The organism is Mucilaginibacter sp. P4_D1, assembly GCF_056401935.1.
In genome coordinates this window covers 57,672-115,342 of the sequence record NZ_JBFUIJ010000018.1, presented here as the reverse complement: position 1 = coordinate 115,342, position 57,671 = coordinate 57,672, and the positions used below count along the sequence as shown (strand labels likewise).

The window sequence follows — 57,671 nt, the reverse complement described above, 5'->3', positions numbered from 1 at the left end:
TTGGCGAAATAACGGGCAAACAAAATTTCTTTTTCGCCGCCATTTCTTGATAAATAAGAGTTTTGATAGTTGGTAAAGCCGTCGGCTGCAGAAGCCGGCGCAGATAAATCAAGTGCATAGCCATAGCCTAAATTCAACACTGCCTGTGCAGCGCTTTGCGCTTTTTTCCAACGGCCATTAACGTCGGCTGTAGTATATCCCAACAACTCGTAATTCTTAAACGTTGCATCAAGCGCGCTCATTTTTGCTTTCGCGGCTGATCCATCCGACATATCATGCAAAGGACTGGCGGCATATAATAACACCCTAGCCTTTAAGGCCAAAGCCGCATCACTTGTGGCGCGTCCTTTTGCTAATGCTTTACCTTGCAGCAGGGTACTGGCTTTGTCAAGGTCGCCTACTATAAAATCAACACAATCAGAATAGCTGCTCCTGGCAATCGTAAAGTCAGTAGCGCTGGCCGCATAGGACGATTTTACAAGTGGAACTCCACCATAATAACGCAGCAACTGATTATAATAGTAGGCGCGCATAAATAAGGCTTCGCCCATTAGTCTGTCGGCCAGCGTTTTATCAATTGTAGATTTGGCCAATTGTTCTAAAGCAATGTTAGCAGACCTTATCCGGGCGTACATTGAACCCCACTCATACGTATGGGGCACGTTACCCAGGGTGGCGGGGCTTATATTCCCTTCCATTATGTTCTCTTTTCCAAAATTATAGAGTGCATTATCTGTTTGGCAATCGAGGTTCTCCTGATTGAGCTCCCCTTCATACAAGCCGTTATACAACTCCGTTACAAAACCTTCAGAGAGGTTTGGATCTGCCCAGGTAGTTACTGATGATGCCTGGTTCAATGGTGTTGTATTTAAAAACTCCTTTTTACATGATGCAAGCAGCACTACCGACAGTATCGCGATTGTTGAAATATTTCTTATAAATGTTTTCATATCGTTCAAATTAAAATTTTATACTTGCGCCCAAATTGATGACCCTCGACTGTGGATAATAGTGACCATCTGAACTGGTTGATTCAGGATCATATATATGCTGCTTTGCTAACGTTAACAGGTTAAGTCCGTTTGCATAGAAACGCAAGTTACTCATGCCAATTACTTTACCGATTGTAGATGGCAGGGTGTACCCAAGCTCAACGTTTTTAAGCCTCACATAATTCATATTAAGCAGCCAATAGGTATTGCCGTTTGAGAAATATTGATTATTCCGGTCGACAGTACGGGGGTAAACTGTGCTTGGGTTATCAACAGTCCAGCGATGGTCGTAGCTGTACTTGGTGAAGTTACCTATTGTTCCAGACTCGGTTTGGAAGTAAAGCTGTGCGCCCGTTGCACCCTGGAATAAAACAGTTAAATCGAAGTTTTTATATTGTACCCCAAAACTTAAACCTCCCTGGAAAGTAGGCGTGCCGTTTTTATCGTTTCTCACCTGGTCATCACCGTTAATTTTACCATCGCCATTTACGTCTTTATACATCATATCTCCCGGGCGAAGGGTACTGGCACCAACCCCACTGTAGTCAATTTTATTGGCATCAATTTGAGCCTGTGTCGCAAATATGCCGGTGTATACATAATACAAGTTGCTTCCGATAGGATGGCCGGTAGACCTTTGCCATGTTGGCACTCCGCCTGGTTCATTCCATAAATCGATTTTGTTTTTAGAAAAGCTGCCGGTAACACCTACATTATATCGTACCTGCCCAATGTTATCGTGGTAATTCACCTGAAACTCCCATCCTTTATTGCTCACCTTTGCATAATTTACAGGAGGCAGCAGGTTGCTTGGTATACCAGTGGCAGGAATGGTTCCAGATTGTGTCCATAATATTTGGGTACGCTTATTTAAAAACGCCTCCAGCACAAAATCTAATTTTCCATTCAGCGTAGTACCTTCTAAGGCAATATCACTGTTATTGGCAACCTCCCATGTGAAATTCGGGTTTGGTGCCAGACCTTCAGATAGTGTTTGAGCCGGCACGCCGCCAATTATATACGAACCAATGTTATATAACGAAAGGAATGCGTATTCGGCCGGTGTAGATGTGCCGGGTAGAACAGCCTGGTCGTTACCTAACTGGCCCCATGAACCGCGAAGCTTTAAATTTTGAATGAATTTGATATTGTTCTTAAAGAAATCCTCTTCCGAAATTCTCCAACCGGCCGAGATACCAGGGAAGAAGCCAAAACGATGGGCTTCGGGGAATATATATGAACCATCTACCCGCCATAAAAACTCAGCCAGGTACTTCTCTTTATAGTTATATCCAACCCTGCCGAAGTAACTTAAACGGGCCTTTTGCCAGGCACCGCCAGAGTTACCTATCTCTGCGTTTCCACCGGCAGATAATTGATCAAGTGCAGTTGAACTATAATATTTACGGTTGGCGCCAAAGTAGCTGGAGTTTGATTTTTCTTTGGTAACACCCGCAAGTAACACAACGTTGTGGCTGCCAAAACTATGGTTATAGCTTACTATACCTTCAAGTAGGCTGCTAAACTGGTCCTCAGAACCCTGGCCAAGGTTTGCCTGCGCCGGGCCGCGTGCTACTTTTGTTAGCACCGGGGTTTTGCCATCAGCCTGATAATGTACATTGTCCCAACTGTACACAAACCACGGTGTTTGCCATGATTTTGTTTGCTGTATATATTTATCCAGGCCTACGTTTCCGGTAAATTTCAATCCTTCTACGCCTGGTACGGTGATCTCTATTTTTCCGTTAGTTTGAACGTAGTAACGTGTATCCCTATTGTAACCGGTTTGATCTGTGGTAATCAGTACCGGCTGTTGCCCGTTTTCAATATCCGGCCCTGGTAACCCATTTGGCCAGAAAGCGGGCTTGTTAGGATAACCACGCATCAACATCCTGAATATATCACTGGCACCTCCTCCATTAGGAAAAGAGCGGTTTTCCTGGCGGCCTGATACACCAAAAGAGGTGCTTATATATTTATTAATCTTGGCATCAAGATTTGTACGAAAATCGTATTGTTTGTAGCCGGTAGCTGAATTTTTATAATACCCGTCCTGGTTTTGATAGCCAATAGAGGTTAGATACTTTATATTTTCTGTACCGCCTGATAATTGTATGTTCTGGCGTGACTGTGGCGACCAGGTTTTTAAAGTTTCTTTAAACCAATCGGTATTGGGGTGTCCCCATGGGTCAGATCCATCAGCAAATTTTTTAAAGTCGGAGGGCTGAAATGAAGCTGTAGAAGTAGCGCCATTATCTGGCCTGGTGAAGCTTCCCGTAGTTTTAAACGCAGCAGAAGCAGCACCCCAGTATTGTGATGGCAGGTTGTACAAGTCAATTTCATTCGCCAAAGTGGCATACTCTGTTGAATTAGCCATTTTAGGAATGGTAGTCGGCTGAGACCATCCTTTGTTATAAGTATAGGCGATTTCGGGCTTGCCTGTTTTACCGTGCTTTGTGGTAATCAGGATAACACCGTTAGCTGCCCTGGAGCCATAAATAGCTGCAGATGCATCCTTCAAAACAGAGATACTTTCAACATCTGCCGGGTTTATACGGTCAATAGTGTTCTGACCGGCAGGCGATGGAACCCCATCAATTACTACCAGTGGGTCGCTATTACCTAATGTATTGGTACCACGAATCCGGATAGTTGAACCGTCATAACCTGGTTCGCCACCTGGATTGGTAGCAGTAACACCCGCCATGCGCCCGGCTATAGAGTTTGAAAGGTTGGTTGCGGGCGATTTTATCAGCTCGTCACCTTTAACTGAAACAACAGCGCCGGTAACAGTTACTTTCTTTTGCACACCGTAACCAACTACTACAACTTCATTCAAACCTTTGGATGAAGATTGTAGTTTGATGTTAAGCAAAGGCTTACCGTCTACAGGTACTTCTTGTGTGGTATAGCCAATATATGATACCACTAATACCGCATTCTCGGCAGCTGTAACTGTAAATTTACCGTTTATATCGGTTACAGCACCTACGTTTGTTCCTTTGATCAGTATTGATACGCCAACCAGGGTTTCACCGGTGGCTTGATCAGTAACCTTCCCGGTAACTTTAATCGGGGCATTTTCTTTGATCCCCTTTTCGTTTGTTTTTGTAAATTTTGTTTTTTCGATTTTTGCTACGCCGGCGTATGATGAACCAACAAATATTAATGCTATCAATATTTGACTCAGCGCAATTTTAAAGACCCTTAACAAGTTTACAGTCTTATGTAAATTGTATTCCATATTAGCTTATTTAAGTTAATTAACATTTAATGCACGCTATAAAAGCGGGGTAATAGGATAGGGGGGTAAATTAATTCCATAATCTATCTCCCGGGTGTGAGGTGGTGATGTTATTTGTCTTCCATATACATTATTTAGGTTTATATATTAAATTAAAAATTGGTTCTGTTTGGCAACGGTTTACTACAGGTAAATAAGGATGGCATTACTCATTGAATGTAATAAGTTATATACTATCTGCTTGTTATCTTATATAAGCTATATAGCTGGGCAAACCTTTGTAACTTTTTTGTTCCTAAAATAATATGGTCGGTAAACCTGCGTTTATCGGTGTGATATTACGATAGACCTTTATCTTAAATAAAATTAAATGTGGTTAGTACATTTATAATCGGCAGCACTAAGATGAGTATAATAAATGCCGTGTACGAGAGGTAAATTCATACAACTTGAGGGGGTAATTGGTAAAATTTGGTGAATATTTAGGTTCTCTTGATTTTTGAGAATTTAACTTTTGCTGCTTTTTACCTTCACCACACTCCTGGTAATGTTGGCGTGAAAAGGAACCCGGAATTTTTTGATGTAATCGGAAGGATTGAGGCCGAATAGTTTGCTAAACTGTTCTCTGAAATATTTAGGGTCATTTATACCAACCTTATAGGCAGCTTCGGAAACGGTACAGTCAGTATTAAGGAACATCTCCGCAGCTTTACGCAGGCGTATAAACCGTATAAACCCGTTGGCAGATTGACCCGAAATGGCCCTGATTCTTTTATAAAGGTTGGAATGACTCATTCCTACCTCATCGGCAAGGGTTTTTATGCAAAAATCACCGTCGCTTAAGTTATCTTCCACAACCTTGATACAAGCTGCTAAAAACTCTTTATAATCAGGCGGAACTTTAAGGTCATTTGATTTTAATGTGATTTCATTATAAAAATACTTTTGAAGGCTATTTTTACTTTTAAGAATCCCTTCAACACGCGCTAAAAGTAATTCGCGTTCAAATGGTTTACTAATATAATCGTCGGCTCCGCCTTCAATCCCTTTAAGTTTAATTTCGGGCGATGAACTTGCGGTTAACAACAAAACCGGTATGTGGCTTAGGGTAGCATCTTCTTTAACCTTGCTGCATAACTCAATACCGCTTAGTCCCTGCATCATTACATCACTAATAATAATATCCGGCAAAAACTGGTACACCTTGTCCAGGCCGTCGGCACCATCTGCGGCTTCAAAAATTTCGAACTTTGGCGAGAAGATCTGTTTTAAGTACTGCCTCATTTGTTCATTATCATCTACAATCAGCATAGATTTTGATTCGAAATCAAAAGGGTCGATTTTTTTATTTTTAACAGTATTTGAATCCTTGTTCAGGCCGGGGACTTCCTCATAGCTTTCAATAAGCTCGTCAAGGAAAACGGATGTTTCTATAACATCTTCAAAAATAAAATTTGGGCTTAAATGCTCTTTGCCCTTTAACAGGCAAACCTTAAATATGGTGCCGGCTCCGTCTAAACTGGTATAGCTAATGTTTCCTTTATGGCTTTCAATAAATTTTTTAACCAGGTAAAGGCCAATACCAAAACCTCCATTAAATGACGATTCATTTTGCACCTGGTAAAATTTATCAAATAATTGTTCGCCTATGTTTCCTGCTATTCCGCACCCTGTATCTTTAATTTCTATGTTTACAAAAGTTTCTGTTTGCGAAATGAAGCAATTTACCATGCCATGGTCCGGGGTAAATTTTAAGGCATTTGATATTAAATTGAATAAAACTATTTCTATCTTTTCCCTATCGGCAAAAACATCAATCGTATCCGTTTCACAAACAAAATCAAATAGTATATTTTTGCTTTTGGCCTGGTGGCTAAAGCATAAAAAAACCTCTTTGCATAGGTTTACAATATTTAACCTCACAATTTTAAGGCTGTCGGTCTCACTCTCAGCTTTTCTGAATAGTAATAACTGATCAACCAAACTTAAAAGCCTGCGTGCATTACGAAAAACAATACTTAAGTTAGTGGTTTCGTTTTCTCTTGCCCCAGGGTTAAATAGCAATTCCTTAACAGGATTTATAATTAAGGTAAGCGGTGTCCTAAACTCGTGCGAAATATTGGTGAAAAAAGATAATTTCCGTTCGTTTAACTCCTTTTCTTTTTCGGCAGATATCTGCGCTATTTTTACTTCATACTTTAACCGGGCTGCGTTGCTGCGGTAGCTTAAATAGTAATAAATAAGTGTGGTTATTATTATCAGATAGCTTAGATAAGCCCACCATGTTTGATACCACGGAGGTAGAATTTTTATTTTAAATGTTGCATAGTTTTCAAACCAGATACCATCCTGGTTGGCTGCTTTAACTTTAAATACGTAGTCGCCAGGCGGTAAATAGCGGTAGGTAACTGATTTTTGATTTTTTACGTAATTCCAGTTTTTTTCTAATCCAGCCAGTTGATAGGCAAACTCACTTTTTTCGGCATAAGCATAGTTTAATGCCACATATTTTATTGAGAAAACAGGTTGGTCTGGATTTAATGTAATTTGGGTCGACTCGTTGATACCAGCGTTTAATATACTGTCTTTTTCACCCACTTCAACGTCTTTTCCAAATAGCTGGAGCCCGGTAATCAAAACTTTAGGCTTAAATAAGTTTTGTTTAACATCTGCCGGATAAAATACATTGTAACCTTCGGTACCGCCAAATACCATGAACTTCTTAGTGCTGCAATACATTGATGAACCGGGATTAAACTGCCCGGCTTGCAGGCCTTCAGAGCTATCGTAGTTAATAATCTTGTCTGTTTGCAGGTCAATTCGCGATAATCCTCTATTGGTACTTATCCAAATGCCGCCGGCCTCATCTTTTTGTATCGCGTTTACCGTATTATCAGCTAATCCACTTTTTTCGGTATATCTTTTAAATTTTTTGTTTTTAATACTATACACAACAAGCCCATCCCCTTCAGTACCTATATAAAGATTTTTGTTTTCATCTAAATACAAAGCGTAAATAAAATGGCTGGGCAAGTACTTTTCTGCTTCGTTGTCGCTAAAATAGTTAACAAACTTGTTTTGATTTTTTATATAATATTTAAGGCCGGATGCCGAAGTACCTATAAAAAGGTTGCCATTGCCATCTTCGGCAAATGCCCGTATATAATCTGATCCAATGCCACTATTTTGTGGATTGTAATTAATAAATTTATCGCTGCCTGCGGGCAATAAGCTTAAACCTCCTCCATTGGTGCCAACCCATAAATTATTTTTTGAATCATCAATGATCGACCTTATATCGTTTAAACAGATACTTGTGGGATCGTTTGCTTTATGGGAAAAATTAGTAAAAGAATCTGTTGTTTTATTGTACCTGAATAACCCATGCGAGTATGACCCAAACCACAATGTGTTAGCATGATCTTTATACGCGCAGAGTATATTATTACTGGTTAAGGAGCCTTTTTGTCCGTCGGCTCTATAGTATTTTACAACCTCGCCACTCAATTTTTTCTTATATATCCCATCGCCATCGGTACCCATCCACAGGTACCCCTCACTATCCATACACATTCCATAATATCTTAAAAAGCTACTGCCATAATTATCTTTCAACTCACTCTGGAATTTTTGAAATTTTTCCGGAACATTGCTTAATAAATAAATTCCATCGCCATAGGTACCAACCCAGATATTTTTATCCCGATCCTGGAATAAGGTTTCGATAGTACGGGCGGTAATGCTATAATTATCTTCCGATCTTACCGGATCAATGGTTATATCTTTATAGGATGACTTTGCCGCCTTGTCGAGATTTATAGTATATAAGCCTCCATCCAACAGGCCAACGAGCAGATTTTTATGTTCGTCCTCCAAAAGCGAAAAAAAATAATTGCTTCGTAATTTATAGGTTGAACCTAAAAAAAGATGGAAGCTGCTTTCTTTTCTGTTGTAAAGTACCAGGCCCTTACTGGTTGCTATCCAAATGTTATGATTATGATCTTCATAAATGCAAGTAATGAGGCCTTGAGGAATAAGTTTAAGGGGAAACTGATTGTTCAGGTTTTTTGAAACCACTCCATTACTGGTATTAAAAACATTAAGTCCGCCGTCTCTTGTTCCTACCCATAATAGTCCATAACTATCTTCAATAACATTAGTAACAGATAAATCGCCTAATAAACCAGGTTGCTCTTTTTTAGTATAGTTTTTAAACTGACGGGTTTTGATGTTATATGACGAGAACCCCGATGCGCCACACGAGAACCACAACAGATTGTGTTTATTTTCGAAAATGCTGTTTACATTGTCTAAATAGTTTGGCGGAACACCAGGCGGGGTAAATTTAATAAAACGCTCTTTGTTTGTATCAAATTTATAAATCCCTCTTCTTGATGATATCCAAATATCTCCCTGGCTATCTTTAAATATACTTTGAACATAATTACTTGGCAGGCTATAAGGGTTATTAGGTTCAAATTTAAACACCTTGAAGTTTGTGCCGTCAAACCGGTTTAAGCCATCGCCGGTTGCAAACCAGATAAATCCTTTGTTGTCCTGCGTTATCCCGTTGATTGTACCAAATGAAAGACCATCTTTCAATGAGTATTTCATTGTTTTTTTTGTAAATAAATTTTGAGAAAAACATACGGAAAGGACAGATACTCCTACCAGGGTAAATAATAATCTTCTCATTAAGTGTTTATAACAGGTTATATAAAGGCCAAGCGTTCTGTAACAGTCACGTTACTCAAATGTACTTTATTTTAAATAAATAATATATAAATAACAATAAATTTTAACGGTCTACGTTTGCCCGCCCAATGCCTAACCAAATTATGTTGTGAACGTATTTAATGCCTGCTTTACTCTGTTGGGTATTCATTCATTGGCGCATTGTCAATAAATTATTGGTCGCATTGTATTAAAAATTTGCACATTGAAATATTTTATGTATTTATGTACATACATTATTAATTGTAATTCGGTTTGCGATTATGAATGTATAAGCAATAATTTATGCATAAATCAATTTTGAATATATGTTTATAAGGATCAATAGGAAAGGTTTGCTTTTAATGGCCACCTTGTGCTTTACATTAAACCGGGGTTTTACCCAACAGGCTGCAATCTGGCAAATAGGCAAAGCCGACGGTAACAGTTCGGGGATGGCGTTGGCTCCTGCAGCATACCAACATTTTTTAGACCATGATTTTGGATGGGAAGACCGTTTTTTCCTGGTTGGCCTATCCAAACCCGAAACTGATTGGCCATATGTATTACCCGGCCCAAATGATGGCTGGGGTGGCACAGGTGGTACTTCGGGTATCCATTCGCAGATGCTTAATATTTTGTTTGGTATAAAAACTTTGCCGGTTAATGGTGTTTATAGTTTTATTATAAACATGGTTGGTTATAATGCGGCCTCGCCGCCATTGGTAAAGGTGGTTATCAACGGCAAGTCGTTTGAAAGCAGGCTTCCAAACGGCAAAAACAATAAGGTTGTTGAAGGCGACCTTAGTGAAGCCAATCCTTATACGCTAACCATCCCCATAAAAAACGGCCTGTTGCACAAGGGCGGCAACGAAATACAAATTACCTCCATAGATGGTTCATGGCTGGTATTTGACCAGGTTAAACTGGATGGGCCAAAGGAATTGCAGCTAACAACTCCACAAAATATCTTTTTGCGTAGCGTTAAACCCGCAGCTTATGAGATTGAAGATGGGAAAAAAAGATATCAGCCGTTACTTGTTGACGCACAACACCTGAGTGGCAAGCCTAAGTTGCTGGTTAAGCTGGACGGGAAGATAATTTTTTCGGATAAACTTGATTCGGCAAGGTATGTGTTTGAAGCTCCTATGCCGGCTGTTGCAACTACAAAGAAAAGCAGCTACGAGGTTTTTTGCAATGATATTTTACTTGAAAAAGGGAATGTGCTGCGGCTGCCTAACAAACTACAAACGCCTGCAAATTATGTAGATACGCGCCTGGGCTCGGCACACTCCAGGTGGATGATTGCGCCAGGGCCGTGGATGCCTTTTGGGATGGTTAAGCTAAGCCCCGATAACCAAAACGGGGGCTGGATGGGTGGTTACGACCCCACTTTTGAAAGCATTGGTACATTTAGCCACATTCATGAATGGACAATGGCGGGCCTGGGTATGATGCCAACCAGCGGCCCGCTGCAAACCCGCATAGGCGACGAGCGTAAACGCGATGGCGGCTACCGCTCGCAGATTGATAAATCGAGCGAGGAAGCGCCTTTAGGGTATTATAAAGTAATGCTGACCGATTACCACATTAAAGCTGAGCTTACGGCAACCACCCGGTGCGGCTTTGAGCGTTACACCTACCCCAAAGTTGAAAACGCAAGGGTAATGATAGACTTGAAAATTCCGGCGGAATATGGATATAACCTGAAGGATGTTACGTTAAAAAAGGTTAGCGATACCCGGATAGAAGGATCAAGCAAGCAATTTACAAAGGATGCATGGTCGGGAGGAGTCGATCAAATCTATACAGTTTATTTTGTGATTGAGTTTGACCGCCCAATACGCAAATTTGGTACCTGGGTGAATAATAAAGTAGGGGGTGGTGATATTGTTGGCGCTATTGACCCTAAAAATGCAGGTGCTTATGTGGAGTTTGATACCCGCGAAAACCAGGTAGTGCAAACGCGTACCGGCATATCACTGGTGAGCCTTGATAACGCGGCGCAAAATTTATCGGAAGAAATTACCAAACCATATAACTGGAGTTTTGAGAAAGTACGGGAAGGCCAAAAGGAAACCTGGAATAAGCTATTGGGACGCCTGGAGATAAGCACCAACGATAGCCGCGAGAAAATGCGGTTTTATAGCAACATGTTCCGTGCCCTGGCCAGCCGCAATACCTGGAGCGATGTAAACGGGCAATGGATTGATGCCTCGAAAAGGCTGCAGCAATTGAAAGACCCTGAATCGCCGGCAATGGGTTGCGATGCGTTTTGGAACACCTTTTGGAACCTTAACCAGTTTTGGAACCTGGCAACGCCCGAATGGTCATCAAATTGGGTAAAATCCCAGCTGGCTATGTACGATGCTGATGGCTGGCTTGCAAAAGGCCCCGCCGGCATGAACTACGTTCCGGTGATGGTAGCCGAACATGAGATCCCGCTGATGGTGGGCGCCTACCAGATGGGTATCCGCGATTATGATTCAAAAAAGGTGCTTGAAGCTGTGGTGAAAATGCAAACCACGCCGGCCCAAAAAGTAGGTAAGGCAGGCTTTGCAGGAAATGAAGACCTGGAGGATTATTTAAAATACAAATATGTGCCGTATGATAAAGGCCGGTTTTCAAACACAATGGAGTATGCCTATGACGATTGGACGGTTTCGCAGCTGGCAAAGTCATTGGGCCGGAATGATATTTACGACACCTTTAAAACCAGGTCGGGCTATTGGAAAAATGCGATGGATACAACAATTGGGTATTCGCGGATGAAAAATTCAGATGGCACCTGGTATCCAAATTTTGATCCTTTCCGGTCGGGTGCTAATGAACATTATGTAGAAGGAAATGCCTGGCAGCTTACGTTTTTTGTGCCCCAGGATGTTCCTGGCCTTATACAGAAGATAGGCCAGGATAAGTTTATCGACCGCCTAAGCTGGGGCTTTAAAGAAAGCTACAAGCTGAGGTTTAATGCCCCCGGCGATCAGTATTGGGACTACCCGGTAATACAAGGCAACCAGCAAAGTATGCAGTTTGCATTCCTGTTTAATTGGGGTAAACACCCCTGGCTTACCCAAAAATGGAGCCGCTCGGTGGTCGATCGTTTTTATGGCTTTGGTGTCGCCAACGCCTACCTGGGCGATGAAGACCAGGGACAAATGAGTTCGTGGTTTATCATGAATGCATTAGGGCTTTTCCAAACAGATGGCGGCGCCAGCGCACATCCGATATATGAAATAGGAAGCCCTATTTTCCCCAGGGTAACCATCCACCTTAACGGCGCGTACGGCAGGGGGCAAAGCTTTACCATCGAGGCTAAAAATGTATCAAGGGATAACAAATATGTACAAAGCGCTACACTTAACGGTAAAGCGCTGCAATCCTTTTGGTTTCCCGCTTCTGAATTGTTAAAAGGCGGGGAGCTAAAGCTGGAAATGGGCCCCGAGCCTAATAAGGCATGGGGTATTAAGGATTTGCCTGCTACTCAGTAGGTAATTACATTTTACCGACACTTATTTGCAATTTAAACTTGCGAAGTTTTAAAACTTCGCAAGTTTTTTAGGTTGGTGGAAGATCTGTCACCCATCAATCGAAGGGTTTATATTTAAGCCCACTGCGATTTGCGTTAGGGGGAGTAGCGGATACAGGCCATGAGCCTAATGCCGGTGCTGTATGAGCGGATAACCCGGGCCGCAGGCAACGCCATGATTTATAGGAAACAATAGGTTTTTTTTGTAGAGACGAATACTTTGCATCTTCCACATGCAAATCAAACCATACAAATCCTGAATTTCTTTGATTTCTTTATGGCGGAGAAACGCAATATTTTGCATCGACCATAGGGCATTCAAAATAAAAAGGCCGATTAAAATGCAAGTTTGATTTGCACATAGGCGACATAGCCTCAGCCTTTGTAAATCGGAACTAAACGCGGGAGACGCAATTATGCGTCTCTACAAAAATGCAAAAATGGCTTACTCCGTTAGATACCTGGCATCTGAAATTAATTAGCCTTGGCGCTCATATACAACTCCAGCTTGCCGCCGTTTACAATATCTTTAAAGCTGATATGATTATCCTTTAAAGTTTTGCCGTTTAACTTTGCCGTGCGGATGTAGATGTTTTTGGCCGAATTATTATAAGCCTTAATTTCGAAGGTTTTTCCCTTGAAATAGGATGGGTTTAAATTGATTTTAATGTTGCTAAACAAGGGGCTGGTAATATCAATCCTTAAATCGGGCGATGTGCCGCCGTTCATTTCAAATAAACCCATCGAGCTTAATACAAACCAGGCACCCATCTGGCCTTCGTCTTCGTCGCCATTCCAGCCAACGTAGGGCGAGGCATCATAAAAGGTGTTCAGGATCTTCCTGGTATAATATTGGGTAAGAGATGGCTTGCCTGCATAATTAAAGAGGAAAACAGCCTGCATATTTACCTCGTTGCCCTGGTTAATATAATATTCGGCCGATTGCCCCATGGTACGGTCAAGTGCGTGCGCCGCAAATTTGTGTACCTCAGATTTTTGAAAGCCGATGGTTAGCCGCTTTAAAAATTCATCCTTATGGATATAATTGATTAAACCCGGAACATCATGCGGCACATATAACGAATATTGCCAGGAGTTGCCCTCTACAAAATGACTAACAGAAAAAAGGTCAAAATCAGGGATAAATGAGCCATCTGCCTTCCTTGGCGTAACGTAGCGGCTTGCCGGGTTAAAAACGTTTTTCCAGCTTGCAGATCGCTTTAAAAAAAAGTTATAATCATCATCCTTATGCAGCAATTTGGCCATCTGGGCTACGCACCAGTCATCGTAGGCATAATCTAATGCTTTTGAGGTGGCACCTTTTTCAACAGGTACAAAGCCAAATTTGGCATAATCAGTTATCTGCGGATTGCCCGGATTGCCACCACAGGTAGGAGTGGGTTCAACCTCCATAGTCTTTTTCATGGCGCGGTAAGCTATTTCAGCATCTTTGGTTACAATGCCTTTTAAATAAGCTGAGGTGATCAATGCCATTTCATGCGAGCCTTCCATAATGCCCGAGTATTCTATCCCCGCCGGGCCTTTGGATAGCCAGCCTGTTTTTTCGTACATTTCCAGCTGCGTATCTACCAGTTGCTGCACCATATCCGGCGATGTTAGGGTCCATAGCAGGTTTAAATTCCAAAAGGTATTCCAGTAAGCATCGCCACCTATCATTGCGGTGCGGCCGGCCGGTAGTTGTTGCACGTTTTCGCAGGCGTCGGTATATTTTCCGTTGGCATCGCTCATGATCATCTTGGCAGTGAAACAACGATAAAAATTGGTGTAAAACTTCTTCTTATCGGTTTCGCTGCCACCGTTTACCGCAATAGTCTTTAGGGTATTGTTCCAAATTGTTCTGTTATGCTTTACCAGGGCATCAAAATTCCAGTCGAAACCTTTTAATTCTGTTTTAAGATTGAGCCGGGCCTGGTCCATGTTAACAAACGAGATGCCGGTTCTTAGTATTACCTGTTCGGTTTTCGAGGTGGGGTAGGTAACATATGCGCCCAGTTCGCCCGATCCTTTGATCTCTTTATTGCTCTTAATTGCCGACTGGTTTCCATATCCCTCAAAATCATGAAAAGGTTTGCTAAACTGCATCACAAAATACAAGGTATAGTCATTAAAATTGGCCGATGCGGTTTTGGCATAACCCTGTACCTCTGAGTTGGATACTTTGGTAATAACAGCATCTTTCAGGTCATAACCATACTCTGCCGGAATGTTAAGCTGGATCATGATCCGGTTCGAACTTTCTTTGGCAAAGGTATAGCGCTGCACACCGGTACGTTCGGTTGCAGTCAGTTCCACCTTAACCTGCGGATCCATCAGGAAAACAGAATAATACCCTGGCGAGGCCTTTTCGTCCTCGTGCCTGAACCTGGAGTGGTAACCCGCCCCGGCCCCTTTAAATGGCTCATCGGCCGCGCCCGGTGATGTGGACAGATCGCCGTTGGCGGGCATGGTCAGCAGGCCCGCCATTGTCCACCCGTGTAAAAAGCTGAAGCCATGGATACTCCCTACAGCATACTCATAACCGCCCTGCCAAACCCCTCTTTGGTTATCGGGGCTAAGCTTAATCATACCGTTGGGCATTGTAGCGCCCGGGAACAGCATCCAACGCGAATTGGATGTCCCGATGAACGGATCAACGTAATCAACCGGTTGTTTTGTTTGCGCGCCGCCGCTTAAATAGGCGCATGAAATTGCCAAGAACAATGCAGCGGTTTTGCGTATCCTTATCATATTGCTTTTTTTATATATCGTTAAGAGCCTCACCTAAATCCTCTCCAAAGGAGAGGACTTAAAAAACAGGAAAATCAAGAATCCTCTCCTTCGGAGGAGCCTCAYCTAAATCCTCTCCAAGGGAGAGGACTTAAAAAATATGCAAATCAAGAACCCTCTCCTTTGGAGAGGGCAGGGTGAGGCTCAATGCCCTGCCCAAATCTCCTGTACCTCTTCAAGCGACTTACCTTTAGTTTCAGGCACCATTTTATATACTACCCAGAATGATAACAGGCAGCAAGCCGAGAAAAACCAAAAGGTAGCTGCAGGCCCAACCGATCCCAAAAACATGGGGGTAAGCTGGCCCACAATAGTATCGGCAATCCACATCACCATTATACTTAAAGCCAAAGCCCTGCCGCGTATTTTGGTAGGGAAAATTTCTGAAGCGATAACAAATTTAAGCGGCCCGATAGAGAATGCGAAACAAGCCAGGAATAGTATAATGCTGATGACTAAAGAGATGCTGCTGGTTGCTCCTGAATAAAAACAAATGCCGGTAAATGCCAGGCACACTGTTGCACCCAACGAGCCTGCAATGTATAATGGCCGGCGTCCCATTTTATCTACCTTCCAGATGGCTATAATGGTAAACAGGAAGTTGGCTATGCCAAAAATGATTTGCCCAAGTAGCGCATTGGTAATGTTAATGCCTGCATCGCTTAAAATACGCGGCCCATAATATATTACCGCGTTAATACCGCTGAACTGGGAAAACAGGGGCAGCAGCAGGCCGATAAGCAATGGCTTGCGCATGGCCGGCGAAAACACTTCTTTATATGATCCCGTCTCCTGGCTTTTGGTGTTTTGAATGAGTACGGCATCTTTTTGAGCCGAAGCCATATTGGTTATTTTTGCCAAAATAGCTATCCCTTCATCATTTTTACCTTGTTGGATAAGCCAGCGCGGGCTTTCGGGTACAAAGCATAAGCCTGTAAAAAATAGCAGGGCAGGCACTGTACCTAAACCCAACATGCCGCGCCAAACTTCCTTAACCAGTACCAGGTTTAAAATATCGCCCAACCCGCTGCCTTTATAATTTAGCGAAAAACTTAGTAAGCCAGAGTTGGTTAAATAGGCCACCAGTATCCCCGCGGTAATAGCCAGCTGGTAAAAGGTAACCAGGCGGCCCCTTACGTTTGCGGGGGCAATTTCTGAGATATACAAAGGCGCTACAATTGATGCCACCCCAACGCCCATACCACCAAGCATGCGTGCCAGTATGAGTAAGGTAAAGCCAGATGATAACGCCGAACCAATGGCCGAAAGCAGGAATAATATGGCCGCTAACATCAGCATCTTTTTACGGCCTATCCGGTCGCTTAAATCGCCCGAAAAGGATACGCCGATAATACAGCCAACTAATGCCGATGATACAAACCAGCCTTCTGTTGCAGTTGATAACGAGAACTGGCTTTTTACAAAAGGCAGCACGCCCGAAATTACGGCCATATCGAAACCGAAAAGTAAACCGCCCAATGTTGCTACCAAAGTAATGGCCACCAAAAATAGGGTAGACCTGCTTTGTACCGACTTTGAATTTTCCTGGCTCATGAAATGGTAATTTAGGTAATGGTTTATTTTTATTTTAGGTTTTTATTAACAGCATTCATCCTTAACAAAGGCTTTCACCACTTTTGCCCTGCTTTTGCCGGTATTGGTCATGGTGTAGCTTAACGCATTGGCCGGTACAATAAATGTTTCGGCATAATGGATAACTTGCGTTAATCCATTGGTGGTAACTTTTATGCTTTCACCTTCTACCAGGCTTAATACATGACACTGGTTATTGGTGTCTTCTTCAACAACAGTATCAAATTCAAAACGGTCGATGGCGTAAAAATGCGCCGGATGTGTGGTAAGGTTAATTACCTGCCAATCTTTACCCTGTTTGGCTACCGTTTGTTTTGATATTAATGTATCGGTAACCACATCGCCTTTTCTGTCGAAGTTCAGATTTTCAAATGCCCGGTCTATATTCAATGTGCGTGGGTTTCCATTCAGATCCGGGCGAAGCCAATCGTACATTTTAAAGGTGAAAATATAGGGCGTGGCACTTATTTCAAGCACCATATTGTTTTTGCCCGAGCAGTGCACCGTACCATTTGGAATCAAAAACAGGTCATGCTTTTTTGCCGGGAATGTTTGCACATAGTCCTTTATTTCAACAGGTTGGTTGTTTTGAAAACTATCTTCCAGCACAGCTTTAAATTCCTGTCTGTCAATATTATCCTGGAAACCCAGGTATACCTCGGCACCCGGTTCGGCATCAAGGATGTAATAGGTTTCGTCCTGCGTAAAATCTTCGCCAAAATTGGCCTTGGTATAAGCTACCGTAGGATGGCATTGCAGCGAAAGGTTGCCGCCATCAAAAGTATCCAGGAAATCAAACCTGATGGGGAAGGCATCACCAAACCTGGCTGCCGCTTTACCTAAAATAGCCTGGTTGTTGTATAAAAACAGGGTATCTAATGATACCTCCAGCATATGGTCACCGTATTGCAGTATAATACCATTTTCGGGTGCTATCAACTCAAACGACCATGCATAGTTTACCACGTCGTCGTTTAATCCATTAATGTTATCTTTTATCCAGCGGCCTCCCCATACGCCAGGCTCAAACCACGGCCTGGCCCTGAACATATGGCCAGATAGCTGTTTTAACGCGTTCCTGAGGGTATCGCCGGTTGCCCAGCTGATATCATCAATTCTTTGCTCGTCAACAATGATATCAACAGCAGGCAGTAATTGCTTTTTATGTTTATTAAGTACCGGCCAGTCAACAAAATAGAACCGTTTGTACTGTATTTTAGGGTCTGCTGGCTGATGATCGCCAAGGTTACAGATCTTGTTTGCCCTCGACCTGAATTGGATTTCGTTTTTAGGAACATCCAGGTAAATAAGGGGGGCCTGCCAGCCGCTAAGTGCCGCGCCGCAGCCGTAAATAATATTCAGGCAGTTGCCTGCCGGCTTTAATTCGCCCAACACGTCGCTGTCAAAAAAGTCTGCCAGGGTGCCTTCGTAAATCTTCCCAAACAAAGGGTCGTCGCCGCCCATAAATGGTGCTATTGTGGCATGTATAACCAATTCGGGTTTTAAGGCTTCATTAATGTTTATCCAGTTTACGCTTGCTCCCTTATTAACAAGCTCGGCATTAAGGTGTTGTACAAAAATATCCCAGTACACGCCCGAGTATCCATCAATAATGATGTTTTGTTGCTGCGTTATAATCCAGCTTGCCAGCTTCCCAAATCCGTTAAAAATGGGCCCGTCAATTTTAAATGTGGGGTAGATATCGTATTCAGATTTTTGCGCCGATTGCTTCTCAGCCGGAATGAGGAACTGGCTGGTCGACCTCAGTTCTTGAATATCTGGTTTGACGTCATTTTTTAAAACGGGACCTCTGTTCATACAATCGTTATATGTTATAATGTGCAAACATATTAGATTTCATGTAAATTCCAAACAAGTAATCAATATTTAGTTTCGGCCTAACTTGTTCTTCGGCTTTCTACTGTATACTCAAAACTTTCGGCTTTGTAGTAACCCAGGTTATACTCCATTGGCCGGTCGCCCTGGTCAAATACAAAACGCTTTCTGAAAAGTACGGGGCTGCCAATATCTATCTCCAGTTTGCCGGCAATAAATTTATCGGCTGCCTTGGCGCTAATTTCTTCTTTTGATAGATCGGCAACTACAGAGTGTTCATTTTCAAGCATTTCGTATAGCGGTTTTTTAAAATCCTCATCGCCGGTAAGGCCAATCCTGGGGTGAAAATAGGATACAAAATAAACAAAAGCTTCGTCTGCATTTCCTCTTAAGCGCTCCAGTTTCAATATCTTTTTTTCGGTTTTTATGTCAAAAAAGTTGGCTATATAATCGTCGGGGTACACCCAACTCACATGCAGTTCGTAATTTTTAATAATAATGCCACGTGCCTGCATTTCCTGGGTAAAACTCAGCCAGTTCATGGCTTTTGAGCTCATTTTGGGCTGAGCCACTTTTGTTCCCAGCTTTTTCTTCCTGATCAGGAGTTCTTCATAAACCAGTTTATTGATAGCCTGGCGCAGGGTGGTCCTCGAGATGGCGAGTTTTTTTGCCAGGTCCACTTCGTTGGGTAAAAGCTTACCTGCCTGGTATTCAGGGTCTTTTATCAGTTCTCTTAGCAGGTTCTCGGCCTGTATATGAAGCGGAACGCTGCTTTTATGATCTATTGAAAATTTCATGTTGGTATTTATCCAGGTTTTATGAACAGTATGGTGCAAATTAAATAATTTGTTAATTAACGGCCACTGTTTTATTAATATGTTTATCCCTTATGTGTTAAACGAAGCATTCTGCTCTTTTTAAAGGAATTGTCTGAAACTTAAAGATAGCTTTATATTTTCCTTAAATAAAACGCATAATAAATTTGGATTAAATTTTAATGTTTTTATGTTTGTACATATTTGTTGTCTGTGCCAGATGACAGCGTTATTATATCCTATAATTGCTTTCATTTATAAAATAAACTCTGCATGAAAATACTTTTGCCTTTTTTTATTACGCTTTCTACGGTTACCGGCTTATCTGCCAACGCTCAAACAACAGGTAAGGCGGCGCTTGCCAAAGCTATCGTGGCCGATGAACGGTTAGATACTATCCAGGCGAGGGCTTTAAAATTACTTTCGGGCTTTTCTGCAGGCACATCCTACAACGAGGTTTGGATCCGCGATTTTAATACTTTTATTAAGGGATCGCTCCAGGTACATCCTAAGGATGAGGTTAAAACAAAGATACTATTATTTTTTAAGATCCAGGGCGATGATGGTAACATAGTTGATGGCGTGGTAGATAGCGCCAAAGCAAACGTGGGCTACAAATACCGCTACTCGCCATTGTTGCGTGGCTGGGCGGCCCATAAAAATACGGTGGAGACCGACCAGGAATCGTCCCTGGTGCAGGCTGTAAAGAAATATATTGATGTTACCGGCGATAAAACCATTTTAAATGAAGTGATAGGCGGCAAAACAGTATTGCAGCGTATGGAGGATGCTTTTATATACCTGCAAAAAGACCGCTGGTCGGCAAAGTATGGCCTGGTAACCGGGGCTACCACCATTGATTGGGGCGATGTGCAGGCCGATGGCGGCTGGGGTGTGGCTATAAACGATAAAACCAAATGGGCCATTGATATATATGATAATGCCATGTTTGTAATAGCCCTGCACAATTTTGTGGCCATGCAGCCTAAAGGATACAAAGCCAAACAAAACTGGGCGCTGGTAGCGGCTAATGTTACCAAAAACGTGCGAAAATACCTGTGGGATAGCCGTGAGCAAAAATATATCCCGCACCTGTACCTTAATGGCAGCCCCTTTGCGCCCGATTTTAATGAAAAAGAGATATTGTATTTAGGCGGATCGATATGCGCTATACAGGCTGGTTTTAATACCCCGGCCGAGGTTAAAGAGATAAACCGCCAGATGGTGGCTGCGGCAGCTAAAGAAAAACATGCAACTATTGGCATTACCGTTTACCCGCCATACCCAACAGAGCGCTTCCCGAATATGCACTCCTACGATTATCAGAATGGCGGCGACTGGACATGGTTTGGTGGCCGCATGATAGCCCCCTTACTGTCATACGGTTACGCCAAAGATGCTTATGCCGAGCTATCGCCAATGCTGGATAGGGTTATTGCCAACAAAGGTTTTTTTGAGTGGTACGATGTACGAAGCGGCGCCCCAAAAGGCTCGGGCGATTTCAGGGGCGAGGCAGGCGTGCTTTACGATGCCATTACCGTTTTAAAACAATGGGCTGCCAGGAATAAATAAGAAGCTGATTACCGATATCGAATATCCGTCGTTGCGGGTACCATCAGGTAAAACCTGAAAAGAATCGTTATGACATGCAACGGATATAGTTAAACGAATGCACTAAACTATCGTCATTGCGAGGTACGAAGCAATCCCGAACTATGTGGGACTTAGCATGTAGGGGAGTGCTTCGTGCCTCGCAATGAAGGATATTTGATATTGATTGTCAATAATTACAAGTGCCTTATAATGACGGTACTTTAGTACAATGATTTAACTGTATTTAGTTGCACGTTATCTCCATTGTTAGGTTTTATCTGATGGATACTTACAATGATGCGTGGATATGTGCTTCATTAGAATTATAAAAACATGATTGACAGGCCACAAAGCGGCCTGTTTGCGTTATGCCTTTTTGTGCCCCACCAACTGTGAAAACCCATAACTTATGCGATACTTTTATGTCATTAATTCGAACTTTTCATTTAAAAAAGTTATACAAATACACACAAATGCTATAAAAATTACAACAAACTGTTTTACGCATTTTTAATGACTGTTTCTCCACTTCATCCACTCATTTTGAAGGTATCTTTTTAAAATATTTTATAATGTATTAACATTTAATAAATATGTTCGAATGTTTGCTATTATAATTGGTAACGTGACTTCCTAAATCCTTAAATCACAAGATAAAGTGGCGTTTTAGCTGCTGATTTACAACTTATTTAATTTTTATTGCAAAAAATTTTGTTTTTGTTATTTTAATATGTAATTATGTACATACAAATACCAAATTATATAGTCAACCTTTACACAAACCCATCATGAATGAAAGAATTTTTACCTATTTGAAGGTGAAGTACCTTTGTTGCTTACTGTTTTTATTGATCCTGGGGAAGGTATCCCTGGCGCAAACGGCATTTACCGTGAGCGGCAAGGTAACCGACAACAAAGGGCTGGTAATGCCCGGCGTAAGTGTTGCCGTGAAACATACCAAAAGCGGTACCATTACCGCAGTTAGCGGCGATTATACCATTAAGGTGCCCAACGCCACCGATACCCTTGTGTTTTCGTTTTTGGGCTATGCCAAACAGGAGGTAGCCGTAAACCAGCGGCATACTATTAATGTGGTTTTGCTTGACGATAAAAACGACCTGAACGAGGTGGTGGTAGTAGCCTACGGTACCCAGAAAAAGGAAAGTATGGTTAGTTCTATCACTACCATTAACCCTAAAGAGTTAAAGGGGCCAACCAGCAACTTAACTACTATGCTTGCCGGCCGTATTGCCGGTTTAATATCGTACCAGCGCAGTGGCGAACCGGGGGCCGATAACGCTTCATTCTTTATCAGGGGGATAACCTCCTTTGGCTCGGGTAAAATCGATCCGCTGATATTGATTGATGGTATGGAATCAACCTCCAACGCGCTGGCCCGCCTTCAGCCCGATGATATTGCCGGGTTTTCTATCCTGAAGGATGCAGCTGCTTCATCATTATACGGTGCCCGTGGTGCCAATGGCGTTATACTGGTTACCACCAAATCGGGCAAAGTGGGCGATACCAAAATGAATGTCCGGTTTGAAAATTCAACCTCGTCAAACACGCAGAATTTTTCCCTGGCCGATAATATCACTTATATGAGATTATCAAACGAAGCGGCCCTTACCCGCAACCCGCTTTCGCCGTTGCCCTATACCCAAAACAAAATTGACCATACCATGGCCGGGGATAATCCGCTGCTGTACCCGAGTAACGACTGGATTGGGTCGTTAATTAAAAACTACACCAATAACCAAAGGCTTAATTTAAACATCAGCGGCGGTGTTAACCGGGCGCAATATTATATATCAGCATCGGCCAATAAGGATAATGGCGTGTTAAAGGCGCAAAGCGGCAACAATTTCAACAACAACGTAAGCCTTAAAAGCTATGAGATCCGGTCGAACGTAAACGTAAAACTTACCTCAACTACCGAGGCTATCGTACGCACATCAGGCGATTTTGACGATTATAACGGCCCCATAGGCGGTGGCGGCGTAGTTTTTGGCAGCGCGTTAAATGCCAACCCGGTGTTGTTCCCGGCCACTTTCCCGGCATCTGATTTGCCTTTGGTTAAGCACCCTTTATTTGGCAACGCGCCAAGGGGTTCAAACGGCGATGTTTATGATAACCCTTTTGCCGATATGGTATCGGGATTTCAGCAGTACAGCACATCAACCCTGAATGTACAGCTGGAAATTAAACAGGACCTGAAATTTATCACCGAAGGCCTGTCGGCAAGAGCCATGGCTTATACCCAGCGCTATGCTTACTTTAACCTGAGCAGGCAGTATACGCCGTTTTATTATGCGGCCAGCCCTTCGGCTACCGATCCTAAAGGTTATACCTTATCGTTATTAAACGAAAAATCGGCTACCGAATACCTTAACTACAACCAGGGCAATAAAATAGTAAACAGCACCAACTATGCCGAGGTTGCCTTAAACTATAACCGCACTTTTAACAAATTACATAATATAAGCGGCCTGATCATTGGTATTCAGCGTAACTATGTTACCGGTAATGCCGGCGATTTGCAATCGTCGCTCCCTTTTCGTAACCAGGGCGTTAGCGGCAGGCTCACCTATGGGTATGATAACCGTTACCTGTTTGAAACCAACTTTGGCTACAACGGATCGGAGCGTTTTGCACGCAACAACCGTTTTGGTTTTTTCCCATCGGTAGGCGTTGCCTGGAATGTTAATAACGAAAAGTTTTTTGAGCCTGTATCACATACTATCACCAAGTTAAAATTCCGCGCCACCTACGGTTTGGTGGGTAACGACCAGATTGGTAACGCCAACGACAGGTTTTTTTACCTATCCAACGTAAACCTTAACGACGGTACTTTCGGATCATACTTTGGCGAAAACTATGCCTACAACCGCCCGGGTGTTTCTATCTCCAGGTACGCCAATGACGGTATCACCTGGGAAAAATCAAAGAAAATCAATATAGGGATGGATTTGGGTTTGTTTGATGCCCTTAACATAACCATAGATGCCTATCATGAGCGCCGCAGCAATATTTTAATGCAGCGGGCCTACATACCCACAACCATGGGCCTTACCGCCCCTGTGAGCGCCAACGTAGGCGTGGCCGAAGGCAAGGGTGTTGATGTGGCTATGGACTATAATAAAAACTTTGGCAGCGCCTGGCTGCAAATGCGCGGCACATTTACTTATGCAGCCAGTAAGCTACTGGTAAATGAAGAGCCTGCGTACCCGGCAAATGAACAATACCTGTCGCGCGTGGGGCAATCATTGGGCGAGGTATACGGCCTTGTTGCCGAACGTTTGTTTGTTGATGACGAAGATGTAAAAAACTCGCCCAAGCAAAACTTCGGCGAGGTTAGGGGAGGCGATATCAAATACCGCGATTTAAACGGCGATGGCCAAATTACCGCCCTTGATATGATTAACGGCCTTGGTTACCCAACCACGCCCGAAATTATTTATGGCTTCGGCTTCTCATTCGGCTATAAAAACTTTGATATCAGTACATTTTTCCAGGGATCGGCCCGGTCGTCATTTTTTATCGATCCTACGGCTATTTCGCCCTTTGTGGCCAATGGCGCTTACCAGCATGGTTTGCTTAACGTAGTTGCCAACGATCACTGGTCTGAAGACAACCGGAACTTATATGCCTTTTGGCCAAGGCTTGGTTTAACACAAAATACCAATAACAACCAGCAATCCAACTGGTGGATGCGTAACGGGGCCTTCCTGCGCATGAAAACTGCCGAATTAGGGTATAGTATTAAAGATAAAACCTTAAAAAGGTTCCATATATCGGGCTTAAGGATTTATGCCAATGGTACCAACCTGTTCCTCATCAGCAGCTTTAAGCTTTGGGATCCTGAGCAAGGGAGTAACGGGCTTGGGTACCCGGTTCAAAAAGTGTTTAACGTGGGGATAAATGTTCAACTGTAAATCCTGCTAAAATTTAATCGAGATGAAATTGTTAACTATATACACCCGATATTCAGGCCTTTTAGGTCGAAAATCTATGGGCCTTGCCTTGTTGCTGCTAATAGTGGCAGGCATGCCGTCCTGTAAAAAAAGTTACCTTGATGTGGTGCCCGATAACGTGGCAACCATTGATAATGCCTTTGCCAACCGCAACGAGGCCGAAAAATATTTGTTTACCCTGTACTCGTACCTGCCGCAGGAAGGGCATCCCGATAAAAACCCTGCCTTCAGCGGTGGCGACGAAGCCTGGACCTACTGGCCCATGACCGAAGATTATTTTTACCTTGACCCCTATAACATTGCCCGCGGTAACCAAAACCGGGCCGACCCTTATATGAACTATTGGGATGGCTATGATAGCAAATCGTTATGGCAGGGCATAAGGGCCTGTAATACCTTTTTAGATAATTTGGATAAGGTAACCGATTTGCAGCCCTATGTTAAAGTACGCTGGGTGGCCGAGGCCAAATTTTTAAAAGCATATTTTCACTGGTACCTGTTCAGGATGTATGGGCCTATACCCATCATGGATAAAAATATAGCCATAACCGCGCCGCCCGAGGAGGTTAAGGTTTACCGCCAGCCGGCCGATTCGGTAGTGAACTACATTGCCCGGTTGCTTGATGATGCTGCCGCGGGCGATGATAACACCGGCTTACCAAGCGTAATTACCAGTGCATCAACCGAGCTTGGGCGGGTTACCAAGGTAGCGGCGCTTGCCATTAAAGCCCGTGTACTGGTTACCGGTGCCAGCCCCTTGTTTAACGGCAATAATGATTTTGCGGGCTTAAAGGCCAATAATGGCAAGCTGCTTTTTAACCCGCAGTATGATGCCACCAAATGGGCAAGGGCCGCCGCCGCCTGTAAAGTTGCCATTGATGCTGCTGCGGCAGCAGGGTTAAAGCTATATTATTTTACACCAGGCATTACCGCTGTTGATGATGTAACCAAGGTAGAAATGAACATCCGCAATTCGGTTTGCGAAAAGTGGAACAGCGAACTGATCTGGGGCTTAACATCAAGCGGTAACCCAACCTTCTGGTTACAGGAGTTTGCCATTCCGCAGCTTGATCCTAACAACATCAACCTTGATTTAAAAGGCAAACTGGCGCCGCCGCTAAAAATGGCCGAACTGTTTTACACCAAAAATGGTGTACCTATTGAAGAAGATAAAACCTGGGATTACGCCAACCGCTTTAAACTGCGCACTACCACAAGCGCCGATGCTGGTATGCAAAACGGCTACCAAACTGTGGGCCTGCATTTTGACAGGGAGCGCCGCTTTTATGCCGATATGGCCTTTGATGGCTCAACCTGGTTTATGAAAAACGGCACCTATAACGTGCAGAGTAAACTGGAGCAATACTCGGGCAAAAAGCAAAGCCGCCTGTATTCCATAACCGGCTATTACACCAAAAAAATTGTGAACTGGAACCTGGTATTCTCATCAACCAACGTAACGGTTGAATCGTACCCATGGCCGGTAATGCGCCTGAGCGATTTGTACCTGTTATATGCCGAAGCTTTGAATGAATCGGGTAATTCGGCAGCTGCTTTGCCTTATTTAAACCAGGTAAGGGCAAGAGCGGGCCTGCAATCTGTAGAGAGCTCGTGGACCAATTTTTCAACCAATCCGGCCAAGTATACCAGTGTTAGCGGCCTGCGCGACATCATCCGCCAGGAGCGCGGTATCGAGATGGCGTTTGAAGGCAGCCGCTTTTGGGACCTTCGCCGCTGGAAAACCGCACCGCAGGTATTAAGCGCGCCAATTTACGGCTGGGATATTTTACAAAGCACTTATGAAGATTATAACCGCAGAGTATTGCTTTACAGCCCCAGGTTTGTTGCCCCGCGCGATTATTTCTGGCCTATTAAAGAATACGATTTGCAGGTGAACCCAAACCTGGTTCAAAACTCGGGATGGTAATTAAAATATAAATGATGCAGGTAAAAAAATTATATCCATCAAAAAATATAAGATAATGAAAAAGATATTATTAATGTGCTTGATGAGTTTGGCCGTGCTGGCCATTAACTCCTGTAAGCAGGATAGGCTTGAACCCGTTGCCAAAGATGGGGTTGCGCCGGGGCCGGTAACCAATGTAAGCGTCGAGAACATGCACGGTTCGGCAAAAATAAGTTATGGCTTGCCTAACGATGCCGATTTGTTATACATCAGGGCCGTATACACCACCAAGCAGGGCGTGGTGCGCGAAACCAAGGTGAGCCGCTATAACAGTAATTTAACGGTAGTTGGCTTTGGCGATACCGATGCTTACCAGGTTACGTTGTATGCGGTTGATAAAAGCGAGAACGCATCGGCGCCAACCCTGGTAACGGTGCACCCTTTAACACCTTCGGTAAGGCTTGTGCGCGATAGCCTGGTGGTATCGCCCGATTTTGGGGGCATCAACGTAAAGTTTGTAAACGCTACCGAAGAGAGCCTGGCTATCGTCGTGCTTTCTAACGATTCGCTTAAACAATTTGTGCCTATCAATACCGATTATACCAGCCTTAAACAAGGCGATTTCTCAACCCGCGGCCTTCCGGCAACGCCTACCAAATTTGGCATTTTTGTGCGCGACAGGTGGGGCAACCTTTCGGATACATTGCTGGTAACTGTTACCCCGCTGTTTGAGCAACTGCTCGACCGGACAAAAATGAAAGGCATAGTTTTACCTACCGATGCCCCGCTGGGTTATAACGGCAGTATAGCAGGCCTTTTTGACGGCAATGTAAATGATGGCTTTTATCATACCGGCGATGCCTCACGAATGCCGCAGCAATTTACCTTTGATATGGGAGTAACAGCCAAACTAAGCCGGCTTGTCTGGTTTATGCGTGGCAATTTTTTCTATAACCTGCATAACCCGCGAGTTGTTGAAATTTGGGGTTCAAACAATCCAAACCCGGATGGCAGTTATGACAGCAGCTGGACGTTGCTGGTTAAGCATACACAGATCAAACCATCGGGTTTGCCGGCGGGCGAGCTTTCGCAGGCCGATATTGATGCCGCTAACGCCGGCGAAACCGTCACCTTCCCGCTTAACACGCCAAAGGTACGTTATATCAGGTTCAGGACGCTTAAAAACTGGTCCGATGGGTCGTACGTCAATTTTTATGAGCTGATGATGTATGGAGATGCAACTAATTAATGATCAAAAAAAGAATTTATGAAGACGATAAAATATTTTGCCCTCCTGTATGTGCTTGGTCTTGTTACCGGCTTAAGCTCCTGCACAAAAACAACGGGCGATGCTTATAAAAAATTTGAAAAAGGCGGAGAGATCACCTATCCCGGCCGGGCCGATACTGTGCTGGTGCAGGCGGGTTACAACCGGGTACAATTGGCTGTAGTTTTGGGTAACGATCCGCTGGTTACCAAAATCAGGGTGTACTGGAATAACCAGGTCGACTCTACCGATGTACCCGTAACGCATTCGGGCGGCAAGGATACCGTTAAAGTGATTGTCCCTAACCTTACCGAAGGCAACTATAATTTTACGATATACACGTTTGATAGCCAAAACCACAAGTCGGTGGTTATTAACGGATCGGGGATAGTTTATGGTCCAAGCTATCTTACCTCATTAACCAACAGAACGTTAAAATCGTTAACCGAAAGTACCGATGGTAATAAGATAGAACTGAGCTGGGGCGAACCTGCCGGCGGAGAGTTAGGGGTAGAAATTAATTACACCGGGCAAAACGGCGCGGCCCGCAAAATAGTGATACCGCCAACCGAAACCAGCACCGAACTGCCCGATTATAAAGAAAGCACGCAGCTTACCTACAAATCATTATACAAGCCCGATTCAACCGCGTTTGAAACGTTTTCGCCCCCGGCATCAACAGTTACCTTGCCAAAGTTTGAAAGGCAGCTTGATAAATCAAAATTCGCCCTGGTTACCTTACCAACCGATGTAAAAGATGGTGGATATGGCTGGCTGCAAAGCTACCTGTGGGACGAAAATTATAACCCTCCGGGCTTTGCCACGCAATCTATTATCCCGTGCTGGTTTACATTTGATAGCGGCGCGTCAGCATCCATCAGCCGCTTTAAAGTTTGGCAGGCCAATGACAGGCTGTATGATTTGGAAAGCGTGAAAACCTTTGAGCTGTACGGCAGTAACAGCCCATCGGCAGATGGTAGCTTTTCCAGCTGGACAAAAATAGGTTCCTATACCTCGGTAAAACCATCGGGCTTACCACCCGGGCAAAACACAGCCGCCGATGTAGCCTTTGCATTGGCCGGCGAAGAATTTACCGTGACCAGTGGTACACCAAAATTCAGGTATTACAGGTTTAAATTACTTACAAACTGGGGCGGCGGCAATTTCATGACGATGGAAGAGATTGCGTTTTATACGCACGACCGGTTGTAGTTTGATACAATAATTATATAAGAACTAAACAAATAGCCATTCAGCGTTAGCTGGGTGGCTATTTGTTTGTAAAGAAGGCAGTTGTGTGGCAATTTTTTTATTCGTGCCGTTAATAAACAGATTGTTATAAGAACGAACCGGTTGGGGATGAGTGCCGGTGCTACCGTGTACCTATGTGTTTTAATAAAAGAAAAATGTCATTTCGATGGCGCAAGGGGGGCAAAGAGCGGGAGCGCGAAGGAGAAATCTTGTACTCCCTGCATCACCACAAGCCCTCGGAATGCGAGGCGTACAAGATTTCTCCTCAACCCACCGCTCCAACCCATCCCAGTTTCGTTCGAAATGACAACGGGTTTCATTAATTGATGAGATTCAAAAGATGTGTGTACACGGTAGGTGCCGGAGGGAGATGAAGTCTAGTACTCCCTGCATCACTACAAGCCCCCGGAATGCGAAACGTACAAGATTTCTCACCCTTTCCCTACACGTTCCGGCCCTTCAAGGGATTCGAAATGACATTCGGTTTGATTAATTGATGAAATCCAGCAGATTCAAACTAGGTTAAAAAAGCCCAATCACCATAAACCACAACAGCATAAAAAAACTTTGTAAAAATTATTATACAAAATTTTGCTAAATCGTTTTTATTAGATAATTTGGTCGATAATTACCAATTATAAATCGAGTTTCTAAAATATATTTCCAGGGATTAAAAAGATGACCAATAATAAAAGGGCTGGTTTTGTTGCTTTGTCGGGCAAAAAATATTTTACTGTGCTGTTAACTGTTGTGTTAACTTTCGGGGTGGCGGTGTTAAACGCTCAAACGCCGGCTGCTTACGTAAATCCTTTTATTGGTGCAACTACCAACGCAGATGAAGCCGGAGTTTACCACGGCCTTGGCAAAACATTTCCCGGGGCTACTACACCTTACGGTATGGTACAGGTAAGTCCAAACACCATCACAGGTGGCGATAATGGCCCGGGTTACAGCTTTGAGCATACCAGTATAGAAGGCTTCGCCATGACACAAATGAGCGGTATAGGCTGGTACGGCGACCTGGGCAATTTCCTGGTGATGCCTACCGCCGGCAAAATGTACACCATAGCCGGTAAACTGGATGGATCAATGAAAGGCTATCGCTCGCAATACGATAAAAAAAGTGAGAAAGCATCGGCAGGTTATTACAGTGCTTTGCTGACCGATCACAACATTAAGGCCGAAATGACGGCTGCCCAACACAGCGGTATGCTGCGTTTCACCTTTCCGCAAGGCAGCGATTCGCGTATCCAGATTGATTTGGCGCGCAGGGTAGGGGGTACCTCAACGCTCCAATACGTAAAAGTTGTTAATGACCATACTATTGAAGGCTGGATGAAATGCACGCCAGATGGCGGCGGCTGGGGCAATGGTGACGGCCATGCCGATTACACGGTTTATTTTTATGCCGAATTTAGCAAGCCGCTGAAAGATTTTGGTGTTTGGAGCGCCAATATCCCCGATGACTGGAGCCGTAAACTGGATGATGTAACCGGGAAAAAATATTTAGATAGGGTTGCCGAAGCCGAAATATTAAAAGGCGCAACAGAAAAGCAAGGCAAGCACCTGGGTTTTTATACCCAATTTGCCACGCAAGCCAATGAGCAGGTGCTGCTTAAAACAGGTATATCCTTTGTAAGCATCGCGGGAGCAAAAAACAATTTAAATACTGAGGTTAAGGATTGGAATTTTGATACCCTGCACCAAAAAGCCATCGCTTCATGGAATAAAGCTTTGTCAAAAGCAAGCGTACAGGGCGGTACGCCAGATCAAAAAACGGTATTTTATACAGCACTTTACCATACCATGATAGATCCGAGGATTATCAGCGATGTAGATGGCAAATATCCGGGCGGCGATGGTAAAATACATCAAACCGCAAATTTTAATAAGCGGACTATTTTTAGCGGATGGGATGTGTTCCGCAGCCAGATGCCCCTGCAAACCATCATAAACCCGGGCCTGGTGAACGATGAGATCAATTCGCTGGTAACATTAGCGAAGGAAAAGAAAATGGATTACCTGGAACGCTGGGAGATCATGAACGCTTATAGCGGTTGTATGATTGGTAACCCGGCTGTATCGGTAATTGCCGATGCTTACGCCAAAGGCATCCGCAATTATAACGTGCCCGAGGCTTATCGCCTTGCGGTGGGCTCTGTCGAAAAATTTGGCAATGGCGATAAAGGTTTTACAGGCGGCGATTTGAGCTTATCCCTAACTTTAGAATACGCCTATACCGATTGGTGTGTAGGCCAGCTGGCTAAATGGCTGGGAAAATCTGCCGATGCCACAAAATACACCCAACGGGGGCAGGCCTACAAAAATGTGTTCGATACCGAAAAAGGCTGGTACAGGCCCAAAGATGATAACGGCAACTGGAAAGCCTGGCCCGATTCGGCACGTACCAAACAATGGTATGGCACTATTGAAAGCAACCCCTACCAGCAAGGCTGGTTTGTACCGCAGGACGTAAAAGGCATGGCCCAAATGATGGGTGGCAACGCCAAAACCATTGCCGACCTCAATAACTTTTTTGAAAAGGCCCCAAATAACATGATGTGGAATGATTATTACAACCATTCCAACGAGCCGGTTCACCATGTGCCGTTTTTGTATAATCGCTTAGGCGCACCATGGCTTACACAAAAATGGACCAGGGAAATTTGTCGCCGTGCGTACCTTAACTCGGTTGATGGCCTGGTTGGGAACGAAGATGTAGGGCAGATGTCGGCCTGGTATGTGTTGGCAGCCAGTGGATTGCACCCGGTTTGCCCTGGTGATACCCGGCAGGAAATTACCAGCCCGGTATTTAATAAAGTAGTTTTAAGGCTCGATCCTAAGTATGCCAAAGGGCAAACGTTTACAATAACCGCACTCAAAAATTCGGCGGCTAATGTTTACATCCAAAGCGCAAGGTTAAACGGCAAGGCTTACAACAAGTGTTACCTCGACTTTAAAGATATAGCCGCGGGCGGCACGCTGGAGCTTACCATGGGCAGCAAGCCAAATAAAAACTGGGGAATTTAAAGGAATATGTATTTGGGTAAAGCGACGGATTGTTATGATAGCTAAATCGATTTATGAAAAATCAGATCCTCTATTGAGCAAGGAATTAAAAAGAAAGAGCGAGGGGAACCTGCGATTCCCCTCTTGAGAGGCTACTGTGTGTACACATCTTTTGGAAACGTACCAATAATAAAAAAAATGTCATTTCGAACGAACTGGGGAGGGCTTTGAGTGTTGGCGTGAGGAGAAATCTTCTGCGACATGCTTGCAAATTTGCATGGTTGAATGCATGTCGTATAGGATTTCTCCTCGTACCTCGTTCGAAATGACATTTTCTTTTGTTTTAAAGATGTGTACACACAGTAGCTCTTGAGAGGGGGGAGGGGTGTGTTTATACGAGCGGCTAATGAACGCTGGCCAACACACCCCTGCCACCGCCCGGTCTTTCGCGCCCCCTCTCGAGAGGGGAATTAAAAAGAAAAAGAGCGAGTAAGTGTGATTCCTCCTGAGAGGGGAATAGCAAAAGGGAGCAGAGAAGAATATAATTTGAACAAAACATACAATGAAAAAAGCATTTTTACTATTAGCCGGCATTAGTCTTTCCATCTGGGCCAGCGCGCAAAAAATCGCCCCGTTTAAGGCGGGCGACAGGGTGGCATTTGTGGGCAACAGCATTACCGATGGCGGGCATTACCACTCGTACATTTGGCTGTATTACATGACGCATTACCCCAACGCGCGGATAACCTGCTTTAACGCGGGTATTGGCGGCGATGTTATAGGCCAAATTTACGATAGGTTTGATGATGATGTACTTGATAAAAAGCCTAACGTTTTAACCCTTACCTGGGGCATGAATGATAGCGGTTATTTTGAGTGGTACCGTGCCGACGCACAGGATGTTATGGATAAAAGGATCCAGGGGAGCTATAAATATTACAGTATGCTGGAAGATAAGCTGAAACAACTGCCGGCTATAAAAAAGATCTTTATTTTGGGTTCTCCGTATGATGAAACTTCTAAGTTCACCACCAAAAATATCTATCCTAAGAAAAGCATAGCGTTTTCAAAGATTATCGATTTCCAGCAGGAGGCGGCAAAAAGAAACGGCTACGGTTATGTAGATTTTTATCACCCTATGGCAGCCATTAACCTGCGCGAACAGGCGAAGGATTCAACTTTCAGCCTTACGCCCAATGATAGGGTGCACCCCGATAACGATGGACACCTGGTGATGGCCTACCTGTTTTTAAAAGCCCAGGGGCTGGATAATCAGTATGTTGCCGATTTAAGCATCAATGCGCAAAGCAAAAAAGTGTTGAAAGCCGTAAACTGCCGCATCAGCAATATAACAGCCGGCGCAGATTCGGTAGCGTTTAATTACCTGGCCAGTTCGCTGCCTTATCCTATCGATACCATTCCGCGTGGCTGGGGCAATCGAAAAAAGCAGGCAGATGCCCTAAAAGTAGTTCCGTTTACCAAAGAGTTTAACCAGGAATTGCTGAGCATTAAAGGCCTTAAGGACGGCGATTATAAAGTGATGATTGATGGCGAGCAGATAGGCAGCTGGTCGGCCCGGCAACTGGCCGGCGGCATTAACATGGCCGAAATTACCACTACTCCCCAATACCAGCAGGCCATCCAGGTTCGCGAACTGAACGAAGAGCGCTGGGATATTGAACGCCGTACAAGAATGTATGTTTGGATGCAGTATGATTTTTTAAAGGGCAAAGGTTTGCTGCACAACGATAGCAACGCCGCTATGGACACCGTAAAAAAATACGCTGTAAAAGACATTTTTGTGAATGGCAATAAAGATAACTATAGCCGCGCCCGCTACAAAAGCCTGCGCGATGCCTGGCAAAAAGAAACGGATGTACTAACCGACCAGATTTATGCCATTAACAAACCCAAAAATCACCGCATTACTATTATAGCTGCCAAATAATTATACCCGCAAAATACCTATACCCATATGAATAAAAAAACAATAATAGCCCTTATAGCCTTTTTTATAAGCTATATAAAGGTTGATGCAGCTACGGTTGATACCGTTTTAACACACAGCAATGCCATGCGCCAGGATATTAAGGCGGTAGTGATAAAGCCCGCAGGCTACCAGGCCGGCAAAAAGTTTCCGGTGTTGTACCTGTTGCATGGTTTTAGCGGCAACTACAGTGATTGGATTTTAAAAGTACCCGCCATTACCAAACTGGCCGATGAGTATCAAATGATGATCGTATGCCCAGATGGCAATTTTGCAGGTTGGTATTTTGATAGCCCTATGAATAAGGATTGGCAATACGAAACTTATGTTGGAACCGAACTGGTGAACTGGGTTGATAAACATTACGCTACAATTGCCGATAGGAGCGGGAGGGCCATCACCGGTTTAAGTATGGGCGGTCACGGCGCCATGTACATTGCCTTTAAGCACCAGGATACCTTTGGCGCGGCGGGCAGCATGAGCGGCGCGCTGGATATCAGGCCCTTTTCGGATGCGTTTGGTATTGAGCAGGTATTAGGAAAATACAGCCAATATCCCGAAAGGTGGGAAAAAAACAGCGTTATCAATATGATATACCTGTTAAAGCCAAACTCGCTGCTTATTACGTTTGATTGCGGTTACGATGACTTTTTATACCCGGCAAATGTTGCTTTTCATAATGAGCTTTTAATGCGTAAGATTCCGCATGATTTTACCGTAAGGCCAGGGGCGCATACCTGGGAATTTTGGAGCAACTCGGTTGTTTACCAGGCGCTGTTTTTTAGTCGCTACTTTAACAAAATAAAGTAGGGGATAGTGTTGCGAAATTTAATTACCGGGCTTGTAATATTTGGCCCGGTTTTTAAACACTTTTTTAATTTTTGTTAGATTTTAATGCAAACAAAATAAATTAAAAAAAAGTGTTCAAAAAATTTGCTAAATCGTTTTTATGATTTAAATTAGCAGTCAGATTAAATATCTGTTATAAACCAACTAATACCAATATACTTTTTTTTAGGCAATCTGCGTAAAGCTGCCAAATTTAGCTAAATCRATTTTTCGATATTATTTAAATGGACTTGTAGTGTTAAAAATATGCTATTGTAAATAAACCTGTAATATGAAAAAAATTTACTTCAAGGTTCTTACTTTTTCGATGTTCGGGCTTGCGCTTTGGGGCATGTCATCCTGTAAAAAGGATGGTTTCCTGGGGCAAACCACTACATCAAACTTAACCCAAAGCACGGTGTTTGCCGATAGCGCCAATACGGTGGCGTTTTTGTCAAATATCTACAGTAATGTGGGTTTCAGCTTTAACCCTGGCCGCTTTTTATACGGGCCTATTTTATCGCCTACAACCAACGGCGGGCTTGATGCTGCTTCGGACGAAGCCGAGGTTTACACGTCGGCCGGTTCTACTGCTTTGGCTTTTGAATCGGGCACTATCAACGCGGCTGTAGTTACCGATGATGCTTATAAAAACAGCTATACCAACATTCGCGCGGTAAATCAGCTGCTGGCCAATTTGCCAAAGTCGCCTATAAATAATTTTACCAAAACGCAGATGCGTGCCGAGGCTCATTTTTTAAGGGCCTGGTATTACGCCATATTATTAAAACACTACGGCGGGGTGCATATAGTTAACGATAAGATTTACAACTACACAGATGCCATCCCCGCAAAGCGGAATACCTATGCCGAAACGGTAAACTATATTTTGGCCGATTGCGATACCGCCGCGCTTGAGTTGCCAACCGTTCAAAGCGGCTTAAACTATGGCCGCGCTTCAAAGGGCGCCTGCCTGGCCTTAAAATCAAGGGTTTTGTTGTATGCTGCAAGTCCGTTATTTAACGGGCAATCGATAGGCGATGGCGCTACAAAAGAACTGGTGGGCTATGCTACGTTTGATAAAGAACGCTGGAAACTGGCCGAAGATGCCGCGATTGCTGTAATTGGTACCGGAGCCTATAAACTCAACGTTGATAATGCTACCGCACCCGGCTATGGCTTTCAGCACCTGTTTACCTTGCCCTTTAATACCGAATACATTTTTGAGCTGATGCGCGGCAACAATGCCGATTTTGAAAGCCTGTGGCAACCACCATCGCGTACGGGCAAAAATGGAGCCCTGCCTTTGCAGGGTTTGGTTGATGCGTTCCCGATGAACACAGGCAAACCCATCACCGACCCAACATCCGGCTACGATCCGCAAAACCCTTATGCTAACCGCGACCCGCGTTTAGATTATACCGTTATCCGCGATCAAACACTTATCCAAAACAGGCTGTCGTCGGGCAAATCGCCTATTAATATTTTTACCGGTACGTATAACGGTCAATCAACCGGCCCCGATGCGGTAAATGTGGGCACCCGTACAGGCTATTACACCAATAAAATGCTGGATCCGGATGCCGTATCGCAGGATTTTACACATCCAACCAAAAGGTGCTGGCCATTAATGCGTTATGCCGAAATTCTGCTTAACTACGCCGAGGCCGCCAATGAATATGAAGGCCCAACCACACTGGTTTACCAGGCTGTTGAAGCTATCCGCCAGCGGGCAGGGTTAAACCCGTACCAGTTGCCAACCGGCTTAAGCCAGGCAGATATGCGCAAAACCATTCAGAACGAACGCCGTATTGAGCTGGCGTTTGAGGAGCACCGTTTTTGGGATGTGCGCCGCTGGAAAATAGCCGACCATACCGACAATATCCAAACGTACGGTATGGAGGTTGACCGTAATAATGCATCGGTTACTTATAAAACCTTCCCGGTGCGCAAGCGCAACTTCCGCACGGCTATGTACCTGTGGCCTTTCCCGCAAACGGAGGTGGCCAAATCGCCTGATATGTTACAAAACCCAGGGTATTGATCATCATTATAAGATAAAAAGCAAATGAAAAAGAATAATATAATGCAACAGTGCGGCTTTTTGCTGGTAGCGATAGCGGCTATTTTGATGGCATCATGCAAAGCCGAAAAGGTATTGCCGGTAAAAGAATCTATCAAAGATATCACGGGCAGTTGGCAGGTGATCAGGGCAACGCGCAACGGCACCGAGCTTACCACCCTTATCGATTTTACCAAATTCAGGGTAAACTTTAAAGATGGTGGCTATACCATTGAAAACCCGCTGCCTTTTTTAGTAAACGCCAACGGCAAATTCGCGCTCGACGATCCGGAATATCCATTTAAAATAACGTTTACTGCAACCGGGGGCGCCGCTGTATCAACACCGTTCAATTATCCTATTGTGAATGGTAAAAGGCAGCTAAGCATCACTTTTAGCCCGGGCTGCCCAAACAATAGCTATGTATACGTACTGCAAAAAGTTAACTAACCATAAACCATAACCTACTAATACAACAGATTTTATGAGATCATATTTACATATAAAAGGTAAAGGTTTATGGAAGTTTTGCGCCTTAACTGCCCTGGCTATTGTACTGGCCTGCTGCGGCGAGGTGATAACCAGTGTTGACCAGCCTGCAACTGCAACAGCGGGGTCTACAATGACCGTAACTGTTCATCTATCTATACCAACGGCGGCAGATGGCGGCCCCGATTACCTGGTGTTTGGCTTTTTGGTACCCAAGGGATGGAAAGCGGCACAAAATACCGTTGTAACCTACTCGGGCGCGCAGGGCAGCGGCAACATGACGCTGATACCCGAAGGAACCTTAGGCAAAAACGGAAACGGCTTAACCTGGACAGCCTACATGAAAAAAACTTTCCAGATAGGTGGTAACCTTATCGACGATATGGAATGGGTAGCTTATCAATCAGATAAAGCATATTCGCACAGCGGCGGGCTTGAATTTAAGGGCGATATCACCATTAAAACAAAAGTGGCTGCCGATAATAACAACTACCTGGTAAAATTAGGCTACACCATTACCGATACCGGCCACGGCTTTACCAGCGATCAGTTTGGTACCTATTACAGCGAAGTAGTAACACCCTGCTTTGAAGTTACCGGCGGCACCGGCGACCTGATTGATTTTTGTAATCCGCAGCTTACCACAGTTAACCCGCCAAAATCGTTAGATAACGACATCATAACGCTAACCTTTGATGGCACGGTTGTTAACACGCCGCTAAACAACGCTGCCGAAACTTACCTGTGCGCTACCGCCTATACCAGTGATGGCAAAACCATCAGCGTTTGCGAGCAAACCGATAAAACCAAAATGATACAAGCGGTGCCAAACAGTAAAAAGTACCAGCTAACGTTTTGGCCCAAGTCGTTTTTTAACACAACGGCGGCGCAAACCATCACCAAAATAGAGTACTTCATTACCGATAAAACAGGCACTGCAAAGGTTGGCTATGGTAACACACTGGCGCCGTTTGTTTACACTTTTAAGTGCTCGTAACCAACTATAATACAAAAGGAGGCCGAATTAACCTTGTTTTTAAAATCACAGGTTGAGGTAGCTGCTAAACGATATTTAATTATTGCCAACAATTTAAATCTTATACTATGGCTTATTGCTACTTAAAGAAATGCTTTACAGGTTTCGTCATATTGATGCTTATGCTGGTAAAAACCGGGTACGCAGCTATGCAGGATACCACAGGCAGGGGTAGTACCCATCCTGGTTGGGTAAGCGGGGTTGTACTTGATGAATATGCCAACCCTTTAAACGGGGTTAAGGTAATGATAAAGGGTAAAACCGATGCCAGCTTTACTGATAAAGACGGTCGCTTCGAGATTAACGCTGTCACCGGCGATAAGCTGGTATTTACCATGCTTAACTATTACACCAGCGAGGTAAACATCAGCAGCAAAAGCCCTGTCACCATAAAATTGCTTGATACCTATTTAAAAGCGCCCGAAACGATAAACGTGTTATACGGCACCAAAAAGGCAGCTGCAAACCTGGGGTCGGTTGCTTCCATTTATACCAACCAGCTTACAACCACACCGGCATCGTTATATACCCATGCATTGCCGGGGCAGCTGCCGGGCTTGTACACGCAGCAGTACAGTGGCTTTGCCAGCCCGCAAACCAGCACCCAAACCGTGGCCGATTTTATTGGCAACGTGGTGCAGCACAACAACTACTCGGCAAATGATAATACCGAAATAGGTTTATCGCTGCGCGGACAAACGCCTATAACCATCATCGATGGGGTACAGCGCGAAATCTCTTCAATCGATCCGGAAAGTATTGAGTCGGTATCGGTTTTAAAGGATGCCTTATCAAACATTTTGCTGGGTATCAACAGCTCGCGCGGTGTTTTACTGATCACTACCAAACATGGCCAGGCAGGGGCGCCCCGCATTTCGTTTACGGCCGAAGTTGGTTCGCAACACCCGCTGGATCTGCCGAAACCGCTGCCAGCCTACCAGTATGCTTATCTATATAACGAGGCGCTGCAAAACGATGGCAAGCCAACTATTTACACCGCCGATGACTTTAACGCCTACCGCAACCATACCGATCCTGCTCATCACCCGGATGTAAATTGGTTTAATACCTTGCTGCGCAACAATTCGCCAATAAGCAGCTACAAACTCAACGTTAACGGCGGCAGCAGCGCAGCGCAATACAGTGTGTCGTTAAATTATATGGATCAGCAGGGCATGTTTAAAACCTCGCCGGCTGCAACTTATAATACCAATAACGAACTTAGCCGTTACATTATCAATTCGGATCTGAGTGTAAACGTTACCAAAAAGTTTACGGTTGATTTGCAATTGTTTGGCCGTATTCAACAGGCTACCCAGCCGGGGACAGGCTACTCGGGCATCCTGAACACTTTGTACAATACACCTAACAACGCCTACCCGGTTTATAACCCTAACGGATCGTTCGGCGGTACTACATTGTTTACCAATAACCTGTTATCGCAATCGCAGTTTTCGGGCTACCAGCGCACCAACAGTAACGATGTAATGGCCAACCTTGATCTTAATTACGATTTAAGCAGCGTAACAAAAGGCCTCTCGGTAAAACTAAAGGGCAACCTGGCCTTTGAATCGCAGGGCCTGGTAAACCGGTCGCTGCAAAACAATACCTATTTGCTTAACAAAGATAGCTCATACTCGGCTGTGGGTACACCAATATCGCAATCAAACGGCTTTGCCACGGTATCAAGCGCCCGGTATTCTTTTGCGCAGGCCGCTTTAAATTACGAGAGGCAGTTTGGAAAAGGCACCGTAAGCGGTATGTTGTTGTATGATACCCGGTCGGTTGTATTAAACTATGACTTATCTGGTGTTACCACCAACAGGGCAGCCAAATTGGGTTACAACTACGATGGCAAATACTTTATTGAAGCATCGGCCAACAGCAGCGGCTACAACAGGTACCCGCCCGGTAACCAGTATGGCATGTTTTACGCCGTTGGCTTAGGCTGGCAAATGGGGCAGGAGGGTTTTATAAAAGATATTAGCTGGATAAGTTCATGGAAATGGCGCGCAACTTATGGTAAAACCGGCAATGCCAATGTTGATAATTTTGGTTACTACAACTTTTTGCAAACCTATGGTACGTCAATCGGGTATCCTTATACACTGGGTACTGCCCGCAGCGTAATTCAAAGCTATAACGAAAATACCCTGGCTAACCCTTACATCCGTTGGGAAAACGCCAAAAAATTGGATATTGGTACCGATATATCCCTGTTTAAAGATCACTTTAAAATTACTGCTGATTACTTTCATGACAGGTACTATGATCTGTTACAAACCCGTGGCAATAGTATAGCCTTGTTAGGAACCACCTACTCGGCCGAGAATATTGGCGTGAAGTTGTATAAAGGTACCGAGCTTACTTTAACCTACCAGGACCATGCCGGTAATTTAAATTATTTTATTACAGCTAATGCAACGCGGCAAACATCAACCAATGTATTCAGCGATGAAGAGCCCGCTCCGTATCCATGGTTAAGGCGCACCGGCTTATCAAACGACGTAATATTTGGCTATACTGCTTTAGGTTTCTTTAAAAACGCGCAGGATGCAGCCACCAGCGCCACCACAGTTGGCTACACGCCACAGGCCGGCGATGTAAAATACAAAGACCTTAACGGCGACCACGTTATTAACCAGTTTGATCAATCGGCCATAGCCAATACCAAACCTTTAATTTATTACGGCTTATCATTTGGTGTTAACTATAAAGGTTTCAGCGTGAGCGTAATTATGCAGGGTGTTACCAACCACCAGATTATTTACAACAACAACCTGGTAAACGGCTTTGCCGGCCTTGGTCAGTTTGGTAACATTTACCTGGGCCAGGGCTATGATGCCCTAACCGGAAGGTGGACACCAGAAACAGCTAATATAGCTACCCTGCCGCGCTTATCATCAACCGGCAATGTTAACAATGGTTTGCTATCAACACTGTACATCCGGTCGGCAAATTACATGAGGCTTAAAAATGCCGAAATAGGCTATAGCCTGCCGCTGCAGTGGGCACGCAAGCTAAGATTATCGGGCATCAGGGTATTTGCCAATGGCGAAAACCTGTACACATTTTACGGCTACAAGGGCGTGGATCCGGAAGTGTATGGTTTGGCATACCCCATACAGCGCGTGTTTAATGCAGGTATAAACATTAAGCTTTAATTATTGGCCAACATTAAAATTATGATCATGAAGAGAATTAAAAATATACACATAGCGGCCGTACTCATTTTGGTAATACTGGCAGGCTGTAAAAAATATGAGCAATTTCCGGTTGATAAGGTAGGCATTCAATATGTGTTTGACCCTAAGGACTCTTTAGGCAGCAGTGCGCAGGAATTTTTGTATGGCATTTACCCGGTAATGAAAAGCGGTCATAACCGGGTAGGCGGCGATTACCTGGATGCCGCATCTGATGATGCTATGTCATCGGCATCGGGGCCAACAAACCAGGTAACCATTTTGGGTACAGCCGCATACAATTCCTACACCATTCCTGCCGATGAAAATCTTTGGGCCTACTATTATGCAGGCATCCGCAAGGCCAATATTTTTGTGAATAACATTGGCGTAGTGCCGGTGATGGCTAAATACAAAGGCTACTCGCAAAAGTATGTTTGGAAAAGCGAGGCCCGCTTTTTAAGGGCGCTGTTTTATTTTGAACTGGTAAAACGCTATGGCGGTGTGCCATTGCTTGGCGATAAAGTATTTACCATAAGCGATAACGTATCGCTGCCCCGTAACTCATTTGCCGATTGCATCAAATACATTACAAGCGAGTGTGATGCCATTAAAGATACATTGCTTACTGCCCCGGTTGATAACCCCAATGCCGATGCGCACAGGGTAACCAAGGGCGCCGCGCTTGCCTTAAAGGCAAGGGTGTTATTATACGCCGCAAGCCCATTATTTAATGGCGGTAATATTGATGCTGCAAACCCGCTTACCGGTTATACCGATAATAGTTTGGCCCGCTGGGCAGCGGCATCGGCGGCGGCAAAGGATGTCATGAACCTGGGCGCATACTCGTTACCGAACGATTTTAAGGGTGTGTTTTTGAACCAGAATAACAGCGAAATGATCCTGATAAGGCAAACAGGGTCTGATAACGGGATTGAAACTGCCAACGCACCGATAGGTTTCCCGGGCGCGGCTGCCAAAGGCCAAACCAGCCCAAGCCAGCAACTGGTAGATGCTTTCCCGATGAGTAACGGCCTGGCTATTACCGACCCGGCATCGGGATACGACAGCAATAACCCGTACGCAAACCGCGATCCGCGCCTTACTTATACGGTGTTTTATAATGGTGCCCGCTGGCTTAACAGCGACCTGCAGCTGTATGAGGGTGGCCAAAGCAAGCCAAACACCAGCCTGCAGCAAACTAAAACCGGCTACTACATGCGCAAATTTATGGGTAACGAAGAAAATGCGAACAGTTTTCAGGGCCATAATGCCGATTGGCTGGTGATACGTTACGCCGATGTGATATTAGGGCATGCCGAGGCTGAAAACGAAGTAAACGGCGCCACCAGCGATGTTTATAACGATATAATCAGCATCCGCAAACGGGCAGGCATAGCAGCAGGTGGCAATGGCTTATACGGGTTAAAAGCAGGCATGACCAAAGATGAGATGCGCGATGCCATCCACAACGAACGCCGGATAGAATTTGCCTTTGAAGAGAGCCGCTATTGGGATATCCGCCGCTGGAAAACAGCCAATTTGGTCATGAACCAGCCATTGAAAGGTATGTCTATCAATAAAATAGGATCGAGTTTAACCTACAATATAGTTACAGCGCTGGATACCAAATTTAACCAGCCGGCTATGTACCTGTACCCTATACCCTATGATGAAGTGTTAAAGAACCCGAATATGAAACAAAATCCTGGATGGTAATCCTTCAATCAATTTAACCAAATTAATTAAGCAGTTATGAGAAAATTCATACTTTTCTTTCAAATAATAATAGCCATGCTCCCGGTGGTGGTATTTGCGCAAAGCAAAACCGTAACCGGTACCGTGCGCGACCTTACCGGCGCTTTGCCGGGCGCGTCAGTGGTTGAAAAAGGATTGCCAACCAACGGGGTAATTACCAATGGCAACGGTAAATTCAGCCTTACACTTAAAGGGCAGTCAAACAGCATCATTGTTAAATTCATCGGCTATATACCGCAAACCTATACGTTTAAGGACGGTAATACAGCCGATATTATCCTGCAAACAAACAGCAACGGTCTGGATGAGGTTGCGGTAGTAGGGTACGGCAAAAGATCGAGGCCTACCAACACAGGAGCCGTAAGTTCCATTTCGGCGGCTGATATACGTACCGTGCCAACGGCCAACGTGCAAAATGCTTTAACCGGTAAATTGCCGGGCTTTTTCTCGCAGCAGGCATCGGGCCAGCCGGGTAAGGATGCATCTGACTTTTATATCCGTGGTGTAAGTTCATTAAACCCCGCAGGTAACCAGCCGTTAATTATTGTTGATGATATTCAGTATAGTTATGACCAGCTGCAGCAGATCAACGTAAACGAAATTGAAAGTATATCGATATTAAAAGATGCCTCAACCACGGCTATTTACGGTATTAAAGGTGCCAATGGTGTATTGGTGGTTACTACCCGTCGTGGTAAAAGCGGTGCGCCAAAAATTAATTTAAGGGTAGAGACCGGCTTACAGGCACCAACCAAAACGCCAACCTTTTTAGATTCATACAACTCGGCAGTATTAATTAACGAGGCCTATGGTAACGATGGGCTCAACAAGCCATTCACGCAGGCAGATATCGACCATTTCAAGGCCGGAGACGATCCTTACGGGCACCCGGATGTTGATTGGTACAACAAGATATTCAAGAAAAATACCTACCAGGCCAATACCAACCTGGATATATCGGGCGGTAACAACGCGCTTAAGTATTTTATCTCAGGCGGTATCCTGAAACAAAATGGATTGGTGCGTGACTTTGCCGATCCGCAAAGTCTGGTAAACACCAACTATTATTTCAACAGGTATAACTTCCGCTCCAATCTCGATTTAAAAGCCAACAAAACGTTAGATCTTCGTTTGGATGTAACCACCCGTTTTTCTGACTTGAATCAGCCTTATAACGAGAATGCCGTGGGCGAGATCTATAATTTTACTAAAGAGACGCCATTTACCGCGCCCTACATCAACCCTAATGGTTCGTACTCCTATGCTTACTCGCCGTTTAACCCCGAGCATTTGCCAACGCTGAATGCAAGGCTGGCAACCGGTGGCTACCAGCACTCGCGCCGTACCGACTTTAATTTCCTGTTTGGCGCTACCCAGAAACTGGATGCGTTAACCGAAGGCTTATCACTAACCGGCAGGGTTGCATACTCCAGCATTGAGCAGTTTACCAAGCAAATTTTTAATGGCGGTATCCCGGCTTATCACTTTGATCCAACAACTAATCAATATGCCTTAAGGCCGGGTGCTACTTATGTGTATACACCCTACGCACTTACGGGTAATACCGATATCAACAGCAACAACTATGATGTACAGCTATATGCCAATTACGATCATAATTTTAGCAATTCGCACCATGTAACCGGCTTGCTGTTGTTTAACCAAACATCGCAAACTTACAATGCGCAGTCGCTGCTGGATGCCTCGCTGGTCGCGGTGCCGCAAAAATTCCAGGGGATATCCGGTAAGTTAGGGTACGATTATAAGCAGAAATACCTGTTGGAATTTAATATTGCTTACAACGGTACCGATAGGTTTGCTGCCAATCACCGGTTTGGATACTTCCCGGCGATAAGCGCAGGATATAACCTGGTGAAAGAGAAGTTTTTTACTGAAAAGTTCCCGGTGTTCAGCCTGTTCAAAATAAGGGGCAGCTACGGCCTGGTAGGGTCAGATGCGGCGCCAGGTAACCGGTACGTGTACAACCAGGTTTATAAACAAGGCGGTGGCTATTATTTTAACGAAACGCCGCAAGGTTATGGCACCATTTACGAAGATGCCCTTAGTAATGCCAATGTAGTTTGGGAGCGTGCCAAAAAAACCGACGTAGGTTTGGATATGAACTTGTTTAACGATAAGATCTCGGCTACTATCGACTTTTTCCACGATATCCGTTACGACCAATTGATTGTGCCGGGTAGCGTACCCGAAATTATTGGTGTGGCTTTACCTGCGGTAAATATCGGTAAAACCCGCAACCAGGGTTTTGACGGGCAGATATCATACCACAGCACTTTAGGAAAAGTTCAATACAATGTGGGCCTGGTATTTTCATACGCCAAAAACAAAATCCTGTTCCAGGATGAGGCATCGCCTGCCTATCCGTGGCTGGCTTCAACAGGCAAACCAATAGGGCAGCAGTTTGGCTACCATTACCTGGGTTATTACACGGCTAATGATATATCGGCTATTAACGCCTACCAGGCTGCTCACGGCGGATCAAACGCGGGTAACCCTATAGCAGTGCCCGATAACGGCTTGCCGCTGCAACCCGGCGACCTGCGTTACCAGGATTTGAACGGCGATGGCATCATTAATGTGTTTGATAAACGTGCAATTGGCAATCCCAATTTGCCTAATACCTCGCTGGGCTTGTCGCTGCAGGCCGTGTACAAAGGATTCAGCATCAGTGCGCTGTTTGCCGGTTCGTTTAACTATAGCTTCGCGGTGCTGGGCACCGGTATCGAGCCGTTTCAAAGTCAGTTTCAGCCCATTCACCAGGAACGCTGGACACCGGCAACCGCTGGTACTGCCAACTTCCCGAGGCTAACTACCAACCCTACATCAGTTAACAGCCCTACATCTTATTTTTCGGATTACTGGCTTATCAATGCGCATTATATCCGTTTAAAAACAATTGATGTGGGTTACCAGCTGCCTACCAAATTGCTGCCCTTTAAAATTAATAATGCCCGTATTTACTTAAGCGCATACAACCTGTTTACATGGACAAACTTTAAAAAATACCAGCAGGATCCTGAGGTAGCCACCAATACCGCAGGTGATGCATACATTAACCAACGGGTACTTAATATTGGTATCCAGGCCGGGTTTTAATAATGAGGGGAGCGATGTCGGCGAAGACTCACCCCGACTCGGCTGCGCCCGTCGGCCCTCTCTCCAACTTCGTTGCAAAGAGGGCTTAAAAAAATATGTTGATACCCTCTTTGCGGCGCAGCCGGAGAGAGGGTCGGCCAGCGCAGCGTAGCCGGGGTGAGTAGTGGCCAGCGTTCAGGCCGCTACCCATGACGTGTTATAATTTCGAATACGCAGGCCTGTCACCCTGAGCCTGTCGAAGGGTCGCGCGGAGAGGCCTTTGCCCACTATGCTTCGACAGGCTCAGCACGACAACGCTCTTTAATGTGTAATTTTCTCCGTCGGAGTTTCGTGAAGTTTCACAGCTACCCATGATATAATGTTTGGTTATGGAATCATTTAATAATTAAATTAGTGCAATGTTTCCAACTATAGGCCACCTCATTTATTACCTGTTCGGCATTAATTTTACGTTTCCTGTTCAAACGCTGGGCTTGTTTGTGGCATTGTCTTTTTTGTTCTCGTATATTGTATTTAGCTCGGAGTTTAAACGGTACGAAGCCTTGGATAAAATTAAAGCTTTTACCCGTAACGTAGTGGTAGGAGAAAAGGCATCCGTTGCCGAAATCAGTATCAATTCCATTCTTGGCTTTTTATTAGGCTTCAAGGCCTTTGGGGTCATGTTTAACTATACGGTGTTCAGCGCCAACCCACAAGGGTACCTGCTATCGGTTAAAGGCAACCTGGTGATGGGCATACTCACCGGTGCAGTATTTGGTTTATGGGTTTATGCAGATAAAAAGGAAAAGGAACTGGAACAGCCTAAAGCAGAGGTGCAAACGGTTCATCCTTACCAGCTGATGGGACTTATTGTTTTTTCGGTTGGTTTTTTTGGCTTTATTGGCGCCAAGTTATTTGACACGGTGGAACACTGGAGTAATTTCAGGTACGACCCCATGGGTACTCTATTCAATGTCCGCGGCTTTTCTTACTACGGGGGATTGATATTTGGCGCTTTAACTTACCTGTACATTGGCCATAAAAAAGGGATGAAGCTGGTGCATTTGGCAGATATCGGTTCGCCGGGTATGATGCTGGCTTACGGCATTGGCCGTATAGGTTGCCAGCTTGCCGGTGATGGCGATTGGGGTATTATCAATAGCCATCCTAAGCCAGGTTTAATACCGGGGTGGATGTGGTCGTTCACCTATCCGCACAATGCCATTAACGCGGGCCTTCCAATACCAGATTGTGCCGGCAATTATTGCAACCAATTGTTACATGGCGTGTACCCCACACCCTTTTACGAGGCCACTATTTGCCTGTTGTTTTTTACGCTGATGTGGGTGTTCAGGAATAAAATTATCAAACCGGGTTTCATGTTTTTTTTATACCTGGTGCTCAACGGCGGCGAAAGGTTTTTGATCGAACTGATCCGCATTAACCCAAAATATCAAATTTTTGGAATGAACTTTACCCAGGCCGGCTATATTGGTTTATTAATGGTAGTTGGCGGCTTGGTTGGCTTTGTATGTTTAATTATAAAAACTAAAAACTGGGAAAGCTACAACCCGTAACGTAGGTTGTAAACCCTATTAATTGAATTACCCTATGAGAAAATTTGCAGTCATCACCTTGTTTTTTTGTATTGCAGCAACCCTGCAAAGCATATCACAAACCGATGGTAAAACGGTAAATCTTACCGATCTTAATTTCACTGTCGAGGCGGCCCCCGATTGGAGCAGCCTGTTAAAGCGCGAAGCAGGCTGGTTTGGAGGCGACGGGATTTATACTATCCCGTTAAACGGAGTAGAAAACAAGCCGGCGAAGGCCGGCGATAAGATCCTGTTTATCTTCAGCGATTCGATGATTGGCAAAATAGAAAACGGCACGATGGTGCCGGGCTTTAAAATGATCCATAATTCGGTGGCCGTACTCCATGGCAACCAGCCTGCCGATACCGAAATGAAGTTTTCCTGGGATGCTGATAAGGCAGGGGCCGCCGAATCATTGTTCATTCCACACACTGCCCAAACCGCGGCAGGCGATTACTATTGGCTTGGCGATGGCTTTGTAAACCAGGAATTGAATAATGCCATTTATATTTTTGGCTATAGGGTGCGTAATGTTGGCACCGGCGCCTTCGGGTTCAGGGAGGTTGGTAACACGCTGATAAAAATTCCGGCAGGATCGCAGCCGCCTTATAAAGACCTTAAGCAAATGGATACGCCATTTTACCTCACGGATGCAAAAGGCGATATCGGGTCGTTCGGGGCTGGCATTTATGTGAATACCACAAAAGCCGGCGCGCCCAAACCCGATGGTTACATTTACGTTTACGGGGTGCGCGGCATCGGCAAAAATTTGATGGTTGCCCGCGTTTTGCCAAAAGACTTTGAAAAGTTTGACAGATGGTGGTTTTACGATGGCACCAACTGGATAAAAGACATGAACAAGGTAGCCGATGTTACCAATAGTGTATCCAATGAACTAAGCCTCACCGCGCTGCCTGATGGCCGTTATGCCCTCATTTTCCAGGTAGGAGGCATGAGCACCAATGTGGGTATGCGCATAGGGGCGACACCCTATGGTCCCTTTGGCCCGGTAATAAAGATATGGGATTGCAAACCTGACCTGGAAGAGAAAACCTTTGTAGTTTACAACGCCAAAGCACATCCAAGCCTATCCGCCCCCGGCGAACTGCTGATTAGCTATAACATTAACTCCGTTGATTTCATCCCCGATTTGATGAAGAAGCCCAACCTGTACAGGCCAAGGTTTATCAGGATGAAGATTGGGGGGAAGTAGTTTTTTAGTAGCAAGTAGTTAGTATCAAGTATCAAGATTTTACTGTCCCCTCAGGGTCTCTCGTAGAGGATACTGAGGTACCCGATCACCTCGCACAAACGCGGCATTAAGTTTCGGACAGGACATTGTACATCGCAGGGTCCTCGTTGAGAGACCCCGCGGGGACGGAAGATTTTTAAAATCTACTGTCCCCTTAATATTATTAAAATGGCCGCAGCGTAAGCAAACATGGTTAACAAAGGTTAACACAATTTTGAGTTATTTTTACTTAAATCATTTGTAATCAATTAATTGTGTTAAAAACATGGTTAACATGTGTTAACCATGTTTTTATGTGGCTTCAGCGGCTCTCCCCGCGGGGACGAGAAAACTCAAAGCATACGTTGTGAAAAAATATTTAAAACGACGAATCGTATTTCTATCCTAAAAAAATTAAACAACTTTCATTCTTGCTACTTGCAACTCAAAATTATATATTCGCTAAATCAATTTAGCTAACCCAAATGAAAAAATTCTTACTGTTTGCCGGCATTATCATGCTGTGCAGTTTTCAAACTAAAAAGCCAACCAAAGTGGTATTCTTTGGCGATTCTATTACCGAGTATGCTGTACAGCCCAACGGTTTTATCACGCTGATTCAGCAACGCCTTAAAGCCGAAAAAAAGGAGCAGGATTATGAAGTTGCCGGAGCAGGCATTGGCGGTAATAAGATATATGATTTATACCTCCGCTATGAAGATGATGTATTAACCAAAAATCCCGATGTGGTAGTGATTTGGGTAGGGGTGAACGATGTATGGCATAAGCGCATGTTTGGTACAGGTACCGATTGGGATAAGTTTGGCCGCTTTTATACGGCGCTTATCAAAAAATTACAGGCCAAAAATATCAAAGTGCTGATATGTACACCAGCCAGCATAGGCGAAAAAACCGATTACAGCAACGAACTTGATGGCGACCTGAACAAATATTCCAACTCCATCCGCGACCTGGCCAAACAAAACAATTGCGACCTTTTTGATTTCCGCACCCTGTTTCATGAATATAACGTTAAAAATAACCCCAACAACAAAGGCGAAGGCATCCTGACCAAGGATGGCGTACACCTTAACGACGAGGGTAATAAATTTGTGGCCGATTTGTTTTATAAAACCTTATTCAAATAGAATAAGGTTTTTAATTAATCTTTTGCTAAATCGATTTATTGATTATATTTGCTTATCAAGTGCCGATATCCATCAGCGGCATAAACCACATTATATACGCCAAATGAAAATACGGTTACTTACATGCGTTCCGGCGCTTTTATGGGCCAATGCGCTGTTTGCGCAAAACGATAACCTGGTTAAATACGTAAACACCCGGCAGGGTACCAATACCAAATACGAGTTTAGCTACGGTAACACCTACCCGGCCACCGCGCTGCCTTTTGGCATGAATACCTGGACTGCCCAAACCGGCAAAAACGGCGACGGCTGGAAGTACCAGTATTTTGAACATACCATCCGTGGTTTCCAGCAATCGCACCAGTGCAGTTCATGGGTTAATGATTACGCCGTGTTTTCGCTGATGCCTGTAACCGGTAATCTGGTGGTTAATGAGGATAAACGCGCTGCCGGCTTCAGGCACGAAAACGAAACAGCCCAACCCAGCTACTACAAAGTAAAACTGGATAACAATATCACCACCGAAATGACACCCACCGAGCGGGGTGCACATTTACGCTTCAGCTTCCCCAAGGGGCAGGGCGCTTACCTGGTGCTGGATGGCTATACCAAAATGAGCATGGTGAAGATAATCCCAGGCGAACGTAAGATCACAGGCTGGGTTAACAATTGCCGTTGGGCGCCGCAGGGGTTTAAAAATTACTTTGTAATCACCTTTGATAAACCCTTTGCTGCTTATGGTACCTGGGAAAATAAAAAAGATCAGCTATCGCCCAAAAACTTAACTGCCGAAGGTGATGGCGTTGGCGCTTACCTTAAATTTAAAGACGGCGAAACCGTGCAGGCCAAAGTAGCATCCAGCTATATCAGCCCCGAACAGGCCGAACTTACCTTGCAAACCGAATTAGGTAAATACAAAAATTTCGACGATACCCGCAAAGAGGCAGATGTGGTTTGGAACACGCTGCTTGGCCGCATGAAAATTGAAGGCGCTACTGAGGATGATAAGGCCACCTTTTATAGTTGTTTGTACCACGCCAACCTGTTCTCGCACCAGTTTTTTGAGTACGGTAAAGATGGTAAGCCTTATTACTACAGTCCATACGATGGTAAAACGCACGATGGGTATATGTATACCGACAATGGCTTTTGGGATACCTTTAGGGCACAATTTCCGCTGAATACCGTCATTCACCCTAAAATGCAGGGGCGGTATGTGCAGGCCCTCTTAGATGCCCAGCAGCAATGCGGCTGGTTGCCGGCGTGGTCGTTCCCGGCCGAAACGGGCGGGATGCTGGGCAATCACTCGATATCGTTGTTAACGGATGCCTGGGTTAAGGGTATCCGTACCTTCGATCCAAAGCAGGCGTTGGCTGCTTACTACCACGAAGCTACCAACAAAGGTCCATGGGGTAGCGCCAACGGCAGGCCCGGCTGGAAAGAGTATTTTGCCGATGGGTACGTCCCCTTTACACCTCAAACACAAGGATCAACCGCCTGGACACTGGAGTTTGCCTACGACGATTTTTGCGGTTACCAACTGGCCAAACAAACAGGTAATGCCTACTATGAAAACGTATTTGGCAGGCAGATGTACAACTACAAAAACCTGTTCGACCCCAAAACACGCTTTATGCGGGCCAAAGACGCCAAAGGCAAATGGATAGAGCCCTTTGACCCGATGGATTGGGGCGGCCCCTATACCGAGGGTAACGCCTGGCACTGGACCTGGTCGGTTTTCCAGGATGTGCAGGGTTTGATTAACCTGATGGGCGGCGATAAAAATTTTACTGATAAGATCGATTCCGTATTTACCGAGCCGGGTATCATTAAAGTTGGAGGCTACGGCCAGGTAATTCACGAGATGACCGAAATGGCCGCCTTTAAAATGGGCCAGTACGCCCAGGGCAACGAGCCTATTCATCACCTGTTGTACATGTATAACTACGCCGGCCAGCCCTGGAAAGCCCAGCAGCATTTACGCGAGGTGATGGATAAAATGTACAACGCCGGCGAAAATGGCTACCCCGGCGATGAGGATGAAGGCCAGATGTCGTCATGGTACGTGCTGAGCGCGGCGGGTATCTACAGCGTTTGCCCCGGTACTGACGAGTATGTGATAGGCAGCCCAGCCTTTAAAAAAATGACCATTACGCTGGAAGACGGTAAAAAGTTCATCATCGAGGCCAATAACAACAGCAAGCAAAAAGTATACATCCAATCGGCTACGCTCAACGGCAAGCCCTATACGCACAATTTTATTAAACACGGCGATATTATGGCCGGCGGTATCCTCCGTTTTGAAATGGGCGATAAGCCCAATACTACACGCGGCCTTGCCGCTGATGATAAACCGTTTTCGCTTTCAAAAAAAACATCAAACTAAAAAAAAATGAACGTTATCACTTCTTGCTTAACCATGATGTTTTGGGTTTTTGAGGTGGGAGGGCCTGTCATGCTGAGCCTGTCGAAGACTCGTGCGCAGAGGCCTTTGCCCGCGTGCTTCGACAAGTTACCCCTGATATGTTATGTTTTTGAGGCGGACGGGCCTGTCACCCTGAGCCTGTCGAAGGGTCGCGCGTAGATGCCTTTGCCCACGATGCTTCGACAGGCTCAGCATGACAGCGCTCTTTAGTATATCATTTTCCCTTCAGAACCCCGGATTTTAAAACCCGCAATAACGTTTCTTTTTAAACTAAATATCACCACATAATGCCTTTTAATTTTTACCCGTTTTTAAAGCGATCAATTTTCATGATCTGTGTTGCCGCCTGTGCCGGGGCATCGGCACAGGATATGGTTTACCTCGGCAGTGCCAACCCGCAAACCAGCTGGAAAGTAAAAGCCCAGGCCGAAGTAGGTGCAGATAGCGCCAATATTTACAAACCCGGTTACGATGCAGGCAGTTGGGTTAAAGGCGTGGTACCGGGTACCGTTTTTAATGCCTACGTGGTAGCCGGGCTGGAGAAAGACCCCAACTTTGGCGATAATATTTACAAGGTTGATAAAGCCAAATACGACCGCAACTTTTGGTATCGTACCGAGTTTAATATCCCGGCAAGTTATACCAAAGAAAAGATCTGGTTAAACTTTAAGGGCATCAACCGCAAAGCCGAGATCTACCTGAATGGTAAACAAATTGGTGTTTTGGATGGCTTTATGCAGCGCGGTAATTTTGATGTTTCGGGTTTGGTCAGCAAAAACACGCCCAACGTTTTAGCCGTATTGGTGTACTGCCCAATTAACCCGCTGGTTAATTATGCAAGCCCAACCTATATCCCATCGGCCAGCTGGGATTGGATGCCTTATGTACCGGGATTAAATTCGGGCATAACCGATAAGGTATACCTGAGCAATACGGGCGGCATTACTTTACAGGATCCCTGGATCCGCACCGAATTGCCAACCAATGCAAGGGCCGATGTCTCGATAGCGGTCGGTGTAAAAAACAGCACATCCAAATTTCAAACCGGGGTATTAACAGGCACTATTCAGCCGGGCAATATTGAGTTTTCGCAAAAGGTTTTTGTGGGCGGTAATAGTACAGCGGAGATTAAGCTGGATAAAAAACGCTTTGAGCAGTTAGCCATCAACAGCCCCAAACTATGGTGGCCAAACGGTTATGGCGAGCCGAATTTATATACCTGCAAGCTAAGCCTTAAACTGGGCGATGAGGTATCTGATAGCCAGGCCATCAAATTCGGCATCAAAAAATATAGTTACGATACCGTAGGCAATGTGCTGCATGTTTTTGTAAACGGAACCAAAGTATTTTTAAAAGGCGGCAACTGGGGCATGGCCGAGTACATGCTGCGCTGCCGCGGCAACGAGTACGATACCAAGCTAAAGCTGCACCGGGAAATGAACTTCAACATCGTGCGCAACTGGATAGGATCGACCACCGATGATGAATTTTATGATGCCTGCGATAAATATGGCATGATGATATGGGACGATTTTTGGCTCAACTCTATCCCCAACCTGCCCAATGATGTCAATAATTTTAATGTTAACGCCATCGAAAAAATCAAACGTTTCCGCAATCATCCATCCATAGCCATGTGGTGCGGCGATAACGAAGGCACCCCCATGCCGCCATTAAACGGTTGGCTGGCCGAAGATATCAGCAATTATGATGGCGGCGACAGGCGTTATCAACCCAACTCGCACGCCGGCAGTTTAACCGGCAGCGGCCCCTGGACTAACTTTGATCCCCGCTGGTATTTTAGCCGGTTCCCGAATGGTTTTGGCGGATCGCCGGGCTGGGGCCTGCGTAGCGAGATTGGTACGGCTGTTTTTACCAATTACGACAGCTTTAAAAAATTTATGCCTAAGGACAAGTTCTGGCCCCGTGACGAAATGTGGAACCTGCATTTCTTTGGTCCATCGGCAGGTAATGCCGGTCCGGACAGGTATGATGAGGGCATTAACAAACGCTATGGCACAGCAACAGGCATTCAGGATTATTGCCGCAAGGCGCAGCTGCTCAACATCGAAACTAATAAGGCGATGTACGAGGGCTGGGAAGATAACATGTGGGAAGATGCATCGGGCATCATGACCTGGATGAGCCAATCGGCCTACCCATCGCTGGTATGGCAAACCTACGATTACTATTACGACCTGACAGGTGCCTATTGGGGCGCTAAAAAAGCCTGTGAACCCTTGCACATTCAATGGAACCCGGTAAATAACTCGGTTAAGGTTATTAATACCACAGGCAGTAATGTGAGCGACCTGACAGCCGAAGTGGTGGTTTACAACGCCGACGGTAAACCTGTAAGCGATTACTATCAAACCAAAACAATAGATGCTATTGCCAACGCGGCTGTAAACTGCTTTACCATCAACTTTAAAGAAGAGCATACCAACCTGGCTTTAAACAAACCTACTGTAGCATCATCGTTTGAAAACATGGAAGCCGTTTTGGCAACCGACGGCAACAGCGGCAGCCGCTGGGCCAGCAGGCAAAACGATAATGAGTGGATTTATGTTGACCTGGGCAGCGAACAGGTAGTGAACGGTGTAAAACTAAACTGGGAAGAAGCCTACGGCAAAGCCTTTAAAATCCAGGTATCCAGCGATGCCAAACAATGGCGCGATGTGTATGAAACAGAGGATGGGCACACCGGTGTACAGCAGCTTACTTTTGATGAAACGAAGGCCCGCTATGTTAAAATGCAGGGCATACACCGTGGCTCGGGCTGGGGTTACTCGCTGTGGGATTTTGAAGTGTATGGCGGCGAGCCTAAAAGCAACGGTTTAAGCGAGGTACACTTTATCAAACTAAAACTAACCGATAAAGCAGGTAAACTGGTATCTGATAACTTTTACTGGCGTGGCAACAAGCGTACCGATTTTACCGCGCTAAACAACCTGCCCAAAGTAAACCTGAAAATAACCTCGAAAATAACTAAGGCCGAGGGCAAATACTATATCAATGCCACTATTACCAACCCGGCGTCATCCCCGGCTGCGGCGTTTGCTATACGGGCACAGGCGGTGAGGAAAAGCAACGGTGAACAGGTATTACCTGCCTTGATGAACGAAAACTATTTTAGTTTGATGAGGGGCGAGTCGAAAAATATCAAAATAGAGTTTGACGCCGATGTATTGGGTAACGATAGCCCTGTATTATTGGTGCAGCCTTATAACGATCCTATTAAAGCGGAATAAATGTTAGGCGGGTACCAATCTGGCAAAATCAAACAAAAAATAAATCGATTTACTAACCCACATTTTCAAACATTTCAATTAATTTACGGCCACCAATCGAAAAACTGATTAATCCTGAATAATGAGCATTCCAGCAAAATTTACCGAACGCAAGTACCTTGTGGTATTAATATTTGTAACCTCCCTGTTTTTAATGTGGGGCGTATCTATGACGCTTGGCGATAGTTTAAATAAACATTTTCAAAACGTATTGCATATATCAAAATCGCGGTCGGCGTATGTTCAGCTATCCATATTTGGCGCGTATTTTTTTATGGGTATTCCTGCCGGATTATTTATGAAGCGGTTTGGCTACAAGGCTGGCGTATTAATGGGGCTAAGTTTTTATGCAATAGGCGCTTTTTTGTTTGTTCCGGCCGCAAATTCCGAGTCATTTACCTTTTTTAGGATTGCTTTATTCATATTGGCCTGCGGGATGGCTACTTTAGAAACTGTAGCACATCCATTTATAGCAGCACTTGGTGATCAAAGAACCAGCGACCAACGAATAAATTTTGCTCAGGCTTTTAACGGGGTAGGTGGTGTCATTGGTCCGGTTATTGGCAGCTTGATATTAAAAGGAGGTCAAGAGCATTCTAATGACCTTGTACTTGTAAAATATTTATATATCATCATTGGATTTGTTGTAGCAGCAGTCGCAGTATTTTTTTCTTTTATCAAAATTCCGCCGGTGATAGATCCTCATGTTATTGCCGATGACGCTTATGCAGTAGCTGGGGCCGAGGAGGCCGATGTTAAGCTGTTTAAGCAAAAACACTTTCTTTTTGCCGTAGTTGCACAATTATTTAACGTGGCAGCGCAAGGTGGCACCTGGGCATTTTTCATAAATTACGGATCCGAGGTAATGCATTTTTCAGATTCAAAATCGGCATTGTTTTTCTCGGGTAGTATGGTAATGATGATGATAGGCCGCTTTGCAGGCACAGCTTTGATGCGCTTTATTAAACCTTATAAGTTGTTATCTATATTTGCCGGTGCCAATGTCATCATGTGTATAATCGTGGCGCAAGGCTT

Annotated in this window: 28 protein-coding genes (2 of these 28 cut by a window edge); 21 read left to right on the top strand and 7 right to left on the bottom strand. The window is 44.6% G+C overall.

Annotated elements, in window-relative coordinates:
- The 3 genes from AC1DV1_RS17095 to AC1DV1_RS17085 all read right to left on the bottom strand — a co-directional run.
- On the bottom strand, positions 1–950 hold the 5' portion of the coding sequence (locus AC1DV1_RS17095) for a RagB/SusD family nutrient uptake outer membrane protein (protein ID WP_477361330.1). 910 nt of this gene lie to the left of the window's left edge; only the first 950 of its 1,860 coding nucleotides appear in the window; its start codon is at positions 948–950; its stop codon lies beyond the left edge, outside the window.
- A gap of 10 nt (positions 951–960) precedes the next feature.
- Positions 961–4,236, bottom strand: a complete 3,276-nt coding sequence (locus AC1DV1_RS17090; RefSeq protein WP_477361328.1) for a SusC/RagA family TonB-linked outer membrane protein — start codon at positions 4,234–4,236, stop codon at positions 961–963.
- Positions 4,237–4,743: 507 nt separating this feature from the next.
- On the bottom strand, positions 4,744–8,850 hold the full coding sequence (locus tag AC1DV1_RS17085) for a hybrid sensor histidine kinase/response regulator transcription factor (RefSeq protein WP_477361326.1): 4,107 nt from the start codon (positions 8,848–8,850) through the stop codon (positions 4,744–4,746).
- A gap of 428 nt (positions 8,851–9,278) precedes the next feature.
- Between AC1DV1_RS17085 and AC1DV1_RS17080 the strand changes: the two genes are divergently transcribed.
- A complete protein-coding gene (locus tag AC1DV1_RS17080; RefSeq protein ID WP_477361324.1) occupies positions 9,279–12,440 on the top strand; it encodes a GH92 family glycosyl hydrolase in 3,162 nt (1,053 codons plus the stop codon).
- A 512-nt stretch (positions 12,441–12,952) separates the two neighbouring features.
- Here AC1DV1_RS17080 and AC1DV1_RS17075 read toward each other — a convergent pair.
- From AC1DV1_RS17075 to AC1DV1_RS17060, 4 genes are all read right to left on the bottom strand, one after another.
- Positions 12,953–15,226 carry a GH92 family glycosyl hydrolase gene (locus AC1DV1_RS17075; RefSeq protein ID WP_477361322.1) on the bottom strand — a complete coding sequence of 758 codons (2,274 nt, stop codon included), beginning with the start codon at positions 15,224–15,226 and terminating at the stop codon, positions 12,953–12,955.
- Between the two features lie 183 nt (positions 15,227–15,409).
- Entirely contained in the window at positions 15,410–16,819 is a 1,410-nt protein-coding gene (locus AC1DV1_RS17070) for a sugar porter family MFS transporter (RefSeq protein ID WP_477361320.1), read from the bottom strand.
- Positions 16,820–16,864: 45 nt separating this feature from the next.
- Positions 16,865–18,676 (bottom strand): class I mannose-6-phosphate isomerase, encoded by a 1,812-nt coding sequence (locus tag AC1DV1_RS17065; RefSeq protein ID WP_477361318.1) that lies wholly within the window; start codon positions 18,674–18,676, stop codon positions 16,865–16,867.
- A gap of 80 nt (positions 18,677–18,756) precedes the next feature.
- Positions 18,757–19,491, bottom strand: a complete 735-nt coding sequence (locus AC1DV1_RS17060) for a GntR family transcriptional regulator (RefSeq protein ID WP_147052273.1) — start codon at positions 19,489–19,491, stop codon at positions 18,757–18,759.
- A 291-nt stretch (positions 19,492–19,782) separates the two neighbouring features.
- Here AC1DV1_RS17060 and AC1DV1_RS17055 point away from each other — a divergent pair, with 291 nt between their 5' ends.
- The 20 genes from AC1DV1_RS17055 to fucP all read left to right on the top strand — a co-directional run.
- Positions 19,783–21,081 carry a glucosidase family protein gene (locus AC1DV1_RS17055; protein ID WP_477361316.1) on the top strand — a complete coding sequence of 433 codons (1,299 nt, stop codon included), beginning with the start codon at positions 19,783–19,785 and terminating at the stop codon, positions 21,079–21,081.
- A gap of 809 nt (positions 21,082–21,890) precedes the next feature.
- Positions 21,891–25,037 carry a SusC/RagA family TonB-linked outer membrane protein gene (locus tag AC1DV1_RS17050; protein ID WP_477361314.1) on the top strand — a complete coding sequence of 1,049 codons (3,147 nt, stop codon included), beginning with the start codon at positions 21,891–21,893 and terminating at the stop codon, positions 25,035–25,037.
- Between the two features lie 22 nt (positions 25,038–25,059).
- The gene (locus tag AC1DV1_RS17045; RefSeq protein WP_477361312.1) at positions 25,060–27,003 is read left to right on the top strand and encodes a RagB/SusD family nutrient uptake outer membrane protein; all 1,944 of its coding nucleotides are present in this window, start codon (positions 25,060–25,062) and stop codon (positions 27,001–27,003) included.
- Positions 27,004–27,058: 55 nt separating this feature from the next.
- Positions 27,059–28,231, top strand: coding sequence for a DUF5000 domain-containing lipoprotein (locus AC1DV1_RS17040; protein WP_477361310.1), 1,173 nt, complete (start codon positions 27,059–27,061; stop codon positions 28,229–28,231).
- An 18-nt stretch (positions 28,232–28,249) separates the two neighbouring features.
- Complete coding sequence (locus AC1DV1_RS17035; protein WP_477361308.1) at positions 28,250–29,461, top strand: DUF4998 domain-containing protein; 1,212 nt, start codon at positions 28,250–28,252, stop codon at positions 29,459–29,461.
- 717 nt (positions 29,462–30,178) lie between these two features.
- Entirely contained in the window at positions 30,179–32,530 is a 2,352-nt protein-coding gene (locus tag AC1DV1_RS17030) for a GH92 family glycosyl hydrolase (RefSeq protein WP_477361306.1), read from the top strand.
- A gap of 541 nt (positions 32,531–33,071) precedes the next feature.
- Entirely contained in the window at positions 33,072–34,457 is a 1,386-nt protein-coding gene (locus tag AC1DV1_RS17025; protein ID WP_477361304.1) for an SGNH/GDSL hydrolase family protein, read from the top strand.
- A 27-nt stretch (positions 34,458–34,484) separates the two neighbouring features.
- On the top strand, positions 34,485–35,306 hold the full coding sequence (locus AC1DV1_RS17020; RefSeq protein WP_477361302.1) for an alpha/beta hydrolase: 822 nt from the start codon (positions 34,485–34,487) through the stop codon (positions 35,304–35,306).
- A 310-nt stretch (positions 35,307–35,616) separates the two neighbouring features.
- Entirely contained in the window at positions 35,617–37,368 is a 1,752-nt protein-coding gene (locus tag AC1DV1_RS17015; RefSeq protein ID WP_477361300.1) for a RagB/SusD family nutrient uptake outer membrane protein, read from the top strand.
- Between the two features lie 24 nt (positions 37,369–37,392).
- On the top strand, positions 37,393–37,836 hold the full coding sequence (locus tag AC1DV1_RS17010; RefSeq protein WP_477361298.1) for a DUF5004 domain-containing protein: 444 nt from the start codon (positions 37,393–37,395) through the stop codon (positions 37,834–37,836).
- Between the two features lie 34 nt (positions 37,837–37,870).
- Entirely contained in the window at positions 37,871–38,872 is a 1,002-nt protein-coding gene (locus AC1DV1_RS17005; RefSeq protein WP_477361296.1) for a DUF4961 domain-containing protein, read from the top strand.
- A 107-nt stretch (positions 38,873–38,979) separates the two neighbouring features.
- On the top strand, positions 38,980–42,075 hold the full coding sequence (locus tag AC1DV1_RS17000; protein WP_477361294.1) for a SusC/RagA family TonB-linked outer membrane protein: 3,096 nt from the start codon (positions 38,980–38,982) through the stop codon (positions 42,073–42,075).
- Positions 42,076–42,102: 27 nt separating this feature from the next.
- Positions 42,103–43,812, top strand: coding sequence for a RagB/SusD family nutrient uptake outer membrane protein (locus AC1DV1_RS16995; protein WP_477361292.1), 1,710 nt, complete (start codon positions 42,103–42,105; stop codon positions 43,810–43,812).
- Positions 43,813–43,848: 36 nt separating this feature from the next.
- Positions 43,849–46,968, top strand: a complete 3,120-nt coding sequence (locus AC1DV1_RS16990; protein WP_477361290.1) for a SusC/RagA family TonB-linked outer membrane protein — start codon at positions 43,849–43,851, stop codon at positions 46,966–46,968.
- A 398-nt stretch (positions 46,969–47,366) separates the two neighbouring features.
- Positions 47,367–48,524, top strand: coding sequence for a prolipoprotein diacylglyceryl transferase (locus tag AC1DV1_RS16985; protein ID WP_477361288.1), 1,158 nt, complete (start codon positions 47,367–47,369; stop codon positions 48,522–48,524).
- 34 nt (positions 48,525–48,558) lie between these two features.
- A complete protein-coding gene (locus tag AC1DV1_RS16980; RefSeq protein ID WP_477361286.1) occupies positions 48,559–49,755 on the top strand; it encodes a DUF4185 domain-containing protein in 1,197 nt (398 codons plus the stop codon).
- Positions 49,756–50,258: 503 nt separating this feature from the next.
- On the top strand, positions 50,259–50,921 hold the full coding sequence (locus AC1DV1_RS16975) for an SGNH/GDSL hydrolase family protein (RefSeq protein WP_477361284.1): 663 nt from the start codon (positions 50,259–50,261) through the stop codon (positions 50,919–50,921).
- Between the two features lie 103 nt (positions 50,922–51,024).
- On the top strand, positions 51,025–53,307 hold the full coding sequence (locus AC1DV1_RS16970; protein ID WP_477361282.1) for a GH92 family glycosyl hydrolase: 2,283 nt from the start codon (positions 51,025–51,027) through the stop codon (positions 53,305–53,307).
- Positions 53,308–53,633: 326 nt separating this feature from the next.
- Positions 53,634–56,597 carry a galactose-binding domain-containing protein gene (locus AC1DV1_RS16965; RefSeq protein ID WP_477361280.1) on the top strand — a complete coding sequence of 988 codons (2,964 nt, stop codon included), beginning with the start codon at positions 53,634–53,636 and terminating at the stop codon, positions 56,595–56,597.
- A gap of 121 nt (positions 56,598–56,718) precedes the next feature.
- Positions 56,719–57,671 carry the 5' portion of an L-fucose:H+ symporter permease gene (gene fucP, locus AC1DV1_RS16960; protein WP_477361278.1) on the top strand. The gene runs 280 nt beyond the window's last position, so only the first 953 of its 1,233 coding nucleotides appear in the window; its start codon is at positions 56,719–56,721; the stop codon falls past the right edge of the window.

Coding starts and splice junctions, on each gene's coding strand:
- AC1DV1_RS17070 (WP_477361320.1), bottom strand. CDS start 16,819: ATGAGCCAGGAAAATTCAAAGTCGGTACAAAGCAGGTCTACCCTATTT.
- AC1DV1_RS17050 (WP_477361314.1), top strand. CDS start 21,891: ATGAATGAAAGAATTTTTACCTATTTGAAGGTGAAGTACCTTTGTTGC.
- AC1DV1_RS17055 (WP_477361316.1), top strand. CDS start 19,783: ATGAAAATACTTTTGCCTTTTTTTATTACGCTTTCTACGGTTACCGGC.
- AC1DV1_RS17060 (WP_147052273.1), bottom strand. CDS start 19,491: ATGAAATTTTCAATAGATCATAAAAGCAGCGTTCCGCTTCATATACAG.
- AC1DV1_RS17000 (WP_477361294.1), top strand. CDS start 38,980: ATGGCTTATTGCTACTTAAAGAAATGCTTTACAGGTTTCGTCATATTG.
- AC1DV1_RS16985 (WP_477361288.1), top strand. CDS start 47,367: ATGTTTCCAACTATAGGCCACCTCATTTATTACCTGTTCGGCATTAAT.
- AC1DV1_RS17065 (WP_477361318.1), bottom strand. CDS start 18,676: ATGAACAGAGGTCCCGTTTTAAAAAATGACGTCAAACCAGATATTCAA.
- AC1DV1_RS17075 (WP_477361322.1), bottom strand. CDS start 15,226: ATGATAAGGATACGCAAAACCGCTGCATTGTTCTTGGCAATTTCATGC.
- AC1DV1_RS17010 (WP_477361298.1), top strand. CDS start 37,393: ATGAAAAAGAATAATATAATGCAACAGTGCGGCTTTTTGCTGGTAGCG.
- AC1DV1_RS16965 (WP_477361280.1), top strand. CDS start 53,634: ATGCCTTTTAATTTTTACCCGTTTTTAAAGCGATCAATTTTCATGATC.
- AC1DV1_RS16970 (WP_477361282.1), top strand. CDS start 51,025: ATGAAAATACGGTTACTTACATGCGTTCCGGCGCTTTTATGGGCCAAT.
- AC1DV1_RS17080 (WP_477361324.1), top strand. CDS start 9,279: ATGTTTATAAGGATCAATAGGAAAGGTTTGCTTTTAATGGCCACCTTG.
- AC1DV1_RS17025 (WP_477361304.1), top strand. CDS start 33,072: ATGAAAAAAGCATTTTTACTATTAGCCGGCATTAGTCTTTCCATCTGG.
- AC1DV1_RS17040 (WP_477361310.1), top strand. CDS start 27,059: ATGAAAAAGATATTATTAATGTGCTTGATGAGTTTGGCCGTGCTGGCC.
- AC1DV1_RS17005 (WP_477361296.1), top strand. CDS start 37,871: ATGAGATCATATTTACATATAAAAGGTAAAGGTTTATGGAAGTTTTGC.
- AC1DV1_RS17085 (WP_477361326.1), bottom strand. CDS start 8,850: ATGAAATACTCATTGAAAGATGGTCTTTCATTTGGTACAATCAACGGG.
- AC1DV1_RS16975 (WP_477361284.1), top strand. CDS start 50,259: ATGAAAAAATTCTTACTGTTTGCCGGCATTATCATGCTGTGCAGTTTT.
- AC1DV1_RS16980 (WP_477361286.1), top strand. CDS start 48,559: ATGAGAAAATTTGCAGTCATCACCTTGTTTTTTTGTATTGCAGCAACC.
- AC1DV1_RS17045 (WP_477361312.1), top strand. CDS start 25,060: ATGAAATTGTTAACTATATACACCCGATATTCAGGCCTTTTAGGTCGA.
- AC1DV1_RS17035 (WP_477361308.1), top strand. CDS start 28,250: ATGAAGACGATAAAATATTTTGCCCTCCTGTATGTGCTTGGTCTTGTT.
- AC1DV1_RS17020 (WP_477361302.1), top strand. CDS start 34,485: ATGAATAAAAAAACAATAATAGCCCTTATAGCCTTTTTTATAAGCTAT.
- AC1DV1_RS16995 (WP_477361292.1), top strand. CDS start 42,103: ATGAAGAGAATTAAAAATATACACATAGCGGCCGTACTCATTTTGGTA.
- AC1DV1_RS16990 (WP_477361290.1), top strand. CDS start 43,849: ATGAGAAAATTCATACTTTTCTTTCAAATAATAATAGCCATGCTCCCG.
- AC1DV1_RS17030 (WP_477361306.1), top strand. CDS start 30,179: ATGACCAATAATAAAAGGGCTGGTTTTGTTGCTTTGTCGGGCAAAAAA.
- AC1DV1_RS17015 (WP_477361300.1), top strand. CDS start 35,617: ATGAAAAAAATTTACTTCAAGGTTCTTACTTTTTCGATGTTCGGGCTT.
- AC1DV1_RS17090 (WP_477361328.1), bottom strand. CDS start 4,236: ATGGAATACAATTTACATAAGACTGTAAACTTGTTAAGGGTCTTTAAA.